Below are 56,332 nucleotides of genomic sequence, written 5' to 3'. Positions count from 1 at the left end.
GGTGTGGGGGCAGTGGGGCTAGCCCTACCCCGGGCCGGACGGCAGCCGCATTCCCGCGCGCCGCTCCTCAGGGCACGCTTGGGGCATGCGATCGGTGGCGTTGAAAGACCGCGTGCCGCTCGGGCCGAAGGGACCGCTGGGCGTCCTGGTCGATCCGATGACATGGCGTGCGGCACCGTACTTGCTGGTCAGCGTCGCGTTCGGGTTCGGCTGGTTCGTCGTTTTGGCGTTCGCGGTGCCGACCTCGCTCGCGCTCACGGTCGTCTGGGTCGGTGTGCCCCTGGCGATGGCGACCATGTTCATGTGGCGCGGCGGCGCGATGCTGGAGCGCAGGATGCTGGGGGCGGCGTTCGGGGTCAGGATCCCCGACCCGTACCGGAGCCGGCCCGAGCGAGGGCTGGGCGCGCACATCCACTGGCTGGTGACGGATCCGGCCACCTGGAAGGACCTGGGCTACCTGCTGATGCTGCTGCCGCTCGGGCTCGTGGAGGCGGTGGCGTCGGCCGGGCTGTGGATCGCCACGGGCGGGTTGATGTTCGCCCCCTTCATCCTGGCCATGGACGAGGTGGTGGGGGGAGGCGAGTACGTCTTCGAGGACTGGACGGCCGCCTGGGTGGCCTCCGTCTTCGGCGTCGTGCTGCTCGTGCTGACCGCGTACCTCGTGCGGGGGATGGCCTGGCTGCACGGGACGCTCGCCGTGGTGCTGCTCGGCGGCAGCGAGGAGGAGCGGCTGCGGGCCAGCCGCGCCCGGGGCATCGACGCGGCCGAGACGGAGCGGCGCAGGATCGAGCGAGACCTGCACGACGGCGCGCAGCAGCGGCTGCTGTCCGTCGCGGTGGACCTGGGGCGGGCTCAGGCCAAGTTCGACGCCGAGCCCGAGGAGGCCAGGTCGCTCATCAAGCAGGCGCACGCGGGCACCAAGGCCGCCATCGCCGAGCTGCGCAACCTGGCCAGAGGCATCCATCCAGCGATCCTGAGCGACCGCGGGCTGGACGCGGCGCTGTCGGGGCTGGCCGCGCGGGCGCCCATCCGCGTGGACGTGTCGGTCGAGCTGGAGGAGCGGCCGCCGGCCGCGGTGGAGAGCATCGCGTACTTCATCGTCGCGGAGTCGCTGGCCAACATGGCCAAGCACGCGTGCGCGACGGAGGCGTCGGTGTCGGTGTTCAGGGACCGTCGCGGCGTGATCGTCGACGTGTGGGACAACGGGGTCGGCGGCGCCGTCGTCATCCCCGGCGGTGGGCTGTCGGGCCTGGCCGACCGGGCGGCCACCATCGACGGCGTGCTCGTTGTGCACAGCCCCATAGGCGGCCCCACCATCGTGCGCGCGGAGCTGTCCTGCGAATGGTAGTCATGTGGCCATGCGCGTCGTCATCGCCGAGGACTCCGTACTCCTGCGGGAAGGGCTGGCCCGGCTGCTCGCCGACGGCGGCATCGAGACCGTGGCGGCCGTCTCCGACGGGTCCGCGCTGGAGGCGGCGGTGCGGGAGCACGACCCCGACCTGGCGATCGTCGACGTACGCATGCCGCCCACGCACACCGACGAGGGGCTGCGGGCGGCGCTGCGGGTCCGCGAGGCCCGGCCGGACTTCCCGATCCTGGTCCTGTCGCAGTACGTCGAGGAGCGCTACGCGGGCGACCTCATCGGCAAGGCCGTCGGCTACCTGCTGAAGGAGCGGGTGGCCGACGTGGCCGAGTTCCTGGAGGCGGTGCGGCAGGTGGCGGCGGGCGGCACGGTCATCGACCCCGAGGTGGTCGTGCAGCTGCTCAGCCGCCAGCGCCGCGGCGCCCCGCTCGACACGCTCTCCCCCCGCGAGCGCGAGGTCCTCGCCCTCATGGCCGAGGGCCGCTCGAACACCGCCATCGCCGCCCGCCTCGTCGTCACCGAAGGTGCGGTCGAGAAGCACATTTCCGGCATCTTCGCCAAGCTGGCCCTCGGACCGGCGCCCGAGGACCATCGGCGTGTGCTGGCCGTGCTGACCTACCTGGGCCGCTAGCTACCTGACGTCCACGAACTCCTGCGGCGACAGCGAGCTCCGCGTCGTCGTCGTGCCGGGCACCTTGACCCGGAAGTAGCCGTCCTTCTTGGCCTTGTACGTCTTGGCGTACTTGCCGGTCGAGGAGGCCTTGGCGAAGCCCAGGAGCTTGTACGTCTTGGTCCCCTTGGCCTTGAAGTACACCTCCACCGTCTTGCCCTTGTACGCCTTGGTGCCGCGGTAGACCTTGCCGTACACCTTGAACGTCTTGCCCTTGGTCACCTTGTTCGGCGCGGCGATCGTGACCCGGCTCTTGGCCTTCTTGGACGCGCCGCCCTCCGGCGCCACGACCGTGAACGCCGCCACGCCCTTGAGCGTCTCGCCGCCCTTGTGCGCGTACACCTCGAGGGTCCAGTCGCCGGGGGTGCTGTCGTCGGCGAAGTACGTGCTCCCGCGGTAGCGGCCGTCGGATTCCTTGGCCAGGTCGCCCAGGTCGTAGAACTCGCCGCCGGCGTCGCTGACGAGCTTGGCCGACACCGTGGTCGCGTCCTTCGCCGAGACCTCGACCGAGACCTGGACGTCCTTGCCCTTGACGAGCTGGACGGGGTTCGGGCTGACCTTCGCGCCGGTGATCCCCTGCTTGCCGGAGACCTTGACCGCGAACGGGGTGGTGTTGGTGCCGGTGTCGCGGGCGACGACGACGCTCAGCTTCCACTCACCGGCCGGGTCGTCCTTGGTGATCGGCCACTTGCCGGTGATCTTCTGCGTCGCGGCGGTGTCGCCTGTCTTGAAGTCGAACGTCACCGTCTTCGCCGCCTTGCCCGGCGGTTCGATGGAGCCGGTGACGCTGCTGACCTTGGACGGCTCCTTGAGAGTGAGCGTCACAACGCCGTCGACGTCGTTCTGGAGCGGGATGGACGCGCTGGCGGAGGCGTCACCCGTGAAGTCGTCGGCCATCGCGGCGGCGGCGCTCACACCGGTGCCCGCGAGGAGAACGGCGGCCCCCATGGCGATCGCGAGCAGCGACCGCACCCTTCTCTTCATGCCTGGTGATCCTTACCAAAGTGAGGGATGGTGCCAGGGAGCCTAATGTGACATTCGTTCCTTCGCTGTGAAGATCGCGGGAATGCCGGATGGCCTGGGATGGTTACACGATCTGGCACACTGGTAGCTGACCATTTTGCGGTTCCGGTTCACGCCACGCGTGAAGGCGACCCGGCGGCCGCGCCCCGAAAGGACAGCGATGAAGCGCGACATCCACCCTGACTACAACGTGACGCAGGTGTCCTGCTCCTGCGGCAACACGTTCACCACCCGCAGCACCGCCAAGAACGGCGTGATCCACGCCGACGTGTGCTCTGCCTGCCACCCGTTCTACACCGGCAAGCAGAAGATCCTCGACACCGGCGGCCGGGTGGCACGCTTCGAGAAGCGCTTCGGCAAGAAGGCCACGGGCAAGTAGCTTCACCCACGCCGGCCCGGACGCACGCAGGTGCGCCGGGTCGGCGTTGTTGGTGAAGAACCCACGACTGAAGGACCCACGGTGAACCTCGACGAGTTGCTCAAGGAGTATTCCGAGCTGGAGGTGCAGCTCGCCGACCCCGCCGTGCACGCCGACCAGAGCAAGGCCCGCACTCTGGGCAGGCGCTACTCCCAGCTCACGCCGATCGTCGGCACCTACCGCGAGCTGGAGTCCGTCCGCGAGGACATGACCGCCGCCAAGGAGCTGGGCGCCGAGGACGAGGCGTTCGCGACCGAGGCCGCCGAGCTCGAAGCGCGCATCCCCCAGCTGGAGGAGCGGCTCAAACACCTGCTCATCCCGCGTGATCCCAACGATGACAAGGACATCATCATGGAGATCAAGGCGGGCGAGGGCGGCGAGGAGTCCGCGCTGTTCGCCGGCGACCTGCTGCGGATGTACCTGCGGTACGCCGAGCGGCTCGGCTGGAAGACCGAGGTCATCGACTCCCAGCCGTCCGACCTGGGCGGATACAAGGACGTCACGGTCGGCATCAAGGCCAAGGGCGACGAGGGCGTGTGGTCCAGGCTCAAGTTCGAAGGCGGCGTGCACCGCGTGCAGCGGGTGCCCGTCACCGAGTCGCAGGGTCGCATCCACACCAGCGCCGCGGGCGTGCTCGTCTACCCGGAGGCGGAGGACGTCGACGTCCAGATCGACGCCAACGACCTGCGCATCGACGTCTACCGCTCCAGCGGCCCCGGCGGTCAGAGCGTCAACACCACCGACTCCGCGGTCCGCATCACCCACCTGCCCACCGGCGTGGTCGTCTCCTGCCAGAACGAGAAGAGCCAGCTGCAGAACAAGGAGTCGGCGCTGCGCATCCTGCGTGCCCGGCTGCTGGCCATCGCGCAGGAGGAGGCCGAGGCCGCCGCGCAGGCGGAGCGCAGGTCCCAGGTGCGCACGGTCGACAGGTCCGAGCGCATCCGCACGTACAACTTCCCGGAAAACCGCATTTCCGACCACCGCGTCGGCTTCAAGGCGTACAACCTAGACCAGGTTCTCGACGGCGAGCTCACCGCCGTCACCCAGGCCCTCATCGACGCCGAGATGGCGGAGAAGCTCGCACAACACTCATGACATTTCTGCTGGACGAGATCGCCCTCGCCACCGCGCGGCTGGCGGAGGCCGGCGTGCCCTCACCGCGCACCGACGCGGAGGAGATCGCGGCATTCGTCCACGGCGTGCGCAGGAGCGAGCTCCACACGGTCAAGGACGGCGACTTCGACGCGCTGTTCTGGGAGGGCGTCGCCCGGCGCGAGGCCAGGGAGCCGCTGCAGCACATCACCGGGCACGCGTACTTCCGCTACCTGGAGCTGGCGGTCGGGCCCGGCGTGTTCGTGCCGCGGCCGGAGACCGAGGTGATGGCCGGCTGGGCGATCGAGACGCTGCGCGAGATGGACGTGACCGCCCCGCTCGTGGTCGACCTCGGCACCGGGTCCGGCGCGATCGCGCTCTCGATCGCGCAGGAGGTGGCATTGGCCGAGGTCCACGCCGTGGAGGTCGACCCCGCGGCGTACACGTGGGCCAAGCGCAACATCTCCGAGCACGGTCAGGGCCGTACGCACCTGCACCCTGAAGACCTCGCCGAGGCGTTGCCCGAGCTCAACGGCAAGGTGGACCTGGTCATCTCCAACCCGCCCTACATCCCGCCCGGCGGGATCCCGCGTGACCCGGAGGTCCGCGACTACGACCCCTCGCGGGCGCTCTACGGCTCCGGCGACGACGGACTCGGGGAGGTGCGCGCGGTGGAGCGCACGGCCCGCCGCCTGCTGCGTCCTGGCGGCTGGGTGGCCGTCGAGCACGCCGACGAGCAGGGCAGGGCCGTCTACCTGACGTTCCCCGAGGACAACGGCTGGCGCGACGTGCGGCTGCGCCAGGACCTCACGAGAAGAGATCGCTTCGTCACGGCCAGGCTGGGCCAGGAATAGGATTTTCGCGAGCGCCGCGGCCTTCTCCTGACGACGAGAGGGAACGAAGCGACCGAAGGTGGAGGAAGGAGGAGGCCTCGATAGCGCCGCTCGCTGCCGAGCGGAGCGAGGCCAAAGGATCGTGGGAAAACGCTTTGACTGCTCAGATCCCGAACAGCGGGCCGATGGCCTGCAGGAGGCCGCTGCGGCGGTGCGCAGGGGCGAGCTCGTGGTGCTGCCGACCGACACCGTCTATGGCATCGGCGCCGATGCCTTCACTCCGGCGGCGGTCACCGCGCTGCTGGACGCGAAGGGGCGCGGCCGCGACATGCCGCCGCCCGTTCTGGTCGGCACCGTCAGAGCCGCCACAGCGCTCATAGACGACATGGGAGCGTACGGGCAGGACTTGATAGACGCCTTCTGGCCCGGGCCGCTCACGCTCGTCTGCAAGGCCAACAGGGCCCTTTCCTGGGACTTGGGGGACACCAAGGGCACGGTGGCCGTACGCATGCCGCTCGACTCGGTGGCGCTCGAGCTGCTGAAGGAGACCGGGCCCATGGCGGTCTCCAGCGCCAACCGCTCCGGCGCCCCGGCCGCCACCACGGCGGCGGAGGCCGAGGAGCAACTGGGCGACGCGGTCGCGGTCTACCTCGACGGTGGCAAGACCACGGACAACACGCCGTCCACCATCCTCGACCTGACCACGGCCGTGCCCAGGATGTTGCGTCGCGGCGCGATCCCGGTGGAGAAGCTGCGCGGCATCATCGGCTACGTCGCCACCGACGACTGATCGGTTGACCTGGCCGGCCGACGTATACCGTCTGCTTATCCCGGCTGCGACGGGGCTCCGGCCGAGATTACGGTGAGGCCCGGAGCGGCGATACGTCCGGGAGTGGGTCATGGGCAAGTTCGACGGCATGGATCCCAAGCTGGTCCGTGATCTGCTGACCGAGGTGAAACACGCGGCCACGCAGATGCGCGCGGTCGAGGATCGGGTCAGGCTCGTGATGGGCCGGGCCGGGCTGTCCACGCAGACCACCCACCGTCCCGCCCAGGTCGCGGACGCGGCCGACGAGATGGTCAGGGACGTCAACGTACGGCTCGAGGTCCTGGAGAAGCGGGTCGACCCACCCCGCTCCGGGGCTGCGGCCGGGGACGAACCCAAGGAAGTGCGTGGGGAGGACGGCAAGTACGACAACCCACGCGCCGGCGAAAAGCCCGACGAGGTGACCCCAAAGGACGACGACGTCAGGACGGGCTCCGACGGGAAGACCGGCGCTGATGGTGGGACGGGTTCGGACGGCAAGACCGGCGCTGATGGTGGGACGGGTTCGGACGGCAAGACCGGCGCTGATGGTGGGACGGGTTCGGACGGCAAGACCGGCGCTGATGGTGGGACGGGCTCGGACGGCAAGACCGGCTCCGACGGCAAGACGTGCGACGGCGCCGACGACCCCGGCAAGGACACCGGCACGGGCAAGGACACCGGGGCGGATGCGGACTCAGGTACCGGCGGGAGCACCGGTGATCAACCTGCGGACCAGCCCAAGGATGACGATCTCGACAGCCGGCGCGAACGCGGGGCCGAGGCGGACAGCGGCGGCACAGGCACGGGCGGGACGGACACCGGCGGTGGGACGGACACGTCGGCCAAGGACCATCCTGACGACACCGATGTCACCAAGCCGCAGGTCGTGGTCGTCGACGGGGTCAAGGTCCTGCAGATACCCCTCGACCCGCCCACGGCCGAGCAACTGGAGGACCTGCTCGAGAACACCGACAAGGTCCAGCCGGCGGAGATGCCGAAGATGCCCGCCGACACCACCGCCGCCTCGAACGTCAACACCTGGGCCAACGACGGCAGCGACGTTGTCTCGGCCGAAGCCAACCCGCCCAACCTGGACGCGCTGAAGACGGTGATCGAGAACCACCGCGACATCCCGCCCCAGGAGATGCCAGGGGTGGAGGTCCCGGCGGGCGAGTACGGCAAGGGCCAGTGGGTCGAACGCGACATCCGCCCGGACGGCGACCCGGGCTCCATCGCCCCGGGCAGCCCGACCACGGGCGGCGACCAGGTGACCCCCCCGCCGACGTCATCGGCCTCGGACGGCACCGGCCCGGCGGCCACATCCGGCGGTGGCGGTTACAGCGGGCCAGGCACGGACGGCTATGGCTCGGTGGGCGTCACGCCGATCGATGATCCTTCTTCGGCCACGCGAGCCGACGACGGCTGCGACTCCGGCACAAATCCGACGCCGGGCGGCACGGACCCGACGCCGGGCGGTACAAATCCGACGCCGGGGGGCACGGACCCGACCCCTGGCGGCACAAATCCGACGCCGGGCGGCACGGACCCGACCCCCGGCGGTACGGACCCGACCCCTGGCGGTACAAATCCGACGCCGGGCGGCACGGACCCGACCCCGGGTGGTACGGACCCGACTCCGGACGGCAAGGAGACCACGCCGGACGGCAAGGGCACCACGCCCGATGGGACGGAGACCACGCCCCGGGACACGGACACGCGGCCGCCGGAGGCGGATGGCACTCCGGGGGGCACCGGATCAACGCCCGGTGGCACGGGCGCGGCACCGGGCGGCACCCCGCCGGACGGCGACACCGGCGTCCGGATCCCGCCCACGCCACCCGCAGGCGAAGCGGGCACGGGCACGGGAGCAGCCGCCGAGGCACCCGGCACGGGGACGGCCGACAACGCCGGCCTCACGGCACCGGACACGCGAGCGGGCGCTTACGGCACCACGCCGAGTGATGACTACGGCGCCACGCCGAGTGGCACTTACGGTGGGGCGCCGAGTGATGCCGACGGCGTCACGTCGACGGGCGCGTACGACGGGGCGGCCGGCGACGGTGAGGGCCGGACGGGGCGCGAGGCGTGGGCGAGCGACGGCAGCGACGTCGTCTCCGTAGACGTCCCGCCACCAGACCTGGAAGCCCTGAGGACGGTGGTCGAGAACCACCGCGACATCCAGCCGCAGGAGATGCCCTCCGTGCAGGTCCCGCCCGGCGAGTACGGCCAGGGCGAGTGGGCCCCCGAGGACATCCGCCCGGACGGCCCACCGGGTGCGGTCGATCCCGGCACGCCGGAAAGGAGCGCCTGATGTACGTCGACCCACCGGCTCCCAAAGCCTTCAACCCCTATGACCCCAAAGACCGACCACCGTCCGCCACCGCCGGAGCCCTGGACGACACGACCGCCACCTGGCGGTTCAATCCCGACTACGACCGCCTGGTCGAAGCGTGGAACACCGTCATGCCCCAGTTGGAGCAGCTCAGAACGGCCCTCGACAAGGCCTACAACCGGGCGAGGAGCCCCCAGACGTGGGACGCCCCGGTCGGTGAGCGCTACGTCCAGGAGATCCGCGAATGGCGCACCAAGCTGGCCGTCTACCGTCACGCGGTGCTGACGGCCATCAGTGACCGGGCGGCGGACACGCCCCGCTGGCTGCCGACCACGGCCAGCATCCCCCGCGCCAACTAACGGCCCGCCTTGTGGGCGAAACGGACATTAGGGCGTACATTGGGGAAATGGGCACGCCACCCTATTACGGTCCGGACTTCGGGCTGCTGCAGCAGCAGGATCCCGAGCTCGCGCAGGTGCTGCTCGACGAACTCGACCGCGTGCGCGGCGAGATCCAACTGATCGCGAGCGAGAACTTCACGTCGCCCGCCGTTCTGGCCGCCCTGGGTTCCACGCTCACCAACAAGTACGCCGAAGGCTACCCCGGCCGCCGGTACTACGGCGGTTGTGAGGTCGTCGACCGCGCCGAACGGCTGGCGATCGATCGTGCCAAGAAGTTGTTCAAGGCCGAGCACGCCAACGTCCAGCCGCACTCGGGCGCCTCCGCGAACCTGGCCGCCTACGCGGCGCTCCTGCAGCCCGGCGACACGATGCTGGCCATGGCGCTGCCGCACGGCGGCCATCTCACTCATGGCTCAAAGGTGAACTTCTCGGGAAAATGGTTCGACGTCGTGTCATACGGAGTGCGTCGTGACACCGAGCTCATCGACTACGACGAGGTCAGGGACCTGGCGTTGCGGCACCAGCCGAAGCTCATCGTGTGCGGCGCGACCTCGTACCCGAGACTGATCGACTTCTCCGTCTTCCGCGGCATCGCCGACGAGGTGGGGGCGTGGCTGCTCGCCGACGTGGCCCACCCGATCGGGCTGATGGCGGGCGGGGCGATCCCCTCGGCGGTGCCGTACGCGGACGTCGTGACGTTCACCACCCACAAGGCGCTGCGCGGGCCGCGCGGCGGGGCGATTCTGTGCACGGAGGAGCTGGCCAAGAAGATCGACCGGGCGGTGTTCCCGTTCGTGCAGGGCGGGCCGCTGATGCACGCGGTGGCGGCCAAAGCGGTCGCGTTCGGGGAGGCGATGCGGCCGGAGTTCGCCGACTACGCCAACAGGGTGATCGTGAACGCCCGCGCCCTCGCCGAAGCACTGTCCGGGGAGGGGATGCGGGCGGTCTCCGGCGGCACGGACACGCACCTGGCGCTGATCGACCTGCGCGATGTGGGGGTATCGGGCGCCGAGGCGGAGCGGCGGTGCGCGGCGGCCGGGATCACGCTGAACCGCAACGTGATCCCGTACGATCCGGAGCCGGCGTCCATCACGTCGGGTATCCGCGTGGGCACGCCGTGTGTCACCACTCAGGGGATGGGGCCCCAGGAGCTCAAAGAGGTGGGGACGTTGGTGACCAGAGCCGTACGTCATCCAGGCGGTGCGGCCGAGGTCAGGGAAAGAGTTGCGGCGCTTCTGGCCATCCATCGGCCATATCTCAGCGAATATTAAGCTGGTCTGTGTCGTTTTCCGGTCACAGTCGGCCGGAGCATCCGGGAAACTAGGTCCGTGCGCGAATACCTGTTCATGGCGCTCATCTCGGCAGCGGTGACCTATCTGCTGGTCCCGCTGGTGCGCCGCTTCGCCATCCGCATCGGCGCCATGCCCGAGGTTCGCGCGCGTGACGTGCACACCACGCCGACGCCCAGGCTGGGCGGCCTGGCGATGTACGGCGGCCTGGTCGTGGGCCTGCTGGTGGCCAGCCAGCTCACGCACACGGGCAAGGCGCTGATGGAGACCGACGCCGACGCGGTGACGGCGCTCATCGTGGCCGGCGGGCTGATCACGATCACCGGGTTCCTGGACGACTGGTGGGGCATGGACGCCTTCATCAAGCTGGCCGGGCAGATCGCGGCGGCGGGCGTGCTGGTCTTCTTCGACCTGCGGCTGCTCTACATCCCGCTGCCGCAGGACTGGGGCGGCTCCACCAGCCTCGACGAAACGCTCAGCACCGTGATCACCATCATGGTCGTGGTCGTGACCATCAACGCGGTCAACTTCGTCGACGGGCTCGACGGCCTGGCGGCCGGAATCGTCTGCATCGCGGGCATGGCCACCTGGGCCTACTCGATCTTCCTGGCCGAGAACATCAGCGGCGGCCGCATCACCACCACCGCGGCCATCGCGGCCATCCTCATCGGCACCTGCCTGGGGTTCCTGCCGCACAACTTCCATCCGGCGAAGATCTTCATGGGCGACACCGGAGCGATGCTCATCGGGCTGGTGCTCGCCTCGTCCATCGTCACCGTGACGCCGGTCGACCCCGGGATCATCGAGGGCATGAACAAGGTCCCGGTGCTGCTGCCGCTGCTCCTGCCGGCCGCCGTGCTGGTCCTGCCGCTGGTCGACCTGATCACCGCCGTGGTGCGGCGCACCTCGCGAGGCCTGTCGCCGTTCGCGCCCGACCGCGGCCACCTGCACCACCGGCTCATGGACATCGGTCACTCGCACCGCAGATCGGTGCTGATCATGTACGCGTGGGCGTTCCTGTTCGCCTTCGGCATCGTGGGCATGTCCACGATCGGTGTGCCGGTGCTGCTGTTCCCCGTGGTCATCGTGCTCGCCCTGGCCGTCCTCGTGCTGATGGCCCTGCCGCGCTGGCGGGGCAGGGGCGGGGCGCACTCCGCGTCGCGCGGCAAGCAGCCTGACGACGACGGCCCGCCCACCGGGCCCATGCCGCCGATTCCGCCGGAGCCCGAGGTCAGGCGGCGGATGCCGCCGGCGGACGGCCCCTCGCACGAACGTGCGACAGCAGAGGGCAATCCGGTCATTCCCGCCTTTCCTAGCCATTCTTGATCACGAACTAGAAACGGCAGGTAAAAGCGGTCTTCCGTGAGCTTGTGATATCTTTCACGAGCAGGGAACCTCCAGAAGCAACGCTCTGGGGGTAGCAAACGCTCGCTTGATAACACGCTGATGGAGCACCGATGCAGGCCAACGACGTGCGCGTACTCAAGAGCGCCGCGATTCCGACCCTGGCGGTCGGGGTGGTCGCCGTGGTCGTCTCGCTCCTGATGGCAGGCGGCAAGGGGGCTCTGGGCGCCGCGCTCGGCACCTTGCTGGTCGGGGTTTTCTTCAGCATCAGTGTAGTAGCGGTGTCGTATGCCGCACGGGTGTCTCCCCAGATGATGGCGATCGCGGCGATGCTGAGCTACCTCGTCAAGGTCGTCGTCATCATGATCGTGCTGTCCGCGTTCCGCGACACCACGGTCTGGAACACGCAGGCGTTCGCCTGGTCGGTCGTGATCTGCACGCTCGTGTGGACCGGCTTCGAAGTGCGCGCCTTCATGAAGACCAAGATGCTTTACGTCGACCCTGAGGCCCGAGTCCCCGGAAAGGGCGACTCATGAGGCTGGTGCACGGACAGGGTCCGATATGACTAGTCCTCTACTCGCCTGCTATCGTCGGGGCCGCGATGAGCGCACAGGAACGCCGACCGGAAGAAGACGGTCGCGACTTCGCCGACGCCATGTGGTCAGTCCCCAGCTATCTGCTCGCCGGGATGGCCATCTACGGCGGTATCGGCTGGTTGCTGGACCGCTGGTTGGACATGTCCGCGTTCTTCCCCATAGGCGTCGTCCTGGGGGTCGTGCTCGGTGGCTACCTGGTCTACCGGAAGTTCGGTCGCTAGCGCGACGCAGCGATCGCTTCGCTGAGGAAACCCTTGTGAACTACTACGACGTTGAAGGGAACGCCGCGTGAGTGCGCTGACGGCCCTCGCTCCACCAGCCGACCAGTTCGGGGCGCCTACGCCTGAGGAACTGTTCAATCTGCCGCCCATCATTCCCGGGGTCGAATGGTTCACCAAGCCGGTCCTGCTCGCGCTGCTCAGCGCGGTGTTCGTGATCGGCCTGTGCTGGGCGGCGTTCGCCAACCCCAAGGTCGTTCCGAGGGGTGTGCAGAACGTCGTCGAGTACGGCTACATGTTCGTCCGCGACCAGGTCGCCCGCCCCTTCTTGGGCAAGGACGCCGACCGGTGGATGGGCCTGCTGCTGACGCTCTTCTTCTTGGTCCTCGTCTGGAACCTCATGGGCGTCATCCCGGTGTTGCAGTTCCCCGTGGCCTCGCACATCGCCTTCCCGGCCGTGCTCGCGCTCTCGATCTACGTGCTCAAGGTCTACCTCGGCATGAAGCATCAGGGCCCGTGGGGCTACTTCAAGAACATGATGTTCCCGCCCGGGCTGCCGAAGCCGATCTACGTGCTGCTGTCGCCGATCGAGTTCCTGTCGAACCTGATCATCGCGCCGTTCACGCACGCGGTCCGACTGTTCGCCAACATGTTCGCCGGCCACATGCTGCTGGCCTTCTTCAGCATGGTCGGCTTCTGGTTCCTCTTCGAAAAGCTCTCGCCGCTGGGCGCTCCCATCGGTGTCCTCGGCGTGGTGATGACCATCATCCTCACGGGCTTCGAGATGTTCATCCAGTTCCTGCAGGCGTTCCTGTTCGCGATGCTGGCCGCGATGTACATCGGCGGCTCGCTGCACGCAGAGCACTGAGATCCACATACCGGAATATCCATGACCGGTGACACCCGAGTCGCCGGCCGTCCAGTAAAGGAATAACAGCAATGAGCGTTCTCGCTGAGGTCTCCGGCAACGTCACCGCCATCGGTTACGGTCTCGCCGCCATCGGCCCCGGCATCGGCGTCGGCATCATCTTCGGTCAGGGCGTGCAGGCCATCGCGCGCCAGCCGGAGGCGTACGGCCTGATCCGCCAGAACATGCTCCTCGGCTTCGTTCTTACCGAGGCCCTTGCCCTGATCGGTCTGGTCGCGCCGTTCATCTTCCAGGGCATCTGATAGACCGCCCTTCTGACGAAAGGCTGCACTCATGAGGCACATGGCAGCTACGCTTCTCGCCGCGCCGGAGGAGCACGCCAATCCGCTCTTCCCGCACGACTACGAGCTCGTCGTCGGCATCTTCGCGTTCGCCGCCGTCTTCTTCGTCGTGGGCAGGATCCTCGTCCCGCGTATTCAGAAGACGCTGGCCGAGCGGACCGACGCGATCGAGGGCGGCATCAAGAGGGCGGAAGAGGCCCAGGCCCAGGCGCAGGACCTGCAGCGGCAGTTCCAGGCCAAGCTCGAAGAGGGCCGTCGTGAGGCGGCCCGGCTGCGCGAGGAGGCTCGCGAGCAGGCCGCGCAGATCAAGGCCGAACTCCGCGAGGAGGCGCAGGCCGAGGCCCGCCGTCTCGTCGAGGCCGCCCACGCACAGATCGAGGCCGACCGCCAGGCTGCGTTCGCGCAGCTCCGCACGGAGATCGGCCGCCTGTCGACCGAGCTGGCCGGCCGCATCGTCGGTGAGTCCCTGGAGGACGAGGCCCGGCAGACCCGCATCGTGGACCGGTTCCTCGACGAGCTTGAGACCAGCAACGCGCAGGCGGTGCGCTGATGCGCGGTCTGAGCAGGACGTCGCTGGCCGAGGTCGAGGAGCGGTTCAACGCGGTCGCCGGCAGCGCCGACCTCGGGGCCCTCTCCGACGAGTTGTTCGCGGTCACGGATCTGCTCGACCGCGAGCACGGCCTGCGTCGTGCCCTGTCCGACCCGTCCAGGGCCGGCGAGCAGAAGGCACGGACCGTGCGCGCGCTGCTCGAAGGCAAGGTGGGCCGGGCCGCGTTGGACACCGTCGAGGCCGCGGTCTCGGCCAGGTGGTCGCGCGCCGGTGACCTGGCCGACGTGCTCGAACGGCTCGGCGTCGTCGCCGCGTCCGCGGAGGCCGAGAGTCAGTCCAGGCTCGACGACGTGGAGGACGAGCTCTTCCGCTTCGGCCGCATCGTCGCCGCAAACCCCGATCTGCGCCGCGCGCTCACGGATCAGGCCGCGCCCGAGGCGGGCAAGCGGCAGCTGCTGAGCGACCTGCTCGGCGACAAGGTCGGGCCGACCAGCCTGCGCCTGATCGCGCAGCTCGTCGTGCACCCGCGGGGGCGTAGCCTGGAGACAGGTCTGGAAGAGGCCGGTCACATCGTGGCCCAGCAGCGCCAGCGCCTCGTGGCGGTGGTGCGCAGCGCCGTCGAGCTGACCGAGGAGCAGAAGCGCCGCCTGGCGGCGTGGCTGCGCACCGCGTATGGCCGCGACGTGCACCTGAATGTCGAGGTGGACAAGCGAGTGCTCGGTGGGTTCTCGGTCCGCATCGGCGACGAGATCATCGACACCACCATTGTCGGACGAATTGAAGAAGTCCGCCGCCGGTTGGCCGGCTAGGGCGAATAGGGAGACAGAGTAGAGATGGCGGAGCTTACGATCCGGCCGGACGAGATCCGGGACGCGCTTGAGCGCTTCGTCCAGGCGTACGAACCGGAAGGCGCCGCGCGCGAGGAGATCGGGACCGTCGTCGACGCCGGCGACGGCATTGCCCATGTCTCCGGCCTTCCCTCGGCGATGGCGAACGAGCTGCTCGAGTTCGAGAATGGCACGCGCGGCCTGGCACTCAACCTCGACACCCGCGAGATCGGTGTCGTGATCCTGGGCGAGTTCAGCGGCATCGAGGAGGGCCAGACGGTCCGCAGGACGGGCGAGGTCCTGTCCGTGCCCGTCGGCGACAACTTCCTCGGCCGCGTGGTCGACCCCCTCGGCAACCCGCTCGACGGCAAGGGCGCCATCGAGTCCGAGGGCACGCGTGCCCTCGAGCTCCAGGCCCCCTCGGTCGTCCAGCGGCAGCCGGTGAAGCAGCCGCTGCAGACCGGCATCAAGGCGATCGACGCCATGACGCCGATCGGCCGCGGCCAGCGCCAGCTGATCATCGGTGACCGTGGCACGGGCAAGACCGCGATCGCCGTGGACACCATCCTCAACCAGCGCGAGGCCTGGGCCTCCGGCGACCCCGAGGCGCAGGTCCGCTGCGTCTACGTCGCCATCGGCCAGAAGGGCTCCACGATCGCGCAGGTCAAGGCCCGCCTCGAGGAGGCAGGCGCGCTGGAGTACACCACCATCGTCGCCGCCCCCGCCTCCGACCCGGCCGGCTACAAGTACCTCGCCCCGTACACCGGTTCGGCCATCGGTCAGCACTGGATGTACCAGGGCAAGCACGTTCTGATCATCTTCGACGACCTGACCAAGCAGGCCGACGCCTACCGCGCCGTGTCCCTGCTGCTGCGTCGCCCGCCGGGTCGCGAGGCCTTCCCTGGCGACGTCTTCTACCTCCACTCCAGGCTGCTGGAGCGCTGCGCCAAGCTGTCGAACGACATGGGCGGCGGTTCGATGACAGGCCTGCCGGTCATCGAGACCAAGGGCAACGACGTGTCGGCGTTCATCCCGACCAACGTCATCTCCATCACCGACGGTCAGTGCTTCCTCGAGACCGACCTGTTCAACGCCGGTGTGCGCCCGGCCATCAACGTCGGTATCTCGGTCTCCCGAGTCGGCGGCTCGGCGCAGGTCAAGGCCATGCGCAAGGTCGCGGGCACGCTGAAGCTGTCGCTGTCGCAGTACCGCGACCTGGAGGCGTTCGCCGCGTTCGCCTCCGACCTCGACGCGGCCTCCCGCGCCCAGCTCGACCGCGGCCAGCGCCTGGTCGAGCTGCTCAAGCAGCCGCAGTACTCACCGTTCGCGGTTGAGAAGCAGGTCGTGTCGGTGTGGTCCGGCACCACCGGCGAGCTCGACGAGGTGCCGGTCGAGGACGTCCGCAGGTTCGAGACGGAGTTCCTCGACTACCTGCAGTCCTCGCACAAGGGCATCCTCGACGGCATCCGGGAGACCAAGGAGCTGCCCGACGACGCGGTGACCGCTCTGAAGGACGCCATCACGGAGTTCAAGAAGGGCTTCACCACCTCCTCGGGCGAGCTGCTGGTCAAGGACGAGCCGGTGGCGCCGCTCGAGGCCGGCGAGGTCGGTCAGGAAAAGATCAAGAAGGTCGTCCGTCGGGCGGAGAAGTAGGACATGGGTGCCCAGCTAAGGCTGCTGCGGCGGCGGATCAACTCGGTCAAGTCGACCGCGAAGATCACGCGCGCCCAGGAGCTCATCGCCTCTTCACGGATCGTGAGGGCGCAGCAGCGGATGCAGGCGGCGCTGCCGTACGAGCGTGAGATCACTCGCGCCGTCACCGGCGTCGTCAGCAACGCGGCCAGCGTCGACCATCCGCTGACCGTGGCGAAGGAGAACCCCGCCCAGGCGGGCGTCCTCATCGTCACCAGCGACAGCGGGTTCTGCGGCGGCTTCAACGCCAACGTGCTGCGCGAGGCCGAGGCTCTGCGGGGGCTGCTGGAGAGCCGAGGGCTGACCGTGCTGCCGTTCGTCACGGGGCGCAAGGGTGTCACCTGGCACACCTTCCGCCAGCGGGAGATGGGCGGCAGCTGGGTCGGGTTCTCGCGCAAGCCGGCCTACGCCGACGCCAAGGAGATCGCCACCACGCTGATCGACTCGTTCAAGGAAGAGAACGGGATCGACGAGATCCACATCGTCTCGACCGAGTTCGTCTCGATGCTCACGCAGAACGTCGTGGTCAAGCGCGTTCTGCCGCTGGAGGTCGAGGAGACCGAGGCGACGGAGGCCACCGCGATCCCGCCGTACTTCGAGTTCGAGCCGACCGCGGGCGACGTCCTCGAGTCGCTGCTGCCGCGCTACGTGGAGTCGCGCATCTTCACGGCGCTGCTCCAGTCGGCGGCCTCGGAGGAGGCCGCGCGTCGGCGCGCGATGAAGTCCGCGACCGACAACGCCAACGAGCTGATGCGGGTGCTCACCCAGCAGATGAACCAGGCTCGCCAGGCCGAGATCACCCAGGAAATCAGCGAGATCGTCGGTGGCGCCAACGCGCTCGCTGACGCCGCAGCGGGGAAAGAGTGAAATGACTGCAGAGGCTGTTGAAACTGTAGAAGCCGCGGCGGCCGGCACCGGCCGCGTGGCACGTGTCACCGGCGCCGTCGTCGACGCGGAGTTCCCCGTCGACGCGATGCCCGAGATCTATAACGCGCTCAAGGTCGAGGTGACCCTCGGCGGCGAGACCAAGACCCTGACGCTCGAGGTCGCCCAGCACCTGGGTGACAACCTCGTCCGGGCCATCTCCATGCAGCCCACCGACGGCCTGGTCCGCGGCCAGGCCGTGACCGACACGGGCGGCCCCATCTCGGTGCCGGTCGGCGACGTCGTCAAGGGCCACGTGTGGAACGCGCTGGGCGAGACGCTCGACGTGCCGACCTCGTCGCTCAAGATCGAGGAGCGGTGGGGCATCCACCGGCCGTCCCCGGCGTTCGACCAGCTCGAGTCGCGCACCGAGCTGCTGGTCACCGGCATCAAGGTCATCGACCTGCTCACCCCGTACGTGCAGGGCGGGAAGATCGGCCTGTTCGGCGGCGCCGGCGTCGGCAAGACCGTCCTCATCCAGGAGATGATCCGCCGGGTCGCCCGCAACTTCGGTGGCACCTCGTGCTTCGCCGGCGTGGGCGAGCGCACCCGTGAGGGCAACGACCTCTGGCTGGAGATGGAGGAGGCGAACGTCCTCAAGGACACCGCCCTCGTCTTCGGTCAGATGGACGAGCCGCCGGGCACCCGTCTGCGGGTCGCGCTGTCGGCGCTGACGATGGCGGAGTACTTCCGCGACGTGCAGAAGCAGGACGTGCTGCTCTTCATCGACAACATCTTCCGCTTCACGCAGGCCGGTTCCGAGGTCTCCACGCTGCTCGGCCGTATGCCGTCCGCCGTGGGTTACCAGCCCACGCTGGCCGACGAGATGGGTGTGCTCCAGGAGCGCATCACCTCGACGCGCGGTCACTCGATCACCTCCATGCAGGCGATCTACGTGCCCGCGGACGACATCACCGACCCGGCCCCGCACAACGCGTTCGCGCACCTCGACGCGCAGACCGTTCTGTCGCGGCCGATCTCGGAGAAGGGCATCTACCCGGCGGTGGACCCGCTCGACTCCTCCTCCCGGATCCTCGACCCGCAGATCGTGGGCGAGGAGCACTACCGGGTGGCCCAGGAGACCAAGCGGATCCTGCAGAAGTACCGCGAGCTCCAGGACATCATCGCGATCCTCGGTATCGACGAGCTCTCCGAGGAGGACAAGGTCACCGTCCAGCGGGCCCGCCGCATCGAGCGCTTCCTGTCGCACCCGATGTACGCGGCCGAGGCCTTCACCGGCCAGCCGGGCGAGACCGTGCCGCTGGACGAGACCATCGCCTCCTTCAAGGGCCTCTGCGCGGGTGAGTACGACCACCTGCCCGAGCAGGCGTTCTTCATGGTGGGCGGCATCGACCAGGCCATCGCCAAGGCCAAGGAACTCGAGCGTCGCTAATCGCCCCAAGGTGATGGCCCCCACCGGGCCATCACCTGATCGGAAAGGACCTACACAAAGTGGCGAAGCTACGCGTAGGGGTTGTCTCACCCGAGCGTGAGATCTGGTCGGGCGAGGCCGACATGGTGATTGCCAAGACCGTGGACGGCGAGATCGGTATTATGCCGCAACACGCACCTGTTCTCGGCGTCCTCGTCGAGGGCGGCGTGCTGCGCGTGAAGCGGGAGGGCGAGGGGGACCTCGTGGCGGCCGTTCATGGTGGGTTCATCTCCGTGGCCGACAATGAGGTGTCCGTGCTCGCCGAGGTGGCCGAGCTCGGTTCCGAGGTCGACGTCGCGGCTGCCCGCGACGCTCTCGACCGGGCCCAGGCCTCGATCGAGGCCAACCAGGAAGACGCCGACGCGGCGATCGAGGCCAAGCGTGCCAGGGCCCGGCTGCGCGCGGCCGGCGAAGAGGTATAGCAGAACACGTTCAGGGGGCGGCATGGTAGCTACGGTTGTGACAGTCCTGGTGCTGCTGGCCGCCCTCGTGGTGTTGCGCGCTGTCATGCTGGTCCGTTCGCGCGGGAGCGTACCCTGTCGCCTGAGGGTGGGAAGCGCCGCCTGGCGCAGCGGGGTGGCCCGCTACGCCGACGGGGAGCTCCACTGGATTCCCCTCCTGGGCATCCGGCTGAGGCCGCGCCACGCGATTGCGAGGCGCGGCCTTGTTGTTTCCGCCCGTCGCGAGATCGGCGACGGGCTCTACGCCGTCGACTGCGGTGGGAGCACGCAAGACGTCTCGCTCGCGATGAGCGCGGACGCGCTCACGGGCTTCCTGGCCTGGCTGGAGTCCGCGCCGCCCAGCGCGTACCTGGATGTGGCCTGACGGGTAGGGCGGCAGCCCGATGAAGCAGGTTTCTCATTCGCGCGTCCCGCCCGGCTTCCAGAGGATCTCGTTGCCCGCATGGGCGACCCGGCACGCGATGAACAGCAGGTCCGAGAGGCGGTTGAGGTATTTCGCCGTCAGCACGTTCATGTCGTCGTGCGCCTGCAGCGCCGTCCAGGCCGAGCGCTCCGCTCTGCGGACGGTGACCCGCGCCACGTGCAGCGCCGCGGTGGCCGGATCGCCGCCGGGCAGGATGAAACTCCGCAGCGGCTTGAGCCCGGCGTTGAAGCGGTCGCACTGCTCTTCCAGCCAGTCGATGTACGACTGCTCCACCCGCAGGGGCGGGAACTCCGGGTCGTCGACGACCGGCGTGGCCAGGTCGGCCCCCAGATCGAACAACTCGTTCTGGACCCGGACCAGGACCTCCACCAGATCGGCCGGCAGCGTTCCGTGCGAGAGCGCCACGCCCAGGTGGGCGTTGGCCTCCTCGACGTCGGCGTAGGCGGCCAGCCGCGGATCGGTCTTCGAAGCGCGGCTCATGTCGCTCAGCGCGGTGGTGCCGTCGTCGCCGGTGCGGGTGTAGATGCGGGAGAGGACGACCGGCTTGTCCTTGTCGGCGCGCGTCATGGGCTCAGCGTACTCATGACAAATGTCATCCGGATCGGACGCGGTATCCACATGGGCCCGGTGATTTCCGCGACTACCAGCGCGAACCGCAGGAAGGCCACTATTGACCCATGATGAAGGAGAGGACCTGATGCTCGAGATCAGCGAGCTGCGCAAGCGCTTCGCGGGCGGCCCCGACGCCCCTGGCGGCAAGGTCGCCCTTGATGGGATCAGCTTCGCCGTGCGGCCGGGGGAGATGTTCGGGTTCGTCGGCGCGAACGGCGCCGGTAAGACGACGACGATGCGCATCGTCATGGGCGTGCTCCAGGCGGACTCCGGGTCCGTGAGCTGGCAGGGCAAGCGGCTCGACTACGACGTGCGGCGCCGCTTCGGCTACATGCCGGAGGAGCGCGGCCTGTACCAGAAGATGCGGGTCGCCGAGCAGATCGAGTACTTCGGGCGCCTGCACGGGCTCAGCCCGGCGGCCGCCAAGAAGGCCACCGACGACCTGCTGGAGCGGCTGGGCGTGGCCGAGCGCAGGAACGACGCGGTGCAGGCGCTGTCGCTGGGCAATCAGCAGCGTGTGCAGCTGGCCGTGGCGCTGGTGCACGACCCCGAGGTGCTGGTGCTGGACGAGCCGTTCTCCGGGCTCGACCCGATCGCGGTGGACGCGCTGGCCACGGCGCTGCAGGAGCGGTGCAGGGGCGGGGTGCCGGTGATCTTCTCCAGCCACCAGCTGGAGCTGGTCGAGCGGCTGTGCGACTCGGTCGGCATCGTCGCGGCCGGCCGGATGGTGGCCACGGGCACGGTGGCCGATCTGCGGGCGGAAGAGGGCAACACGCTGCGGGTGGTCGTCCGCGATCCCGCTCCGGGCTGGGCGGACGGCTTGCCCGGTACGGTCACCGTGAGCGGTGACCGGCACGTCCTGCGTACGGCCGGCGGCGACGACCAGGAGGTCCTGCGCCGCGCCATGAAGGCGGGACACGTGGAGCACTTCGGCGTCGAGCAGTCGACCCTCACCGAGATCTTCAAGGAGGCCGTGGCGTGAACGGGTTGATGCTGGTCGCCCGCAGGGAGATCGTCACCCAGCTCCGCACGAAGGCGTTCGTGATCGGCCTGATCATCACCGCCCTGCTGACGGCGGTGATCTCCTTCGCCCCCAGGTTCATGAGCGGCCCGGACTCCTACACTCTGGGCACCGTCAACTCCCAGCAACTGCCGCTGCAGGCCGCCGCGCCCCAGGCCACGTTCGAATGGCGCTCCTTCCCCGACGAGGCCGCGGCCAAGCAGGCGGTGCTGGCAGGTGACGTGGACGCCGTCCTGGTCAACGGCACGAAGGTGCTCACGGACGGCGAGATCGACGCCCAGCTCGGCGTACTCATGCAGAGCGTCAACCGGGAGGTGCGGCTCGGCGCCGTCGGCGTGTCGATCCCGGCGCTGCAGATGGAGTCCGTGGGCGCCGACACGCGCTACGAATCCGCGCGTACCGGGATCGCCTGGGTGCTCACCGTCGTGCTCTTCATGCTGCTCTTCGGACAGGCCGTCGTGGTCGCCATGGGAGTGGTGGAGGAGAAGGGCAGCAGGATCGTGGAGATCCTGCTCTCCTCGCTGCGGCCGTGGCAGCTGCTCGGCGGCAAGATCGTCGGGTTGGGCGTGCTCGGCCTCATCAACCTGGCCACTGTCATCGTCGCGGGCTTCGCCGGGGCCACGGCCTCCGGCATCGCGGCCGACTTCCCGCCCGGCATGCCGGGGCTGGTGGCCGGGGTGCTGGTGTGGTTCGTGCTCGGGTACGCCTTCTTCGCCACCCTGTCGGCGGCGTTCGCCTCGCTGGTCTCGCGCCAGGAGGAGGTCAACAGCGTGCTGACCCCGCTGACCATGGTCATGATGGCCACGTACTTCGTCGCCATCTACGCCGTCAACGATCCCACGGGCACGCTGGCCACGGTCCTGTCGTACGTGCCGCCGTTCTCCTCGATGATCATGCCGGTCCGGATGGCCGCGAGCGAAGTGCCGATGTGGCAGACGGGGCTGTCCATGGCCGCCATGGCGCTGGCTCTGCTGGCGGTGCTGGCCTTCGGCGCCAAGGTGTACGAACGGGCCGTGCTGCGGACGGGCGCCCGCGTGAAGCTCGGCGACGTGCTGCGCGCCCGGTAGATGGACGAGATCGCGCGGGCACGGCGCCTCACCTGGGTGACGCTGATCTTCGGCCTCGCCATCACGTGGTTCCTCATCGGGGTCGGGATCCTCGCGGGAGTCGCCGAAGGACGGCTCTTATGGTGGCGCCTCGTGCCCGCGCTGATCGCCACGGTGTGCTTCACGTGGCTCAGCCGGCGCATCATCGACGCCATCCTGGACCGCCGTTACCCCACCAAGCGGATGGTGTGGGCGGCGGTCCTCGCGCTGATCGCGGCCGGCCTGGGCGGGGCCGATCCGTTCGGGTTCGGTTTCGTGCCCATGTGCTGGCTGTACCTCGCGACGCTCGGCGTCTCCAGGCGTACGGCCGTTCTCCAGTCGCTCGGGGTTTTCGTGGCGACCGTCGGGCTGGGCATGCTCGGCGTGGCGACCGGGGCGAGCGTCATGGCCATCGACGTGTCTCCTGCCGAGCTGCTGGTCTACTACGTTTTGCTGAACGGGCTCTGGTGCGTGATACTGCCGCCGTCCGGGCGGATGTGGGTCTGGATCTGGACGCTGGCCGTACAAGCTCACGAGGGCCGTGAGGCGCACACGCGGCTGGCGCTGGCCGAGGAGCGGCTGCGCTTCGCCAGGGATCTCCATGACCTCGTGGGGCACCAGCTGTCGGCCATCGCGGTCAAGACGGAGCTCGCCGTGCGCCTGTCGGACGGCGATCCGGCGGCGGCCAAGGCCGAGATGGCCGAGATCAACACGCTGACCAGGAAGGCGCTGCGGGAGCTGCGCGAGGCCGTGCGCGGCTACCGCGAGCTCGACCTGGCCGCCGAGCTGGACAGTGTGAAGAGTGTGCTCGAAGCGGCGGGCGTGCGCTGCGAGGTGCACCTGCCCTACCGCGACCTGCCCGCCGGGGTGGCCCCCGTCTTCGCGTACGCGGTGCGCGAGGCGATCACCAACGTGCTCAAGCACAGCACCGCGACGTTCTGTGACATCACCATCCGCTTCACCGAGGAGGAGGCGGAGCTACGCGTACGCAACGACGGCGTGGCCCGGCGGCACACCGATGACCTGGGGAGCGGCCTGACGGGCATGGGGGAGCGGGTGAGCGCCGTGGGCGGCAAGCTGGCCGCCCATCCGACGGGCGACGGAGAGTTCCTGCTCACCGCAGTCGTGTCATTGCCGCTACGTGGGTAGAGGACTCATGCAGGGGGTTCACCTCGGCGGGTGCTTCGCGTGGGGGTGTGACTACGCTGTGTGCGTGAATGAGGAGGTGGCATGCGCGTCCGGGGCAATCCGCGGGCTCAGGTGGTGCGGATCGGGGCCAGGCTCGACGCCGGCACGTCGGCCGGGGTGCGCGAGCGGCTGCACAAAGCTCTCGACTCCGGTGAAGGCGACCTGATCCTGGACCTCTCCAAGCTGGAGATGATCGACGCCACCGGTCTCGGGGTGCTCGTGGGGGCGCATCGGCGCGCGCTGAGCGTGCAACGCCGCCTTGTTCTTCGGGGGGTGCCACCGCGGATCATGCGGATCCTGGCGGTGACCCGGCTGAATCGGGTGCTGCATGTGGAGGTTCCGGCTGCTGCGGTGGCCTGAGGTGACATATCCGAGCGGGCGACGATCAGCCGTTGCCCGCTCTTTCTTGACTTAGACAAAATGTAGATTACGGATGGTGCGCATCGGCGACCTATGGCACCGAAAACTGCGCCGAATGCGGATTTATCCGATGTGTGCATGACACGTAACGCCCAGCACGTCAACCGGCTGTGTCGGGGGCCCCCAAGCTCTGGATGAAGATGTGCACGGCCGTGTCCACGAGTTCGTCGATGTGCGGCTGGTCGTCGGTGAGCAGCCATTCGATGAGCAACTCTTGTAACGCGCCAACGACGCCGAGCGCTACGAGCCGCCGATTCGGCGCGGCCTGCGGGAAATCGGAGGAGGCCTCCTCCACGAGCCGGGCAAAGTCCTCTATGGCCCGCTGGCGGGACGTCGTCAGGACATCTCCTGACCTGCGCACCTCCACGTGCATGATGCGGGCCCGGCGCCAGTCGGCCGTTGTGAACTCGATATAGGCGCGAATCCCGGCCTTGACCCTTCCCTCCAGAGTGTTCGGCGCTTCCTGCACCGCTTTGGTCACGACGGCCAGGCTTTCCTCCACACAGCGCTCGTGCAGCGCCTGAAGGAGCTCCTCGCGGCCACCGAAACATTCGTAGAAGGCGCGGTTGGAGATCCGCGCCTCCGAGCAGAGCCTTTCGATGGTCGTCGCCGCGAAACCCGGCTTCGCGTATAGCGTGTACGCGGCTGTCATCAGCCGCTCGCGTCTGTCCGCCAGCCTTTGCTCAGCCGACATCCCCCGGTAAGACCGGTTCACATTCCACCCGTCCAACATGATCGTGGCCCCCAGAGCACACAATTATGGACGGATGATCCGTTTTGGGAAAGGGTAAGAAGATTATCTTTTACGTCGACCGTGCAAGAACGTGACAAGTCTGATCAGTCGCTCAAGATCGGCGGGTCCTCTCGTGAACGATGTCAGGTTCATCCCGGGCATCGCGAACCGCTGCCGGGAGATCGCTTTGGGCCTGGCGAACTCGCGTAGTCCGTCGGCTCCGTGGATGCGCCCGAAGCCCGAATCGCCCACGCCGCCGAACGGCAGCGCCGGGACGCCGGCGAACGAGATGACCGAGTTGATGGCCGTCATTCCGCTCCGCATCATGCGGGCCAGCTCCATGGCCCGGCGGACGTTCTTCGAGAACACCGTCCCACCCAGGCCATACGCGGAGGCGTTGGCCAGCTGCAGCGCCTCCTGGGCGTCACGGGTGCGGCGGACGGTGATCGTCGGCCCGAACGTCTCCTCGCGCACCGCGGGGGAGTCCTCGGGCACGTCCTCGACGATCACCGGGTCCACGTACGGCGCGCGCACGGATCCGGGGCCGCCCGTCACGACCTTGCCCGACTTGGCGGCATCGTCTATGTGCCGCTTGATTATGTCCACCTGACCTGGCATGGTGATCGGCCCGTAGTCCTCGCCGGCCCGCACCTTCGCCACCCGGTCGGACAGCTCGCGCATGAAACTTTCATAGACCGCGTCCACGACATAGACCCGCTCGACGCCCACGCACGTCTGCCCGGCGTTGGACATCGCTCCCCACAGGCAGGCGTCCGCGGCCCTGGCCACGTCGGCGTCGGCGTCCACGATGAACGCGTCCTTGCCGCCGCACTCGGCCACGATCGGGGTGAGGTTCTCGGCGCAGGCCGCCATGACCCGCTTGGCCGTGGCGGTCGAGCCGGTGAAGGCGACCTTTCGTACGCGTGGATCGCCCGCCAGCGCCGCGCCCGTCTCGCCCAGCCCGGTCACGGTCTGGAACACCGGGTGCTCGGGCACCGCCTCGGTGAACAACTCCGCCAGTCGCACGCCCACGCCTGGGGTCAGTTCGCTCGGCTTGAACACGACCGCGTTGCCGGCCGCGAGCGCGTACGCGATGGAGCCCATGGGGGTGAAGACCGGGTAGTTCCATGGGCCGATCACGGCTACGACGCCGAGTGGGAGGTATTCGAGCGTGGCGGCCAGGTTGAGGCCGATCATGCCGGTGTTGACCCGGCGGCGGCCGAGCACTTTCTGGGCGTTGCGGGCCGCCCAGTCGATGTGCGTGATCGCCAGCACGATCTCCAGCGTGGCGTCGCCCACCGGCTTGCCGGTCTCCTCGTGGACCAGGGCGGCGAGCTCACGCAGGTGCCGGGTGACGACGGCCTTGTAGTCGAGCAGGCGGCGTCGCCGCTCGCCGTGCCCCAGCCCCGCCCACCAGACAGCCGCCTCGTCGGCTCGGCCGACGGCCTCGTGCACGGCGTCGGGGCCCTGGTTGGGGTGGCTGCCGACGATCCCGCCGGTCGCCGGGTTGAGTGAGTCGAACGAGAGCGTGGTCATGGCGTCACGATAGACCGGTAAGGCAATGCTTACTAGATCCGGCCCCTGGTCAAGGGACCGGCCGCCACATGGTCCAGATGGGCGGGCCGCCGGGCAGCTCGAAGCGCGACGTGACCGCGAAGCCGTGTTTTTCGTAGAACGGCACGTTGGACTCTTTGCTGCTCTCCAGGTACGTCGGCATCCGCTCGGCGTCGCACCGGGCCAGGCCGGTCCGCAGCAGGGCGCCGCCCACGCCCGCGCCCTGCCGTTCCGGCACGGTGCCCAGCTGGGCCAGATACCAGAACGGCTGCTCGGGCCGCCGTTTGCCGAGCTCCTCGTCCAGCAGCATCCCGTACGAGACACGATTCCCCATGGCCGCCATGAAGCCCGCGATCGCGCCCTCCGGATAGTCGGGCTGGTGCCGTGGCGGGTCCCACAGCGCGACCCCCGCCAGCGAGCCGTCCTCGTCCACGGCCACCTCGGTGAGCTCATGCGTGTACCGGGCGAGCGTGGTGAACATCAGCGCCGCGTCCTTGCCTTCGCCCAGCAGCCAGTTGATCACCGGGTCGTCGCGGAACGCCCTGGCCAACGCGACACCGACCGCCTCGGCCTCGCGGGTCACATCCGCGCCCCGAATCTCCATGAGGTCACCTCTCCCCCATCCACGGTCCGCAGAACCTGGCGAAGGGCAAGACGGGCGCGCGTAACGGCGGGCCACCGCTGTCAGAGGCCGTTCCCCTGGAGGGCCCTGCCCATGGTCGCGCTCGCACGGGGCTCCGCTGGTCACGCAAGCTGCCGCTCTCCGCCCCAGGCTCGCCGCGCCTGCTTATGGTCGCGCTCGCACGGGGCTCCGCTGGTCACGCAAGCTGCCGCTCTCCGCCCCAGGCTCGCCGCTCCGGCAGCCGAAGTACGGCGGGTGGCCGACCACGGCAACGCGTAAAAGGTCAGAAGAGGGTGGGGTTTTCGGGTTCGATGCCGCGGAGGGTGTCGTAGTCCAGGGTGACGCAGTCGATCCCTCTGTCGGTCGCCAGCACTCTCGCCTGGGGCTTGATCTCCTGGGCGGCGAAGATGCCGCGGACGGGGGAGATCAGGGGGTCACGATTCAACAGCTCCAGATACCGGGTGAGCTGCTCCACGCCGTCGATCTCCCCCCGGCGCTTGATCTCGACCGCCACGGTCGCGCCCAGGGCGTCGCGGCAGAGGATGTCCACCGGACCGATCGCCGTCATGTACTCCCGGCGGATCAGCGAATATCCCTCACCCAGGGTCGTGATGTGCTCGGCGAGCAACTCCTGCAGGTGAGCCTCCACGCCGTCCTTGATCAGCCCGGGGTCGACGCCCAGCTCGTGGCTGGAGTCGTGGAGGATCTCGGCCATGGTCAGGACCAGTTTCTCGCCGGTCTTGCCGTGGGTGACCGTCCAGGTTTCGCCGTCCTCCTTGAGCTTGCACGGCGGATTCATCCAGTTGAGCGGCTTGAAGGCGCGATCGTCCGCGTGAATGCTCACGCTGCCGTCCGCCTTGATGAGAACGAGCCTCGGCGCCATCGGCAAGTGCGCCGTGAGCCGTCCAACGTAATCCACGCTGCATCGCGCGATGACCAGCCGCATGACGACCCACCTTAGCGGCTCTGGAAAACTGGACGCATGGCGTTCGAACGGTCTGCACCCAGCGCGGCATGAGTCCCCGCCGCGCCCGCCGAAGGGAGTCCTCCCGCCCTTTCGGCTTCCCGACCGGCCTGGACAAGGTGGAGGAATGGGCGGACGGCGAGTGGAAGGTACGTATGCTCACCGGCGCCTCGTCGGCCAAGGACTACCGCTGTCCAGGCTGTGACCAGGAGATCCGCCGCGGCCAGCCGCACCTCGTGGCCTGGCCCAACTGGGCGGGAGGCGACGAGGAGCGCCGCCACTGGCACCCGGCCTGCTGGCGTAAGAGACTGGACCGCGGCCCCGGCCGCAGCCGCTATTGAAAGGACCCCCAAGGTTGGAGATTCGTGCGGCGACCGTGCTGCCGGCCAGGCGCGAGCCGATCGAGCTGCACACGGGTGACGGCCTGACCCTGGTCGGTGAGCTGGCCCTGCCGCAGGACCGGCCGCCCGTGGCGACGCTGGTGACCCTGCACCCGCTGCCCACCCACGGCGGCTTCATGGACAGCCACGTCTACAAGAAGGCGGCCAACCGCCTGCCGGCACTCGCCGACCTGGCCGTGCTGCGCTTCAACACCCGCGGCACGTCGTCGGAGCGCGGCGCCTCGGAGGGCACGTTCGACGGGGGCGAGGGGGAGCGGTTCGACGTGGCGGCGGCGCTGGAGTACGCCGAATACCACGACCTGCCGCACGTCTGGGTGATCGGCTGGTCGTTCGGGACCGAGCTGACGCTCAAGTGGGCCCACGACCCGCTGGTCGAGGGTGCGATCCTGCTGTCGCCGCCGCTGCACCGGGCCACCGACGACGATCTGGACGCGTGGGCGCGGTTCGGGCGGCCGCTGACGGCGCTGGTGCCGGAGTTCGACGACTATCTGCGGCCGGAGGAGGCCCGCACGCGGTTCGCGCGGGTGCCGCAGGCGGAGGTCGTCGGGGTGGACGGTGCCAAGCACCTCTGGGTGGGGGAGCCGTACGTGCGCATCGCGCTGAACGAGATCGTCAAGCGCGTCAACCCGGCGGCGTGGCCGCTCCCGACGGAGATATGACGGATATTTCCACCTAAAGCGGTGCGTTGAAGGATTTTTTGAGCAGAATGCGCAGAAGTCTGGACCGCTGCCATGGCCGGGGTGAGAATCCGATCGTCAACCGAAGATCGAGGAGACGCCGGGCGGTCCTCCGTTCCGCGCGTAACCCCAGCTCACCATGGGCGAGGACAGATGCGGGTTGTGCGTGTTCTAGGTGCGGCGGCGTTGGCGTTACCGATCGTCATGATCCCCTGGGGCCCGGTCGCCGTCGCGGAGACACCGGCGACGGTCTCTTCTGAGCGGGACGCGGCGGCCTCTCCTGAGCGGGACGCGGCCGCCCAGGCCCGGCGGGACAACAAGCCCGTCGAGGTGGCCGCGCTGACGAACGAGACCCGCCGGGTCGTCGTCAAGCCCGACGGCACCTACACCCTGGAGCAGCACGTCCGCCCGGTACGCGTCCGCAAGGACGGCCGCTGGGTCCCCGTCGACACCACGCTCCGCCTGCGCCCGGACGGCGCGGTGGAGCCGGTCGCCGCGGCGGTCGGGCTGACGTTCTCCGGCGGCGGTGACGCCCGGCTCGCCCGTTTGTCGCGGGGTGCCAAGTCCCTGGAGCTCGGCTGGCCGGGCACGTTGCCCCAGCCGACGCTGAGCGGCGACACCGCCACCTATCCCGAGGTGATGCCGGGCGTGGACCTCCAGGTCACCGCGGACGTGGACGGCTTCTCCCACGTCCTGGTGGTCAAGTCACGGGCCGCCGCGGCGACCCTGACCGAGCTGACGTTCCCGCTCGCCTCTCATGGCCTGTCGGTGAAGGCGGACAAGGCGGGCAACATCGAGGCCGCGGACACGAACGGCGGCACGATCTTCATTGCCCCCACCCCCAAGATGTGGGACTCCGAGGGCATCACGAGCCCGCAGGCGCTCAAGGAAGGCCGCTCCCCGGAGGCGCGGGAAGCCAGGATGGGCGTGGAGCTCACGGGCAGGCAACTGCGGCTCAAGCCTGACCAGAAGATGCTGGCGGACCCGAAGACCAAGTTCCCGGTCTATCTGGACCCGTACTTCTCGGCCGCCCGCGGCTCGTGGACGGCGATCTGGAGCAACTGGCCCAACTCCAACTACCTCAACTCCAGCGACGTCGCCCGCGTCGGCCGCATCAGCTCTTCCCAGGCGAACCGCTCGTTCTTCCAGATGAACACCGGCACGACCATCCACGGCAAGCAGATCATCAAGGCGACGCTGCGCACGTACGAGACGTGGTCGTACTCGTGCAGCGCCCGCAAGGTGGAGGCCTGGGGGACCGGCGCGATCAGCAAGAGCACCACCTGGAACAACCCGCCGGCCAAGACCAGGTTGCTCTCCACCGTCAACGTGGCCAAGGGCTACAGCTCGTCCTGCCTGCCCGGCGGTGTGGAGTTCGACGTCACGTCGTGGGCCGTCGACGCCGCCGCCAAGAAATGGGCCACGATGACCATCGGTCTCTATGCCACCAGCGAGACCGACGTCTGGGCCTGGAAGAAGTTCAGGAACAACCCGAGCCTGGTCATCGAGTACAACTCCATCCCCACCGCCCCGGTCGCCGCCGACGTGTGGTCCGATCCGGGTGGCGCGTGCGGCTCGGGCGACACGCGGCCGGTCATCAGCGCCGCCACGCCGAAGCTCTGGGCCAGGCTGAAGGACGCCGACAACTCGGTCAAGGGCCACTTCGAGTGGTGGTCGGCGGCCGGGGTGAAGCTGGGCGAGCACGTCACGGCCCTGGGATCGAGCGGCACCGCCTTCTACGCCACCGTCCCGCAGGGCGCGTACGCCGACGGCGCGCAGATCCGCTGGCGCGTGCGGGCCCAGGACGGCAAGGCCGACAGCGCGTGGAGCCCGTGGTGCGAGGCGACCGTGGACTCCACGGCGCCCGGCAAGGAACCGCAGGTCACCTCGTCCCAGTACGCGGAGAACACCTGGAACGACGGCGTGGGCCTGGCGGGTGCGTTCACGTTCGCGCCCAACGGCGTCACCGACGTGGCCGCCTACGTCTACGGGCTCGACACCACGCCCGGCACGCAGGTCGCGCCCGGCGCCGACGGCACGGCCACGATCCAGCTCACGCCCCGCCACGACGGCCCCAACGTCCTGTCGGTACGCAGCAAGGACCGCGCGGGCCAGCTCGGCCCGATCCGCACGTACGTGTTCAACGTCAACTCCGGCAAGGCCCCGAGCGGCCACTGGGCCCTGGACGAGGGCGGGGGCCCAGTGGCCGGGGACGCCGCGAACACCCATCCCGCCACCCTGTACGGCGCCACGTGGACGACAGGCAGGACCGGATCGGGGCTGAGACTCGCCAACGCCTACGCCCAGACCTCCGGCCCTGTCACGGACACCTCACGCAACTTCACCGTCACCGCCTGGGCCCGCCTGACCGGCACGGCCGCCACGTCCACGCTCGTCACCCAGGAAGGCACGCGGACGGGCGGTTTCGCCCTGCAGTACGCCAAGGCCGACGACCGCTGGGCGCTCACCCGGGCGGGGACCGACGCCGACAACGCCGCCACGGTGCGCGCGCTGTCCGCGGCCGCGCCGAGGCTGAACGAATGGACCCACCTGGCCGGCGTCTACGACTCGGCGGCGGGCCAGATCTCGCTCTACGTGAACGGCAGGCTCGAGGGCACGGCCGCCGTCACGCAACCGTGGAATGCCACAGGCCCCCTGACGATCGGCCGCGGAAAGGTCAACGGGGCGGCTTCGGACTACTGGCCCGGGGACGTCGACGAGGTGCGGGTCTACGGCCGCGCCATGTTCGCCGACGAGGTCGCCGATCTGGTCAACAGCGCTGCCACGCTGGTCGGCCACTGGAAGCTGGACGAGGAGTCCGGCTCGTCGGCGGCCGACTCCTCGGGCCGGGCGACAGCTGCGACGCTGTCCGGAGCCGCCTCGTGGACGTCAGGATGGCTGGACGGCGCTCTCGCGCTCGACGGCGTCAACGGCCACGCACAGACGACCACCCCCGCGATCGGCACCAGGACGAGCTTCACCGTCACCGCCTGGACCCAGCTCGACTACCTGCCCGCCGCCGACACGGCGGCCGTCTCGCAGCCGGGCAGCCGGGCCGCGGGCTTCCAGCTCGGCTTCGACAAGGCACAGGGCCGGTGGGTGCTCGGCATGGCCGCCGCCGACACCGATACCGCCGCCCTCGTACGCACTCCCTCCGACGCCATCCCCAACCCGCTGGAGTGGACCCACCTCGCCGGCGTGTACGACGCGCTCGCCGGTGAGCTCCGGATCTACGTCAACGGCCGCCTGGCCACCACCACCGTCACCGCTCACCTGAGCGCATGGAACGCCACCGGCCCGCTGCAACTGGGCCGGACCAAGGCCGCGGGCGTCTTCACCGGCTACTGGCCGGGGAGCGTCGACGACGTCCGCACGTACGACGGCGTGTTGAGCGCCGAGCAGATCGCCCAGCTAGCAGCCCAGTAGTTCCCGACCAGCACCCCCGACTGGGAGAGGTTCATGGACCTGCCGAGTGAGTTAGAGCTGCCCGAATCCCGCTGGAACCGACATCAGCAACCCGACGAACCGGACATTCCCGACTCCTCCTGGAACCGTTTCCTGGAGGCCAAGCCCGAATCCCCTTGGCCGCGCCGGCTGGCGGCCGTCCTCTCGATCGTCCTGGTCGTGCCCCTGACGTACGCCATGCCCGCGTCTGCCGCCTCCCGCCCGGCCCCCACGCCGCAGAAGGAGGCACCGGTCAAGGGCACCAAGGTGCCGGTCCTGCCCCCGTTGGCCGATCCCGTGCAGAAACAGGCGTGGCAGGCGCCACCAGGCATCACCTGGCCCAAGACACGGAAGGCGGAGCTGGGCGGGGCCGCCGCCACGACTCTGGCCGCGGACTTCCCCGTGCGACTCGCCGCGCGGACAACAGCGCGGGAAACAGCGGCCGGGGCCGACCCGGTGAGCGTGGAACTGCTCGACACCGACCGGCTCGGCCTGGCGATGCGCGTGTCGCCGGGTCAGGGCGTCGCGGTGGCCAAGGCGGCGAAGAAGACCCGCCTGGAGATCGACTATTCGGGCTTCCGCTACGCCTACGGCGGCGACTACGGCGCCCGCCTCCGGATGGTCAAGCTGGAGGAGTGCGCGCTCACCGACGCCGCCGGCTGTCCTGCGCCCCAGCCGGTCAAGAGCGACAACAACCCGAGAAACGGCACGCTGACCGCCGAGGTCGAGACGAGCGGCCTCTACGCGGTGACAGCCGCCGCCTCGGGCCCCTCCGGCGACCACTCGGCCACCTCACTGGCCCCCTCCGCCGACTGGAGCGTCGGCACCCAGACCGGCGACTTCACCTGGGGCTACGACATGCGTACGCCACCCGCGCTGGGCGGCGACGAGCCGGAGATCTCCCTCGGCTACTCCTCCCAGAGTGTGGACGGCCGCACCGTCTCCACCAACAACCAGGCGTCCTGGGCCGGTGAGGGCTTCGAGCTCAACCCCAGCGGCTACGTCGAGCGCCGCCACAAGTCGTGCATGATCGACGGCAAGAAGACCGGCGACCTGTGCTGGGACCAGGACAACGCCACCCTGTCGCTCGGCAACTCGGCCGTCGAGCTCGTCAAGGACGCCACGACCAAGCAGTGGCGGCCCAAGCGCGACGACGGCACCCGCGTCGAGTACCTCACCGGGGCCGCCAACGGCGACAACAACGGCGAGTACTGGCGCGTCACCACCGCCGACGGCACCCAGTACACCTTCGGCCTGAACCGCCTGCCCGGGTGGGCGAGCGGCAAGCCGGAGACCAAGTCCGTCCAGACGGTGCCGGTGTTCGGCAACAACAGCGGCGAACCCTGCTACAACAGCACCCCGGCCAACGCCTGGTGCCAGCAGGCGTACCGGTGGAACCTCGACTACTCCGTGGACACCCACGGCAACGCGACCACCTACTGGTACGAGCGCGAGACCAACTACTACGGCCGCAACATGAAGCCGGAGCTGGGCACCCAGTACGTACGCGGCGCCTACCTCACCCGCATCGACTACGGCTACCTCCAGAACGAGCTGTTCACCAAGGCCCCGGCGGCCCGCGTGGTGTTCGAGGTGGCCGAGCGCTGCCTGCCCAGCGGCACCGTCACCTGCGCCCCCGACCAGCTCAAGAAGGAGACCGCGAGCCACTGGCCGGATGTGCCGTTCGACCAGATCTGCGACGCGGGCGTGAAGTGCATCGACCGCCTGGCGCCGACGTTCTTCACGCGCAAGCGGCTCACCAAGGTCACCACCCAGATCAACAACGGCTCCGGCCAGTACAACCCGGTGGACTCTTGGTCGCTCACCCATCAGTTCCCGGCGACGGGTGACGGCCTCAGCCCCTCGCTGTGGCTGGCCTCGGTCCAGCAGACCGGCCACGTGGGCGGCACGATCACGCTGCCCAAGGTCACGTTCGTCGGCGTCCAGCTCCCCAACCGGGTGGACGCCAACGAGGGCCGCGCCCCGCTGGTCAAGTGGCGCGTACAGGCCATCAACAACGAGTCCGGCGGCGAGCTGCGCGTGAACTACGCCCCCGCCGACTGCAAGCCGGGCGACGTGCCGGTGGCGGACAAGAACAACCGGCTGTGCTTCCCGCAGCGCTGGTCACCGCCGGCCGAGTCGGAGGTGACCGACTGGTTCCACAAGTACGTGGTCGCGCAGACGATCGAGGTGGACCGCGTCGCGGGCTCGCCGGGCGTGGTCACCAGCTACGAGTACCTGGACGGCGCCGCCTGGCACTACGCCGACAACATCCTCGTCAAGCCCGAGCACCGCACGTGGTCGGACTTCCGCGGCTTCGGCCGGGTGCGGGTCCGCGAAGGCGACGGGCAGGACACCAAGCGCACGCTCACCGAGGTCCGTTACTTCCGCGGCATGCACGGCGACAAGCAGGCCGACGGCTCCAGGCGCACCGCGCAGGTGGAGGACTCCGAGGGCGTCAAGGTGGACGACCTCGACCAGTACTCCGGGTTCGAGCGCGAGGAGATCACCTACGACGGGGACGGCGGCGCCATCCTGTCCGCGACCGTCGAGCAGCCGTGGTCGCTGAAGACCGCCGAGTCCACGCAAGGGGGCGTGACCAAGGTCGCGCACATGGTCGAGCCGAAGTCCATGGTGACCCGTACCGCGCTGGCCGGCGGCACGTGGCGGCGTACCGGCGAGGAGCGCGCATACGACGCCAAGGGCCTGCTCACTCAGGTGGAGGAGAAGGGTGACCTGGCCACGTCCGAGGACGACCAGTGCATCCGCTACACCTACGCCCGCAATGACGCGAGCTGGATGCTCGACTACACCAGCCGCGTCCAGAAGGTGGCCGCGAGCTGCGGCACCGCCGTGTCCACGCTGGCCGCCGGTGAGGTGATCTCCGACGAGAAGGTCGGGTACGACGGCCAGGCGTTCGGCCAGGCCCCGAGCAAGGGCGACGTGACCTCGGTCCAGCAGCTCGTCTCCGGGGACGGAACGACGATCACCGACAGCACCCACACCTACGACGCCTACGGCCGCGAGACCAGCGAGACCGACGCGGTCGGCACCAAGTCCACCACCACCTACACCCCCGCCGCGGGCGCCCCGCCGACCGAGATCACGCAGACCAACCAGCTCGGCCACACCGAGCGCACCCAGGTCAACCCGGCCTGGGGCGAGCCGGTCGCCGAGGTCGACGCGAACAACCGCCGCATCGACATGGAGTACGACGCGCTCGGCCGCCTGGTCAAGGTCTGGCAGGCGGACCGCAGCAAGGCCGCCGGGCAGTCGCCCAGCACCGAGTACTCCTACGTGATCCGCACCGACGGCCCCAGCGTCGTCACCACCAAGACGCTGAACGCGGACGGCACGTACTCCGCCAGCCACGAGCTGTACGACGGCCTGATGCGCGAGCGCCAGACCCAGGAGCCCGCGCCCAGGGACGAGCAGACGCAGGACCCGGCGCTGCGCGACGGGCGCACGATCACCGACACCCTCTACAACTCGCTGGGCCAGCGGAGCAAGGCCAACACCGGCTTCTTCGCCACCGGCACCCCGTCCACCGACCTGCTCGGCGTCGCCGACGCCGACGTCCCCACGCAGGTCGTGTCGGCCTTCGACGGGACGGGTGATGTCAACGCCCAGATCCTCAAGACGAAGGGCGTGGAGAAGTACCGGGTCAGCACCGTGCAGGAGGGCGACCGGATCCACGTGACGCCGCCGCCCGGCGGCACCGCCACCACCCGCATCGGAGACTCCCAGGACCGGCTCGTCGAGCTGCGCCAGTACAAGGGCGCCACCCCCACGGGCGCGTACGAGTCCACCAAGTACACCTACGACCACGCCGGACGCCTGTCCACGGTGACCGACTCGGCCGGGAACGTATGGCGTTACCACTACGACCTGCGCGGCCGGCAGATCAAGGCGGAGGACCCCGACAAGGGCGTCACCACCATGACCTACAACGACGCCGACGAGCTGGTCAGCACCACCGACGCCCGCGGCAGGACCCTTTGGTACGTCTACGACGAGCTGGGCCGTAAGAAGGAGCTGCGTGACGGCTCCGCGACCGGCCCGCTGCTGGCCGAGTGGAGGTACGACGGGCTGGCCAAGGGCCACATGAACGCCAGCATCCGCTACGTGGGCGGGCAGGCGTACAAGGCGGAGATCAACGCCATCGACGCCGACTACCGCACGCTGCGCCAGACGGTCACCATCCCCGAGCGGGAGGGCAAGCTGGCCGGCTCGTACGTGCTCAACACCCGCTACACGCTCGACGATCAGGTCCAGTCGGTCAGTTTCCCGGCCGGTGGCGGGCTGGCGGATGAATCGGTCGTCTACACCTACGACGGGCTGAGCCAGCCTTCCAAGGTCACCGGCCTGTCGACGTACGTGACCGCGACCCGCTACTCCAAGCTCGGCGAGACCCTGCAGTACGAGCTGGGCACCGGGGGCAAGAAGACCTGGCTCACCTACACCCACGACGAGGCCACCCGCAGGCTGACCAGCATGCGGCTGGACAGGGAGGGCGCCACCGCGACCGATCTCGACCTCAGCTACACCTACGACGCCGTCGGCAACATCACCAAGATCGCCGACAGGGCCGGCGGCCAGGACACGCAGTGTTTCACCTACGACCACCTGCGCCGCCTGACCTCGGCCTGGACGGCCACCGACGACTGCGCCGGCGGGACACCGCAGTCCGGCAAGATCGGCGGCGTGGCCCCGTACGCGGTCAGCTACGCCTACGACTCCACCGGCAACCGGATCAAGGAGACCAGGCACGCCTGGGGCGGCGCGGGCGAGACCGTCCGCGACTACACCTACCCCGCGCCGGGCGCCAAGCAGCCGCATGCCCTGCAGAGCGTCGGGGCGGACCTGTTCGAGTACGACGCGGCGGGCAACACCACCAGGCGCAAGGTCGGCACCTCGGACCAGAGCCTGGTCTGGGACGCCGAGGGCAACCTGGAGTCGGTGACGGAGGCGGGCAAGACGACGTCGTTCGTCTACAGCGCGGACGGCGACCGGCTGATCCGCAAGACAGCGGCCGATGCCACGCTCTACATCGACGACATGGAGCTGCGCTTCGACTTCGCCAAGGACGCCGTCGAGCAGACCCGCTACTACACCATCAACGGCGAGGCCATCGCGGTGCGCACGCCGGACAACCAGGTGTACTTCCTGGCCGGCGACCATCAGGGCACGGCCCAGGCGGCGGTGAACGCCGGGACCGGCGAGCTGGCCGTACGGAGGATGACCCCGTTCGGTGAGAACCGGGGCTCGCCACCGGCGTTCTGGCCGGGGCAACGCGCGTTCGTCGGGGGCACGCAGGATCCGACGACCGGGCTCGTCCACCTGGGCGCCCGCGAGTACGACCCCAAGCACGGCCGATTCCTGTCGGTCGACCCCGTGATCGAGGAGTCGGAGCCGCAGCAGCTCAACGCCTACGCCTACGCCAACAACAGCCCCGTCACCATGACCGACCCCGACGGGCAGCTGTTCTGGTTCGCGGCCGCCATCGCGGCGCGGATCGCGGCCCAGATCATCGCCAGGAGGCTGGCGATGGCCGCCGCCAGGCGGGCGGCCATCGCGGCGGCACGGGCGGCGGCCAGGCGGGCCGCGATCGCGGCGGCCCGGCGGCGCGCTGCCGCCGAGGCCAGGAGGCGTGCGGCGGAGGCGGCCAGGAAGCGGGCCGCGGAAGCGGCTCGCAAGCGTGCCGCCGCGGCGGCCAGGAAGCGCCTCCAAGCGGAGGCCAGGAGAAAGGCGGAACAGAGGGTCAGGAAGGCGGCCACGGCCAGAGCCCAGCGGCGGGCCGCGGCGGCGGCGAGACGAGAGGCGAAGAGGAAGGCCGCCGACGCGCGGGCGGCCAGGCGGGCCGCGCAGGCGGCCAGGGCGCGCAACAGGCGGGCCGGCCGGCTCCCCAGCGGGATCCAGCGGGCGCGGCAGCGTCCGGCGCAGCGGCCGACCAGCCACAGGGCCACCCAGCGGCAGACCCCGCCCAGGGACAGCCGGCAGCCGATGCAGCCGCGGCCGGGGCAGGTCTACCGCAACGACGGCAGCGTCCAGCCGACCCAGTCCTACACCGTCTACCGGGACGGCCGGATGTACCCGGACGGTCCGCCGCCGCAGATGCGGCCCGGCGGCTCCGGCCAGGGTGAGAAGCAGATCTTCCGGCCGGAGAAGATCGAACCGGAGAACACGCGGACGGGCACGATCGCCGAGACCGGCGCTCGTGTCACCCGCTGGATCGACCAGAGCGGCCTGGACGACTTCTTCGGCTTCTTCTTCTGAGTGCGTGGCGGTGCGGGGGCGTGGGGGCCCTCGCACCGCCGCTGCCCTGTCCGCACGATCGCGGCCCCGCTCGTCCCCGGTCCGGGTTAGAATTTTGTTCGGTTCTAGCGGAGGAGGCGGCGTGGGCGCGTTCGATCTGAGTGGTAAGCAGGCCTTGGTCACCGGGGCGTCGAAGGGCATCGGGCGGGCCATCGCGCTCGCCTACGCCGAGGCGGGTGCCGACGTCGCGCTCGTGTCCCGGTCCGCCGAGAGCCTCGCCGAGGTCGGCAAGGAGATCGAGGCGCTGGGCCGGCGGGCCGTCGTCATCCCCGCCGACCTCACCGACCGCGACGCCGCCGCCGGCGCCGTGGCGGCGGCCGTCGACGGCCTCGGCCACCTCGACATCCTGGTCAACAACGCCGGCGGGTCCAACTTCATGGTCGAGTTCAAGGACCTGCGGCTGTCCGGCTGGGACAAGCTCATGCGGCTCAACCTCGACTCCGCCATGGTCGTCTGCCACGCGGCCGCCCCGCACCTGCTGGAGCGGCGCGGGGCGTCGGTCATCAACGTGGCGTCGGTGGCCGCGCTCGGCGCCCCCTTCCTCGCCCCGTACGCCGCCGCCAAGGCCGGCCTGGTGGCGCTCACCAAGACGCTCGCCGTGGAGTGGGCGCAGGCCGGCGTACGCGTGAACGCCCTGTGCCCCGGCTGGACGGCCACCGAACTCAACCGGAACCTCTGGGAGGACGAGGCCTCCAGCGCCGCCATGGTCGGCTCCGTGCCGATGCGGCGCTGGGGCACCGTGGAGGAGATGGCCCAGCCGGCGGTCTTCCTGGCCAGCGCGGCGTCGGCGTACATGACCGGCCAGGTCATGTTCATCGACGGAGGCGCCACCGCCATCGGATAGTCGCCTGTTATGTATACGGGATTTGCGAGATATCGCTCAATAGGTAAATTATGGCGATTTGTGCCGTCCCTCCATTGTTACGGATAAGGCACGTTCTGCCGCGCTAGACGTGCTGGACCGCGCTCTCGAGCGACGCAAGCGTGGCGGAGCCCCGACGGCTGCCGAACACATCTCGGGGCTTGCGCCCTATATGGAGTTCCAGGACGCGTTCGACGCGTTTTCATGCGGATCAAGCGGTTCCTTCCCGATGTGCTGGCGGCACGTGCGGACGACGTGTACAAACACGCGGTCGGTCTCGTCAAGGTCCGCAACAGGGTGGCGCATTCGCGGCTGCTCGAGCTGGACGACTTACCCAAGGTGGTCGAGTTCGCGGAAATGCTCGTGCGGGTTCCCGGCTATGAATGGGACAACACCAAGCAGGCCCGCGCAGATGTGAAGAGCAATCCGGGCAACGTGCTCAACGCCACTGCTTCGCTCATCGTGGATCCCGCACCCGACGTGGCGCACAACCTGCCCGCCCCCGACTTCGACGAGACCTCGCTGCTGGGCCGGCGGCAAGAACGGCAGAGGGTCATGCAGGCCATCGACGGCGCATGGCCCGTGATCTCGATCCTCGGCGACGGCGGCGTCGGGAAGACCGCACTGGCGCTGCAGGTCTGCTACGACCTGATCGAGCAGGCCGATTGCCCCTTCGAGGCCCTCGTCTGGGTGACGGCCAAGAACGCGCAGCTCACGTCGCAGGAGATCGTGAGAATCGAAGGCGCCGCCAGGATTCGCTGGGCCTGTTCGCCTCCGCCACGGCGGCCGTGGGCGGCGGACGGGGAGACCACCCGTGGCAGCAAGGTCCTGATCACCAACCGTATCGGAGTACGCACGGAATATCCCATCACGCTCACCGGCATAGGCATCGACGACGCCCGGAAACTCATGCGCATCCTGGGCCGGCGCCGGGGGATCAACTTGCTGACCAGGGCGTCAGACGCGGACCTGATCGCGTGGGCGAACATGATGCGCGGTCATCCGGCCCACATCAAGTGGTTCGTTTCGGGGATTCAAGCCGGTGAGCTCCCGGAGCAGCTGCTGAGTGACGACGGACTGCTGCTGGACTTCTGCATGACAAACGTCTTCCAGTACTTGTCGGAGGACGCCAAGGCCGCCCTCCGGTCCATGATCGTGGTGCCGGGCGCGCACACGCTGGCCGAGCTCGCCTTTCTCAACGAATACGACGCCGCGCGGACGCAGGCCGTCGTCCTGGCGCTCACCACCATCAACTTCGTCTCCCAGGTTTCCCGAGGGGCTTCCAGCACCGCATTGGAACTCAGCGACTTCGCGCGACGCTATTTGCAGAAGACCCTCAGCCCAGTATCACCATGAGTGAGCGCAACCGTCTGATGAACAGGCAGCGCGAGCTGTATGCGGTCGGCGGCGACATTCAGGCCGCACACACGAGGGACCCGTACTCGCCGTTCACGATCAACGTACGCGGTGTGGGGGACTACAACGCGGCACGGAACCTTCGCGAAGCACTTGAACTGACGACGCAGAACCGATTCGAGGAGCGGTCAGCCGCTGCGCCGCGTCGTTCGACCGCACAGCCCCAGCTTGCACAAGGCCATCAGCGACGCCCACCTTCGCCTGGGGGCGCACAGGGAGGCGATGGAAGCGGCCTCGTATGCCATCCGGTCATCGCGGGAAGCCACCGATTCCCGGCGGAACGCCGTCTTCCACCTGATGCGCGCCTGCTCGGAAATCGCGAAACAGGCCGCGGACAGCCGTGAATGGATCCGGCCGGCCGAGGAGGTCGAGTTCGGGGTCGAGGTCGCCGAGAGTCTCGCACCCGCCGACTTCACGGGTGAGGCCCTGGATCTGTGCATGATGGCCGCCTATTTCACGGACTCGGCCGCTCGGGAGGACACCGATGACTACATCGCCAGGAAATGTCGCGAGGTCGTGTCGAGACTGACCGAACGCCGGCGTCGCGTCGATCCGGAGCATCTCGCCCGCAGGATCGGCATTGTCACCAACGTGGTCCACCACAAGGGATTCGGCTTCATGACGTCGGGCCATCAAGACTACTTCTTCCACATCTCCGCGCTTTGGGCCACCGCTACTTCGAGTCCCTTGGTCAGGGCTCGGTTCTTGCCTTCACACCCGGCGAGATGCCCTTGAGTGGGCAACCGAGATCGCGGGACGTCTACTGGGTGGGGTGAATCATCCGGATCCCAGGGAAAGGGGCGGCGTTATGGGAGATATCGGCATACGACATTGAGTGATTGTCGCCGTGAACCGCGTTACCGTGTGATCCGTGCAGCTCTACACGAGATCGGCCGGGACCGGGCTCCCGGTTGTGCTGCTTCACGCGTTCCCGCTGTCCTCGGCCATGTGGCTGGCCCAGCGGGAAGGGCTGGCCAAGGTGTGCCGGGTCATCACCCCCGACCTGCGCGGATTCGGCGGATCGCGGCTGGGCGAGGACGAGCCGTCGCTCGACCTCATGGCCGACGACGTCGCCAGGCTGCTGGACGAGGAGGGCATCGACAGGGCGGTGGTCGGCGGGCTGTCCATGGGCGGCTACGTGACCATGGCGTTCTGCCGTCGGCACCCCGACCGGTTGCTCGGCGCCATCCTGGCCGACACCAAGGCCGGCCCCGACCCGGCTCCGGCGAGGGAGAACAGGGAGCGCATCGCGCAGGCAGTGTTGTCCGAAGGGAGCGACGTGCTGGTCAGCGAGGTGCTGCCGGCGCTCATCGGGCCCACGACCAAGGAGCGGCGCGCGATGGTGTTCGGGCGCGTCAAAGGGCTGGTGCAGTCCGCGCCGCCGGGTGCCGTCGCCTGGGCGCAGCGGGCGATGGCCGCGCGGCCCGACTCGTTCGACACGCTCGGCGCGCTCAAGGTGCCCCTGCTGATCCTCGTGGGCGAGGAGGACGAGCTGGCGCCGCCCGCCGACGCCGAGGCGATGGCGCGGGCCGTGCCCGGCAACGGCCGGTTGGAGGTCATCCCGAAGGCCGGTCATCTGAGCGCGGTGGAGCAGCCGGAGGCGTTCAACGCGGCGGTGGCCGAGTTCCTCAGGACAGAGCTGGGTGGCGTACGGCAGTGACCATCGGGCCCGCCTCTGACGGGCGCCCGGGTCCGCGCCGGAGTCAGGCCTGTGACTGGCGGGGGATGACGACCTCGCGGATGATCAGAGCGATCGCCGCGGCCACCGGGATGGCCAGAAGGGCGCCGACGATGCCCAGCAACGCTCCGCCGAACAACGCGGCGATCACCGTCACGGCAGGCGTCACGTCCACCGAGCGCTTCATCACCCTGGGGTAGATGAGGTAGTTCTCGACCTGCTGGTAGATCACGAAGAAGATCGCGCACGCGATGCCCGCGGGCACCGACTGCAGCAACGCCACGGCGGTCACGAGCACCGCGCCGATCGTGGCGCCCACCAGCGGGATCAGGTCCGTCAGCGCGACGACCAGGGCGAGCGCGAGCGCATACTTGACCCCCGCGACGGACAGGAAGATCCACGTCAGCACGCCCGCGATGACCGAGATCAGCACGTTGCCCGCGACGTAACCACCGATGCCGGTGAGGATCTGCTCGCTGATCGCGCTGGTGCGCACCCGGCGCGAGGACGGTATGAGCTTGAGCAGGTAGTCCTTGATCGTGTGCAGCGAGCCCAGGAAGTAGAGCATGAGGACCAGCAGCGTCACGGTGGTGAACACGCTGTCCAGCACCACGAGCCCCGCGCCCATGATTCCGCTGGCCAGCGACGGCCCGAGCGTACCCGTCACGAACGTCGTGAGCTGCGAGATGATCTTGTACTCGGCGTCGAGCTGCCGCAGTGTCGGATGGTTCTGCAGCTCGTTGAGGTATCCGGGCACCGCCGCGACGAACTCCGTCAGCTCCTGACTCACCGGCGGCACCACTGCCAGCCCGAACAGCGCGAACGCCACGATGACGCCGGCGAACACGATCGAGATCGCGCCCCGCCTGGCCAGGCCCTTGCGCTGTAATGCCTCGACCGCCGGGTTGAGTCCGACGGCCAGGAACATCGCCACCACGACGAGGATGATCGTGCTCAGCGAGTTGACGACCATCTGCCCGATCGCGATCGCCGTCAGCACTCCAAGCCCGCCGACCAGCCCGAACAGGAACGGGCCGCGCGCCAGCGGCTTGCCGGGGAGCCCGAACGGCTGCCCGGCCGGGTCCTCCTGGCTCTCCGCGGTCTCCTTGGGTGCCTCTTCGTCCTCGCGTGCTCCCCGCTCGGCGGCGGCTGCGGGCTCGGCTTCTGTGGACAACGGGACTCCCGGGAGAACGTCGGCGACAAAGCGATGGCGGGCACGGACCCGACACCAAAGACAAAGAGAGAGCCTAGCGACCGTCAGATCGCCAGGCTCTCTCCAGCCGTCACTCGGCCCCCGTGAAACGGATGTCTACTCCTGCCACCACTCCGCGTCGTCCTCGGACTTGGTCTCCACCTTGGGAGCGGGCGCGGGCGCCGGAGCGGAAGCCGGGGCCTCGACCGCGGGTGCGGACGCGGGCGCGGCGATCGCGGGCTTGGGCGGGGCCGCCGCGACCGCGGGCTCCGGCTCCATGCCCGGAAGGGCCGCCCCACCGAGCAGCTGGCGCAGCTGCGCCAGGTGGCTGGTGATGCTGTCGCGCTGGCGGGTGAGCTCGTCGACCTGGCGCTGCATCGCCGTACGGGTGCGGTCGGCCTCGCTCTTCGCCTCGGTGACGATCGTCTCGGCGCTCGACTTGGCGTCGGCCACGATGGTCTCGGCGCTCTTGCGGGCGTTCGCGACGAGCTGCTTGGCGTGCAGGTCGGCCTCGCGGCGGGTCTGCTCGGCCTGCTGGGTGGCCTTCGTGGCCCGCGACTCGGCCGTGGCGGCCCGCTGCTCGGCCTCGGCGACCAGCTTCTGCGTGTGAGCCTGGGCGGTGGCGTGGCGCTCGGCCTCCTGGCGCTCCGCCTCCTCCCGGCGGGCGGCGAGCTGGATCTCGAACTCCGCCTCGTCCTGCGCCCGCTTGGCCTCCGACTCCTCCAGCACCCGCTGAGCCTGCGCACGCATTTCGTCGGCCTGCCGCTTGGCGGTGGTCAGGACCTCGTCGCGCTCGCGCTTGGTCGAGGCCCGCAGCTGGGCGACCTCGCGCTCGGTGGTCGTGCGGAGCTTGGCGATCTCCCGCTCGGCGTCGGCCCGCTTCTCCGCCACCTCGTGGTCGGCCGTGGCCCGCAGCTTGGCGGCCTCGCGCTCGGTGGTGTTGGTCAGCTCGTCGGCCTCCCGGCGGGCGGTCGAGCGGATCTCCTCGGCGTCCCGATCGGCGGCCGTGCGCATCTCGTCGGTCTCCCGCGTGGCCTGGGCGCGCTTCTCGGCGGCCTCGGCCTCGGCGGCGGCACGCAGGTCGGCCGCCTCCACCTTTGCGGCGGCCTTGATCTCGTTGGCCTCGGACCTGGCAGCCTGGACCAGCTCCGTCGCCTGTTCCTCGGCCAGCCGGAGCAACTGCTCGATGCGGGCGCCGAGACCGGAGTAGGTCGGGCGCTCCTGCTCCTGCAGCTGACGCTGGGAGTCGGACAGATCGCGCTGCAGGCTGGTGGCTTGCTCGCGGGCCTGGCGCAGCTCTTGGTCGAGTGTCTTGAGATGATCGTGGACCTGATGCCTGTCGTAACCACGAAGCACCACGTCGAACTCGCGGGCTGGGGCGTCTTCGAAGAAATTATTGAGCTGGGCGTCGATGTCGGACTGCATGGAGGCTCGATCCTGGGTTGTCGAGACGGCTACACGGGGCCGGACGGGGGGTTCGGGGCATCCGATCCAGGAACCTGTGCCTCGCGGCAGGCTCCATGTCCGGGAAGGTCAAGCGTACTCCGCTGGTGCTGCCTGCGAAGCCCCGTCCAATTTTCTGCGTGACTAGTTACATATGAACGTTTTTCTCCGTTTGCTCGGGTCTGGCCGCTTGGACCAACTCCGTCAGCATTCCCCCCACATCCTTCGGATGCAGGAAGGCGATCTGTGAGCCCATCGACCCGTGCCTGGGACGCTCGTCCAGCAGCCTCACACCCTTCTGGTGGATCTTATCCATGGTTTGCGTGACGTCGCGTACACCGAATGCAACATGATGGACGCCCTCGCCCCGCTTGGCGAGGAATTTTCCCACAGGCGAGTCGTCGGAGAGAGGCTCTAGAAGCTGAATGTAGGAGCCCCCGCCTTCGCCGTCGGCGATGTGCAGCATGGCCTCCTTCACTCCCTGCTCCTCGTTGACCTCCCTGGCCACGACGGTGAGCTCGAACGTCTCGGAGAAGAACGCGATCTTCTCCTCCAGGTCGCGGCAGGCGATCCCGATGTGGTCGATCCGCATGAACATGTGTGGCCCACCTCCATAGTCAGCGTCGTCCTACCCGTGGGTATCGTGTCAAAGAAGCCGACGCGCGAGCACAGGAGGCCGTTGTCATGTCCCGTTCCGTCATCGTGGCCGGAGCTCGCACACCTATTGGGAAGCTCCTCGGCGCCCTGTCCGGCCAGTCGGCCGTCGAGCTGGGGGGCATCGCCATCAAGGCCGCGCTGGAGCGGGCCGGCGTGGCGCCGGAGGCAGTCGAGTACGTCATCATGGGCCAGGTCCTTCAGGCCGGCGCCGGCCAGATCCCCTCGCGCCAGGCCGCCGTCAAAGCCGGCATCCCGATGACCGTGCCGTCCATCACGATCAACAAGGTCTGCCTGTCGGGCCTGGACGCGATCGCCCTGGCCGACCAGCTCATCCGCGCCGGCGAGTTCGACATCGTGGTGGCCGGCGGCATGGAGTCCATGACCAACGCCCCCCACCTGCTGCCAGGGCTGCGCAAGGGCGTCAAGTACGGCGGCGCCGACGTGGTCGACTCGATGGCCCACGACGGCCTGTTCTGCGCGTTCGACCAGTGCGCGATGGGGGAGTCGACCGAGCGCTACAACGCCAGGCTCGGCATCGGCCGCGAGGAGCAGGACGACCTGTCGGCGCGCTCCCACCAGCTCGCCGCCGCCGCGATCAAGAACGGCGTCTTCGACGACGAGATCGTCCCGGTGGAGATCCCCCAGCGGCGCGGGGAGCCCGTGGTCGTCAAGGAGGACGAGGGCGTGCGCGGCGACACCACGGCGGAGACGCTGGCCAAGCTCCGCCCCGCCTTCGCCGCCGACGGCACCATCACGGCCGGCTCGGCCTCCCAGATCTCCGACGGCGCCTGCGCGGTGGTCGTCATGTCCAAGGCGAAGGCCGAGGAGCTCGGCCTGGAGTGGCTCGCGGAGATCGGCAGGCACGGCAACGTGGCGGGCCCGGACGCCTCACTCCAGTCCCAGCCGGCGAACGCGATCAAGCAGGCCATGGCCAAGCAGGGCGTGACGGCCGGTGACCTGGACCTGATCGAGATCAACGAGGCGTTCGCGAGCGTGGTCCTGCAGTCGGCGAAGGAACTGGGCGTGCCGCTGGACAAGGTGAACGTCAACGGCGGCGGCATCGCCCTGGGCCACCCGATCGGAGCGTCGGGCGCGAGGATCGTGCTGACGCTGGCGCACGAGCTGAAGCGCAGGGGTGGCGGCCTGGGCGCGGCCGGCCTGTGCGGCGGCGGCGGCCAGGGTGACGCCCTCCTCATCACCGTCCCCAAGCCGTAGTCTTCCGGCCGCTTGGAGCCGCACCCGCGCGTTGCGATCTCGGTGATGTAAAAAATTCTAGACATGATGTCTGTGCTGCTTTACATTGGTGGCATGGCATCGGAAGAGAAACGCGCGTGGATCATGGTGGTGGTCTCGGTCGCCGGGTACGGGATCTACCTCGCGATCATTCTCGGCAGGGCGGGCCCGACCCCGCTCACCGAGGTGTCGTACGTGGCGCCGTTGTTGTGGAGCATCGGCGGCGCGTGCCTGGCGTCGATCGTGTTGTTCATCGTGTTCAGCCTGGCCTCGCCCGCCGACGTCGGTAAGAAGGACCAGCGCGACCGCGAGATCCACCGGTACGGCGAGTACGCCGGCCAGTCGTTCCTCGTCGCCGGCGCGATCGCGGCGCTCGTCATGGCGATGGCCGAGTGGAACCACTTCTGGATCGCCAACACGCTCTACCTGGCGTTCGTTCTGTCGGCCGTGCTCGGCTCCACGCTCAAGATCATCGCTTATCGCCGAGGGCTCCCGGCATGGTGAAGTCCACGAAGGTCACGAACTCCATCCGCGCCCTGCGGTTCGCGCACGGCGAGATGACGCAGGCCGAGCTGGCCGACCGCGTCGGTGTCACCAGGCAGACCATCATCGCCATCGAACAGAGCCGTTACTCGCCTTCTCTGGAGGTGGCGTTCCAGATCGCGCGGGTGTTCGGCGTGCCGCTCGACGACGTGTTCCAGTACCCGGACCTCGAACAGGAGAAATCATGAAGGCGATCACCCGGAGCGGGTACGGCTCGGCCGACGTCCTCGGCCTCAGTGAGGTCGACGATCCGGTGCCCGGCGACGACGACGTGCTGTTACGTGTCCGCGCGGCCGGTGTCGACATGGGCGTCTGGCACATGCTGGAGGGTGTGCCGTACCTCATGCGCGTCGCCACCGGTCTGCGCGCGCCAAGGAGCCCCTGGATGGGCGGCGACGTCGCGGGGGAGGTGGTGGCCGTCGGCGCCGGCGTCACCAGGTTCGCGGCGGGCGACCGGGTGTTCGGCACGTGCGGCGGCGCCTACGCCGAGCTCGCGCGCACCCCGCAGGACAGGCTCGCGCCGATCCCGGAGAACGTGACGTTCGAGCAGGCGGCGGCGCTGCCGACGTCGGGGATGACCGCGCTGATGGCGCTGCGCGACGTCGGGCGCGTGCGGAGGGGGCAGCGGGTCCTGGTCATCGGCGCCGGCGGGGGTGTGGGGACGTTCGCGGTGCAGCTGGCCAAGGTGTTCGGCGCGGAGGTCACCGGCGTGTGCAGCACGTCCAAGGTGGCGCTCGTACGGTCGATCGGCGCGGTCGACGTCATCGACTACACCGAGGAGGACTTCGCCGACGGCAAGCGCCACTACGACCTCATCCTGGACACCGCGGGCAACCGCTCGCTGTCCCATCTCAGGCGGGCGCTCACCCTTCGCGGGACGTTCGTCATCATCGGCGGCGAAGGGGGCGGCCGGTGGCTGTCGGGGATGGATCGGCTGCTCCGCACGGTCCTGCTCGGGCCGTTCACCCGCCAGAGGCTGCGCGGCGTCTTCGCCTTTCCCAAGCGGGAGAGCCTGGAGACTCTGGCGGAGCTGGCGGGGGACGGAAAGATCGTGCCTGTGGTCGAGAAGACGTACTCGCTGGGCGACGTGCCGGAGGCAATCCGCGAGCTCGCCAAGGGCCACGCGCGCGGCAAGATGGTCATCACCGTGTGAGACGGGCCCCGGACGGCGCGATGCCCCGGTCCGACCAGGGACCGGGGCTCGGTAACGCATCACCCGTCGCCGAGACCAGGAATTCGGCTCCGAGCGGCCCCCTTACGGGGGCTGTTCAGCCCGGCCGCGAGGGAGGATGCGGCCGGGCTGCTTGTGGGCGGTCATGACGCGAGGAGCTTGGCGAAGATCGAGCGGTGACGGCGCTCGGACCGCGAGCCCTTCGCGACCTCGCGGACGCGCCGGTGCTCGGCGGCGGCCCGGCGAAGTTCGGAGGCGCGGTGCTGCATGATCGAGTATTCGAGTTCGGCGTTCATCCGAGTGCTCCTGTGCTGAGTGCGTTGCCTTTGTCTGCACTCTTAAAACTCCTCCTAAGGCCCTCCCCGGCACATCGGGCGTATGCCTTATCTCCGGGCGTATGGCCATCTCGGGGGGTACTTAGGTGCGTGCACAGGGGCCTAAGGCGGCTGTGAGAGCGGCCTAGGGCTCATCGGTGAACTTGACCGTGACCTTCGTGAAACCGAGCGACTTGAGCATGCCCGAGAGCATCGCCTTGGTGTTGGCGTCGGCCCTCGCCCGCAGGTCGCTGGCCACCGCCGCCTCGGTGATCTTCTTCTCGGCGAGCAGGTAGAGCTCGCGCTGGTCGCCCGGGGAGCCCGACAGGAAGTCCTGGACGCGGTCGAACAGGCCGCGCTGCTGCGCGAACACGTACGAGCGGTTGTTGTCCAGGTTCGGCTTCTCCAACTGGGCGCGCGGGAGGCGGATGGTCGCCTCGGTACGGTCCTCCGAGACCGTCACCGCGTTCGTCGCCATGGCGGAGAAGTCGACGTACGCGTCCACACCGCCGGCCCCGACGAACAACGTCCTGGTGCCTTTGATCGCGTCGGGCAGGAAGTTCGCGTCCTTCTCCAGGTCCACGACCACCTGGAAGTTCCCCGTCGCGGCCTCGAACCGGCTCAGATCCTTGATCGACTGCAGCAGCACCGGCTGGCTGCGGTCGATGGTCTGTTCGCCCATCGGGTTGAGCCAGGTCCAGGCCAGGCGGCCGGCCACCACGAGCAGAACCGTCAGGACCAGGAAACCCGCCACATATCGCCACCTGCGGCGCCGCCCGGGAATGACCTCGGGCGACGTCGTACGGGAAGTCGTCATGCCCGCATGACTACCCGCTGGCCGATCATCATTGCCAGCTGTTTGGTGACATCTCCGATTCCGCCACGACTGCGGGTCCCCACCCAGAGCCGGACATGCCGGGCGCCCACCCGGCCTCGGACGTCATCCGCGACCAGCTGCGCTGTCCACCGCCCTGCTGCCGCCCATGGCCCGGCGACCCGCTCCCGTCCCGGGCGCCGGCCCCGCCGCCCGGCGACTCGTCGGCCGGGGCGCCCAGTGCCTGGGCACCAGGCCCGCCGCCAGGCGACCCATCGGCTGGGCCGCTCAGCGCCCGGCCGGCGGGCCCGCCATGCGGTCCGCTGCCTCGCACACCGTGCGGCCCGGCGCCTTGCCCACCGTGGGATCCACCGTGGGGCCCACCGTTGTGACCGGCGTACGGCATGGTGCTCTGCCCGCCGTGTGCCCCGCCCCCATACGACCCGCCCTGTGACCCGGCGCCCTGCGACGTGTGCGACGCCCACCCGGCGGTCGGCGCGCCCGGCGTCGCCCATCCCGCCGCGACCGGCGTGGCACCGGCCGTCCCGGACGGGCCGGCGGCACGTGCCGCGCCCCCGGCCGTGTGCCCCGGTCCGGGCGCCGCGCCGCCGTCCGCGAACGACTGCCCGGGCGGCGTCCATTGCGCGGCGGCCTGCGGCGGCGTCCACCCCGTCGCGGCGCCCGGCCCCAGCGTGCCGGGGACCGTGCTCGCCGTCGGCGTGCCCGAGGGGTCCGGGTACACCGGATACACCTGGGTGGATTCCGGCATCGGTCGTACCGACGGCGACGCCAGCTGGGGCCGCGCCGGGCCGCCGCCGAAGTGCGTGCTCGACAGCCCGCAGTTCTGGAAGTCGCTGTAGAACATCCGCAACCACTCCCGCCGTTGGTGCTCGCTCAGCCACGAGAACCACGACGCCGCGTACTGGTGCTCCGGCAGCGGCCCACCGGGCAGCGGCTCCCCGCGCAGCCAGGCCATCACGATCTCCCGGTAGCCCTCCGCCACCGTGCCGGGGCACTTGGCGGCCAGCGACTCGATGTACTCGTACGCCGCCTCCTCCGCGAACCCCGCGGAGAGATCGGGCACGTGAATCGGCGCCAGCCCGCTCGACGGCTTCAGCTGGTCGCCCAGCGGCCGCTGCTCCACCCGCGTGAACGCCGCCGGCGTCCCGGCCAGCCGCGAGGCGATCTGCGTGAACGCCGCCCCCAGCTCGGTCAGCCCCGCCCGCATCCCCGGATGAACACACACCGTGATCGGCCACTCCTGGCAGCTGTACGCGATGTCCTCGGCCGCGGCCGGCCGGGTCTGCGTCAGCACCCGCGACACACCCATCCCCGCGGCCAGCACCGCCAGCAGCGCGCACGCCAGCACCAGCGCCTGCCGCGTCACCAGCGCCGCCCAGCCGAGCAGCAGCGCCGCGGTGATGCCCAGCAGCCAGATCGTCTGGTCGAAGAACGGCGCCCCGCTCAGCCCCTGGAACAGGTCGTACGGCTCACCGGTGCCGGGCGCCAGCTTGTCCGCCCAGCCCCGGTCGTCGGCCAGCCACGAGAACGCTCCGTAGCAGGCCAGCCCGGCCAGCGGCGGCGTGAACGACCTGGGCAGCACCCATCCGGCCACCCACCCGATCACCGAGTACAGCGCCAGCCCCGCCATGCCCATGCCCAGCCCCGACAGGCTCAGCCGGCCCGCCTGGTCGGTCAGCACCGTCTTGACCGCCAGCACCAGCACCGTCGCCCCGAACGACCCGAGAACCACCACCACGATCGCCAGCGGCGCCTTGAGCGCCCGCCACGTCGTGAGCGAGCGGCCGCGTAGCGCCCTGCGCTTACGCAACGCCACCCATGCGGCGAAGGCCGCGGCCACGGGTCCGGTCAACCGGAGCGAGCCGATGACCGCGGCCACGATGTTCTCCCACGCGTCGACGCCTGGAATGAGGATGTTCCACGCCGCTACCAGGCCGACAGCCAGCAGCACGGCAACCGTGACGGCCGCGCTCTGTTTCAGCTCCTCCCGTGAAACGCCCGCGTGATCACGCACACTTAGTCCCGTTGCATTTCATCAAGCACCCCCGTGCCCCTCGGCAAGACGGAAACGATCAGTCCAGCCGGTCCCCACAGGCTGATCGACTTGGCTTCCGCGTCACCATACGTACGAGAACCATAACTGAGCGTGATGGTTGACGTCCGGATTCTTGGTCAAGCGAGAAGGCCTGTCGCTCCAGGTAGTCGGAACGAAACGGGACGACAGGCGCGCTACCGTATCGCTGTGTCCCAGCCGAAGCCGCTCAACCTGCCGTTCGACCCCATCGACCGCGCCGCGGAGAGCTGGCGCGCGCACTTCGGGCCCTCTGCCGCCATGGCGGCCGTGACCTCGATCATGAGAGCGCATCAGATCCTGCTGTCGCAGCTCGACTCGCTACTGAAGCCCTATGACCTGACCTTCGCCCGATACGAGGCGCTGGTCCTGCTGACCTTCAGCAGGACAGGGGCGCTCCCGCTGTCGAAGATCGGCGAACGGCTCATGGTCCATCCCACGAGTGTCACGAACACCGTGGACAGGCTGGAGAAATCCGGATTCGTCTGCCGCCTCCCCAACCCGCGCGACGGGCGCGGCGTGCTGGCCGAGATCACGCCCGCGGGCAGGGAGGTCGTACGCCGGGCCACCAGCGACCTGATGGCCGCCGAATTCGGCCTCGGCATGTACGCCGAGAACGAACTCCACCAGATGTTCGACCAGCTGCGCACGCTCAGGGTGGCGGCGGGTGACTTCGCGGGCCCGTCCATACGGCAAGATGAAGAGCATGGCGGACTTCTCTAGGCCCGGGTCGCTCTACGGAGCGGTGGATCTGGGCGCGCGCAAGCAGGCACTGGAGGCGCAGGCCCGGCGGGAGGCGGCAGGTCCCCAGGCGGGTGCTCCAGGCTCGATCGTCGACGTGACCGAGGAGACCTTCACGACCGACGTCATCGACCGGTCCATGAGGGTGCCGGTCGTCCTCGACCTCTGGTCTCCCCGGGCACCGGGCAGCGCTCAGCTGAGCCCGGTGCTGGAGAAGGTCGTCGGCGACCTGGGCGGCCGGGCCGTGCTGGCCAAGGTCAACGTGGACGCCAGCCCGCAGATCGCTCAGGCGCTGCGCGTGCAGGCCGTCCCCACCGTGCTGGCCATCTTCCAGGGGCAGGCGGTCACCGGCTTCCAGCAGGTGCTCCCCGAGCAGGAGGTGCGCCGCTGGCTCGACGAGCTGATGGGCGCGGTCGAGCAGTTCTACGAGGCCAACCCCGATGCCCGGCCGCCCGCGGCCGGCGAAGAGGAGGCGGCGCCCGCGGGCCCGCCCACCGACCCCGACCTGGCCGCCGCGGAGCAGGCGATCGAGAGCGGCGACCTCGACGCGGCCGCGGAGGCCTACCAGCGGCTGCTGGCCCGCGCGCCCGGCGACGAGGACGCCAAGATGGGCCTGGCCGGTGTCAATCTGATCAAGCGCGCGGAGAGTGCCGACCCCGCCGACGTCCAGCGGCGCCTGCAGGACCCGGCCGACATCGACGCGCACCTGCTCGCCGCCGACCTGGAGATGTTGTCGGGCCAGGTGGACGAGGCGTTCGACCGCGTCATCGCCGTGGTCAAGCGCACGTCGGGTGACGAGCGGGACAAGGCGAGGCGTCATTTGCTCGGCCTGTTCGACGCGTTGCCCGCCGACGACCCATCTTTGGTGAAAGCGCGTAGAGCTTTGGCGAGCGCCCTGTTCTAACCTGGGGATATGCGGGTCGTCACCATATCGGCGACATACGGCACGGCCGGGAGCCAGATCGGCCCGGCCGTGGCCGAGCGCCTCGGCGTGCCATTCGTCGACCGGGCCATTCCCAGTGCCGTCGCCCAGGAGCTCGGCTGCACGCTGGAGGAGGCGCTCGCGCACGACGACCGTGCGGAGCACGGCCTCGGCAGGCTGTTGTCGGGGGCGATGCGGCTTCCGACGGTCACGTTCGGCGGCGTGGACATGTATGTTCCCGGCGCGATGCCGCTCGCGCCCGAGGAGTTCGTCCGCCGCACCGAGCGCATGATGAGGGAGACCGCCCGCATTCAGGGTGGCGTCTTCCTGGGCCGGGCCGGCGCGGTGGTCCTCGCCGAGCACCCCGGCGCGCTGCACGTCCGGCTCGACGCCCCGGTCAAACGCCGGATCCGGCAGACGGCCACGCTGGGCGAGGTCAGCGAGCGCGAAGCCCGCCGGATCATCGAGGACAACGACCGGGCCAGGATGGCCTACTGGCGCACCTTCTACCGCACTGATCCGTCGGACGCGTGTCAATATCATCTGGTCGTGGACAGCACCACGATCCCCGTTCCGACGTGCGTCGACCTGATCGCCACGGCAGCCGAGGCACTGGATTGACCTAACGCCCCCTAACATGGGAGGACTTCTTGGTCAGTCCCGAAGGAGCGATTGACGTGGCGACCGTCCCTAGTGTGTCGTACTCCATCACCGTGCGGCTCGAGGTGCCCGCAGGCGGCAAGGCCGTCAGCCTGCTCACCCACGCCGTAGAGACCGCCGGGGGCGTGGTCACCGCTCTCGACGTCACCACCGCGGGCCACGAAAAGCTCCGCATCGACGTGACCTGCGCCGCCAGGGACACCGACCACGCCCAGGCCATCGTCGACCAGCTCGAGGCCGTCGAGGGCGTCGTCATCCACAAGGTGTCCGACCGCACGTTCCTCATGCACCTCGGCGGCAAGATCGAGATGGTGTCGAAGGTGCCGCTGCGTAACCGCGACGAGCTGTCGATGGCGTACACGCCGGGCGTGGCCCGCGTGTCGATGGCGATCGCACGCAACAAGGAGGACGCGCGGCGCCTGACCATCAAGCGCAACACCGTGGCCGTCGTCACGGACGGGTCGGCCGTGCTCGGGCTGGGCAACATCGGCCCCGAGGCGGCGCTGCCGGTCATGGAGGGCAAGGCGGCGCTGTTCAAACGGTTCGCGGGCATCGACGCCTGGCCGATCTGCCTGGACACGCAGGACGTGGACGAGATCGTCCGCACCGTGCAGGTGATCGCGCCCGGATTCGGCGGGATCAACCTGGAGGACATCGGGGCGCCGCGCTGCTTCGAGGTGGAGCGTCGGCTGCGCGAGCTGCTCGACATCCCCGTCTTCCACGACGACCAGCACGGGACCGCGATCTGCGTGCTGGCGGCGCTGACCAACGCGCTGCGGGTCGTGAACAAGAGCCTCGAGACCGTCAAGATCACCATGGCCGGCGCGGGTGCGGCGGGCAACGCCGTGCTGCGGCTGCTGCTGGCGGCGGGCGCGCGTAACCTGATCGTCTGCGACTACCTGGGGGCGGTGCACAAGGGGCGCGACGACCTCGACGAGTCGCTGCGGTGGATCGCCGAGCACACCAACGCCGAAGGGTACGCCGGGGACCTGCGGGGGGCGGTCAAGGGTGCCGACGTGTTCGTCGGGGTGTCCGCGCCGGGGATCCTGACCGGGGACGACATCGCGACCATGACCGACGACGCGGTGGTGTTCGCGCTGGCCAATCCGGAGCCTGAGGTGTCGCCAGACGACGCGCGGGAGCACGCGGCCGTGGTGGCCACCGGGCGGTCCGACTACCCCAACCAGATCAACAACGTGCTGGCTTTCCCCGGTGTCTTCCGGGGGCTGCTGGATGCCCAGGCGGGTGGGGTGACGCAGGAGATGTTGCTGGCGGCGGCCCGTGCGTTGGCGGCGGTCGTCACGCCGGAGGAGCTGGGGCCCAACTACATCGTTCCCAGCGTGTTCCACCCGGACGTCGCGGGGGCGGTTGCCGCCGCCGTCCGCGAGTCCGCGGGCGGCCGGGCGAGAGGCTTCACAGAAGCCTGAGGACTTCCTTCTTTACGGGGGCCGCCGGTGCGCCGGACGCCCCGCCGCATGCCTCCCGCCGCACCGGCGCGTGAAGGCCCATGCGCGTGTCTGCCCGTGCGGGCGTGTGACCTGGGGCGGTGTAGGGGTGCCGTAAGCGGGGGCTCCCGGTGTGCGGGGCGTGCGTTGCGAAGGCTGAGGGCCTAGGGGGCTGGTTGGCGCCCCTATGGGGGAGCTGTCTCTTAT

Annotated in this window: 53 protein-coding genes; 41 read left to right on the top strand and 12 right to left on the bottom strand. The window is 69.4% G+C overall.

What is annotated here, in order from left to right; genetic code table 11:
• Positions 1–85: 85 nt before the first annotated feature.
• Positions 86–1,348 carry a sensor histidine kinase gene (locus ETD86_RS14095; RefSeq protein WP_138666598.1) on the top strand — a complete coding sequence of 421 codons (1,263 nt, stop codon included), beginning with the start codon at positions 86–88 and terminating at the stop codon, positions 1,346–1,348.
• A gap of 10 nt (positions 1,349–1,358) precedes the next feature.
• Positions 1,359–1,994, top strand: a complete 636-nt coding sequence (locus tag ETD86_RS14090; RefSeq protein WP_138666597.1) for a response regulator — start codon at positions 1,359–1,361, stop codon at positions 1,992–1,994.
• Here the strand turns inward: ETD86_RS14090 and ETD86_RS14085 are convergent, their stop codons facing one another.
• Complete coding sequence (locus tag ETD86_RS14085; RefSeq protein ID WP_138666596.1) at positions 1,995–3,017, bottom strand: hypothetical protein; 1,023 nt, start codon at positions 3,015–3,017, stop codon at positions 1,995–1,997.
• A gap of 199 nt (positions 3,018–3,216) precedes the next feature.
• On the opposite strand from ETD86_RS14085, the gene rpmE reads away from it, so the two are divergent.
• The 19 genes from rpmE (at position 3,217) to ETD86_RS13990 (ending at position 19,846) form a co-directional block, all read left to right on the top strand.
• Positions 3,217–3,435 (top strand): 50S ribosomal protein L31, encoded by a 219-nt coding sequence (rpmE, locus tag ETD86_RS14080; RefSeq protein ID WP_106248153.1) that lies wholly within the window; start codon positions 3,217–3,219, stop codon positions 3,433–3,435.
• An 81-nt stretch (positions 3,436–3,516) separates the two neighbouring features.
• Complete coding sequence (gene prfA, locus ETD86_RS14075; protein ID WP_138666595.1) at positions 3,517–4,569, top strand: peptide chain release factor 1; 1,053 nt, start codon at positions 3,517–3,519, stop codon at positions 4,567–4,569.
• Positions 4,566–5,420, top strand: coding sequence for a peptide chain release factor N(5)-glutamine methyltransferase (prmC, locus tag ETD86_RS14070; protein WP_138666594.1), 855 nt, complete (start codon positions 4,566–4,568; stop codon positions 5,418–5,420). Before prfA ends, prmC begins: the two co-directional genes overlap by 4 nt.
• Before the next feature lie 121 nt (positions 5,421–5,541).
• Complete coding sequence (locus ETD86_RS14065; protein WP_138666593.1) at positions 5,542–6,189, top strand: L-threonylcarbamoyladenylate synthase; 648 nt, start codon at positions 5,542–5,544, stop codon at positions 6,187–6,189.
• A gap of 109 nt (positions 6,190–6,298) precedes the next feature.
• Positions 6,299–8,518: a hypothetical protein gene (locus tag ETD86_RS14060; RefSeq protein ID WP_138666592.1), complete on the top strand. Its 2,220-nt coding sequence runs from the start codon at positions 6,299–6,301 to the stop codon at positions 8,516–8,518.
• Positions 8,518–8,898, top strand: coding sequence for a hypothetical protein (locus ETD86_RS14055; RefSeq protein ID WP_138666591.1), 381 nt, complete (start codon positions 8,518–8,520; stop codon positions 8,896–8,898). Before ETD86_RS14060 ends, ETD86_RS14055 begins: the two co-directional genes overlap by 1 nt.
• A gap of 47 nt (positions 8,899–8,945) precedes the next feature.
• Positions 8,946–10,211, top strand: coding sequence for a serine hydroxymethyltransferase (locus ETD86_RS14050; protein WP_138666590.1), 1,266 nt, complete (start codon positions 8,946–8,948; stop codon positions 10,209–10,211).
• Between the two features lie 57 nt (positions 10,212–10,268).
• Positions 10,269–11,555 (top strand): glycosyltransferase family 4 protein, encoded by a 1,287-nt coding sequence (locus tag ETD86_RS14045; protein WP_138666589.1) that lies wholly within the window; start codon positions 10,269–10,271, stop codon positions 11,553–11,555.
• A 131-nt stretch (positions 11,556–11,686) separates the two neighbouring features.
• Positions 11,687–12,109: a Cg1360 family ATP-synthase-associated protein gene (locus tag ETD86_RS14040; protein ID WP_138666588.1), complete on the top strand. Its 423-nt coding sequence runs from the start codon at positions 11,687–11,689 to the stop codon at positions 12,107–12,109.
• 65 nt (positions 12,110–12,174) lie between these two features.
• Positions 12,175–12,390 carry an AtpZ/AtpI family protein gene (locus tag ETD86_RS14035; RefSeq protein ID WP_246147897.1) on the top strand — a complete coding sequence of 72 codons (216 nt, stop codon included), beginning with the start codon at positions 12,175–12,177 and terminating at the stop codon, positions 12,388–12,390.
• A 67-nt stretch (positions 12,391–12,457) separates the two neighbouring features.
• Entirely contained in the window at positions 12,458–13,255 is a 798-nt protein-coding gene (gene atpB, locus ETD86_RS14030; protein WP_138666587.1) for a F0F1 ATP synthase subunit A, read from the top strand.
• Between the two features lie 71 nt (positions 13,256–13,326).
• Positions 13,327–13,557, top strand: a complete 231-nt coding sequence (gene atpE / locus ETD86_RS14025) for an ATP synthase F0 subunit C (protein ID WP_138666586.1) — start codon at positions 13,327–13,329, stop codon at positions 13,555–13,557.
• 40 nt (positions 13,558–13,597) lie between these two features.
• Positions 13,598–14,146 (top strand): F0F1 ATP synthase subunit B, encoded by a 549-nt coding sequence (locus ETD86_RS14020; protein WP_138666585.1) that lies wholly within the window; start codon positions 13,598–13,600, stop codon positions 14,144–14,146.
• Entirely contained in the window at positions 14,146–14,955 is an 810-nt protein-coding gene (locus ETD86_RS14015) for a F0F1 ATP synthase subunit delta (RefSeq protein ID WP_138666584.1), read from the top strand. Before ETD86_RS14020 ends, ETD86_RS14015 begins: the two co-directional genes overlap by 1 nt.
• Before the next feature lie 24 nt (positions 14,956–14,979).
• A complete protein-coding gene (gene atpA / locus ETD86_RS14010; RefSeq protein ID WP_138666583.1) occupies positions 14,980–16,626 on the top strand; it encodes a F0F1 ATP synthase subunit alpha in 1,647 nt (548 codons plus the stop codon).
• A gap of 3 nt (positions 16,627–16,629) precedes the next feature.
• A complete protein-coding gene (locus ETD86_RS14005; protein WP_138666582.1) occupies positions 16,630–17,532 on the top strand; it encodes a F0F1 ATP synthase subunit gamma in 903 nt (300 codons plus the stop codon).
• A gap of 1 nt (position 17,533) precedes the next feature.
• Positions 17,534–18,982, top strand: coding sequence for a F0F1 ATP synthase subunit beta (atpD, locus tag ETD86_RS14000; protein ID WP_138666581.1), 1,449 nt, complete (start codon positions 17,534–17,536; stop codon positions 18,980–18,982).
• 59 nt (positions 18,983–19,041) lie between these two features.
• Positions 19,042–19,443, top strand: coding sequence for a F0F1 ATP synthase subunit epsilon (locus tag ETD86_RS13995; RefSeq protein WP_138666580.1), 402 nt, complete (start codon positions 19,042–19,044; stop codon positions 19,441–19,443).
• Positions 19,444–19,465: 22 nt separating this feature from the next.
• Entirely contained in the window at positions 19,466–19,846 is a 381-nt protein-coding gene (locus ETD86_RS13990) for a DUF2550 domain-containing protein (RefSeq protein ID WP_138666579.1), read from the top strand.
• A 33-nt stretch (positions 19,847–19,879) separates the two neighbouring features.
• On the opposite strand, the gene ETD86_RS13985 is transcribed toward ETD86_RS13990, so the two are convergent.
• Positions 19,880–20,473 carry a cob(I)yrinic acid a,c-diamide adenosyltransferase gene (locus ETD86_RS13985; protein WP_138666578.1) on the bottom strand — a complete coding sequence of 198 codons (594 nt, stop codon included), beginning with the start codon at positions 20,471–20,473 and terminating at the stop codon, positions 19,880–19,882.
• 130 nt (positions 20,474–20,603) lie between these two features.
• On the opposite strand from ETD86_RS13985, the gene ETD86_RS13980 reads away from it, so the two are divergent.
• The 4 genes from ETD86_RS13980 (at position 20,604) to ETD86_RS13965 (ending at position 24,172) form a co-directional block, all read left to right on the top strand.
• Entirely contained in the window at positions 20,604–21,500 is an 897-nt protein-coding gene (locus ETD86_RS13980; RefSeq protein WP_138666577.1) for an ABC transporter ATP-binding protein, read from the top strand.
• The gene (locus ETD86_RS13975) at positions 21,497–22,606 is read left to right on the top strand and encodes an ABC transporter permease (protein WP_138666576.1); all 1,110 of its coding nucleotides are present in this window, start codon (positions 21,497–21,499) and stop codon (positions 22,604–22,606) included. Before ETD86_RS13980 ends, ETD86_RS13975 begins: the two co-directional genes overlap by 4 nt.
• A complete protein-coding gene (locus ETD86_RS13970) occupies positions 22,607–23,773 on the top strand; it encodes a sensor histidine kinase (protein WP_138666575.1) in 1,167 nt (388 codons plus the stop codon).
• 81 nt (positions 23,774–23,854) lie between these two features.
• Positions 23,855–24,172 (top strand): STAS domain-containing protein, encoded by a 318-nt coding sequence (locus tag ETD86_RS13965; RefSeq protein ID WP_138666574.1) that lies wholly within the window; start codon positions 23,855–23,857, stop codon positions 24,170–24,172.
• A gap of 160 nt (positions 24,173–24,332) precedes the next feature.
• Here the strand turns inward: ETD86_RS13965 and ETD86_RS13960 are convergent, their stop codons facing one another.
• From ETD86_RS13960 to nucS, 4 genes are all read right to left on the bottom strand, one after another.
• Positions 24,333–24,926 (bottom strand): TetR/AcrR family transcriptional regulator, encoded by a 594-nt coding sequence (locus ETD86_RS13960; RefSeq protein WP_138666573.1) that lies wholly within the window; start codon positions 24,924–24,926, stop codon positions 24,333–24,335.
• Between the two features lie 102 nt (positions 24,927–25,028).
• Positions 25,029–26,501 carry an aldehyde dehydrogenase family protein gene (locus ETD86_RS13955; RefSeq protein ID WP_138666572.1) on the bottom strand — a complete coding sequence of 491 codons (1,473 nt, stop codon included), beginning with the start codon at positions 26,499–26,501 and terminating at the stop codon, positions 25,029–25,031.
• Between the two features lie 49 nt (positions 26,502–26,550).
• On the bottom strand, positions 26,551–27,123 hold the full coding sequence (locus ETD86_RS13950; RefSeq protein WP_138666571.1) for a GNAT family N-acetyltransferase: 573 nt from the start codon (positions 27,121–27,123) through the stop codon (positions 26,551–26,553).
• 301 nt (positions 27,124–27,424) lie between these two features.
• On the bottom strand, positions 27,425–28,087 hold the full coding sequence (gene nucS / locus ETD86_RS13945; RefSeq protein WP_138666570.1) for an endonuclease NucS: 663 nt from the start codon (positions 28,085–28,087) through the stop codon (positions 27,425–27,427).
• A gap of 68 nt (positions 28,088–28,155) precedes the next feature.
• Here nucS and ETD86_RS13940 point away from each other — a divergent pair, with 68 nt between their 5' ends.
• From ETD86_RS13940 to ETD86_RS13905, 8 genes are all read left to right on the top strand, one after another.
• A complete protein-coding gene (locus ETD86_RS13940) occupies positions 28,156–28,446 on the top strand; it encodes an ATP/GTP-binding protein (protein ID WP_138666569.1) in 291 nt (96 codons plus the stop codon).
• Positions 28,447–28,460: 14 nt separating this feature from the next.
• Positions 28,461–29,165 carry an alpha/beta hydrolase gene (locus ETD86_RS13935; protein WP_138666568.1) on the top strand — a complete coding sequence of 235 codons (705 nt, stop codon included), beginning with the start codon at positions 28,461–28,463 and terminating at the stop codon, positions 29,163–29,165.
• 204 nt (positions 29,166–29,369) lie between these two features.
• Positions 29,370–32,609: a LamG-like jellyroll fold domain-containing protein gene (locus ETD86_RS13930; RefSeq protein ID WP_246147896.1), complete on the top strand. Its 3,240-nt coding sequence runs from the start codon at positions 29,370–29,372 to the stop codon at positions 32,607–32,609.
• A 33-nt stretch (positions 32,610–32,642) separates the two neighbouring features.
• A complete protein-coding gene (locus tag ETD86_RS13925) occupies positions 32,643–38,903 on the top strand; it encodes an RHS repeat domain-containing protein (protein WP_138666566.1) in 6,261 nt (2,086 codons plus the stop codon).
• A gap of 121 nt (positions 38,904–39,024) precedes the next feature.
• On the top strand, positions 39,025–39,786 hold the full coding sequence (locus tag ETD86_RS13920; RefSeq protein ID WP_138666565.1) for an SDR family NAD(P)-dependent oxidoreductase: 762 nt from the start codon (positions 39,025–39,027) through the stop codon (positions 39,784–39,786).
• 222 nt (positions 39,787–40,008) lie between these two features.
• Positions 40,009–41,160, top strand: a complete 1,152-nt coding sequence (locus ETD86_RS13915) for an NB-ARC domain-containing protein (RefSeq protein ID WP_138666564.1) — start codon at positions 40,009–40,011, stop codon at positions 41,158–41,160.
• Positions 41,161–41,517: 357 nt separating this feature from the next.
• Positions 41,518–41,955 (top strand): cold-shock protein, encoded by a 438-nt coding sequence (locus ETD86_RS13910; RefSeq protein ID WP_138666563.1) that lies wholly within the window; start codon positions 41,518–41,520, stop codon positions 41,953–41,955.
• A 136-nt stretch (positions 41,956–42,091) separates the two neighbouring features.
• Positions 42,092–42,880 (top strand): alpha/beta fold hydrolase, encoded by a 789-nt coding sequence (locus tag ETD86_RS13905; protein WP_138666562.1) that lies wholly within the window; start codon positions 42,092–42,094, stop codon positions 42,878–42,880.
• Between the two features lie 43 nt (positions 42,881–42,923).
• Here the strand turns inward: ETD86_RS13905 and ETD86_RS13900 are convergent, their stop codons facing one another.
• The 3 genes from ETD86_RS13900 to mce all read right to left on the bottom strand — a co-directional run bounded on the left by ETD86_RS13900 (position 42,924) and on the right by mce (position 46,131).
• Positions 42,924–44,072 (bottom strand): AI-2E family transporter, encoded by a 1,149-nt coding sequence (locus ETD86_RS13900; RefSeq protein ID WP_138666561.1) that lies wholly within the window; start codon positions 44,070–44,072, stop codon positions 42,924–42,926.
• A 135-nt stretch (positions 44,073–44,207) separates the two neighbouring features.
• On the bottom strand, positions 44,208–45,515 hold the full coding sequence (locus ETD86_RS13895) for a DivIVA domain-containing protein (RefSeq protein ID WP_138666560.1): 1,308 nt from the start codon (positions 45,513–45,515) through the stop codon (positions 44,208–44,210).
• 166 nt (positions 45,516–45,681) lie between these two features.
• Entirely contained in the window at positions 45,682–46,131 is a 450-nt protein-coding gene (gene mce / locus ETD86_RS13890; protein ID WP_138666559.1) for a methylmalonyl-CoA epimerase, read from the bottom strand.
• 86 nt (positions 46,132–46,217) lie between these two features.
• Between mce and ETD86_RS13885 the strand changes: the two genes are divergently transcribed.
• The 4 genes from ETD86_RS13885 to ETD86_RS13870 all read left to right on the top strand — a co-directional run bounded on the left by ETD86_RS13885 (position 46,218) and on the right by ETD86_RS13870 (position 49,119).
• Complete coding sequence (locus ETD86_RS13885; protein WP_138666558.1) at positions 46,218–47,405, top strand: acetyl-CoA C-acetyltransferase; 1,188 nt, start codon at positions 46,218–46,220, stop codon at positions 47,403–47,405.
• Positions 47,406–47,498: 93 nt separating this feature from the next.
• Positions 47,499–47,927 carry a hypothetical protein gene (locus ETD86_RS13880; protein WP_138666557.1) on the top strand — a complete coding sequence of 143 codons (429 nt, stop codon included), beginning with the start codon at positions 47,499–47,501 and terminating at the stop codon, positions 47,925–47,927.
• Entirely contained in the window at positions 47,921–48,154 is a 234-nt protein-coding gene (locus ETD86_RS13875; RefSeq protein WP_138666556.1) for a helix-turn-helix transcriptional regulator, read from the top strand. The genes ETD86_RS13880 and ETD86_RS13875 overlap by 7 nt, the downstream gene beginning before the upstream one ends.
• Positions 48,151–49,119 carry an NAD(P)-dependent alcohol dehydrogenase gene (locus tag ETD86_RS13870; RefSeq protein ID WP_138666555.1) on the top strand — a complete coding sequence of 323 codons (969 nt, stop codon included), beginning with the start codon at positions 48,151–48,153 and terminating at the stop codon, positions 49,117–49,119. The genes ETD86_RS13875 and ETD86_RS13870 overlap by 4 nt, the downstream gene beginning before the upstream one ends.
• A 161-nt stretch (positions 49,120–49,280) precedes the next feature.
• On the opposite strand, the gene ETD86_RS55085 is transcribed toward ETD86_RS13870, so the two are convergent.
• The 3 genes from ETD86_RS55085 to ETD86_RS13860 all read right to left on the bottom strand — a co-directional run bounded on the left by ETD86_RS55085 (position 49,281) and on the right by ETD86_RS13860 (position 52,300).
• Positions 49,281–49,433: a hypothetical protein gene (locus tag ETD86_RS55085; protein ID WP_170223070.1), complete on the bottom strand. Its 153-nt coding sequence runs from the start codon at positions 49,431–49,433 to the stop codon at positions 49,281–49,283.
• Between the two features lie 163 nt (positions 49,434–49,596).
• Positions 49,597–50,268, bottom strand: coding sequence for a DUF4230 domain-containing protein (locus ETD86_RS13865; protein ID WP_138666554.1), 672 nt, complete (start codon positions 50,266–50,268; stop codon positions 49,597–49,599).
• 28 nt (positions 50,269–50,296) lie between these two features.
• Positions 50,297–52,300: a hypothetical protein gene (locus ETD86_RS13860; protein ID WP_211370030.1), complete on the bottom strand. Its 2,004-nt coding sequence runs from the start codon at positions 52,298–52,300 to the stop codon at positions 50,297–50,299.
• Positions 52,301–52,528: 228 nt separating this feature from the next.
• Here ETD86_RS13860 and ETD86_RS13855 point away from each other — a divergent pair, with 228 nt between their 5' ends.
• From ETD86_RS13855 to ETD86_RS13840, 4 genes are read left to right on the top strand one after another with little or no spacing between them, the layout of a single operon-like run.
• Positions 52,529–53,080: a MarR family winged helix-turn-helix transcriptional regulator gene (locus tag ETD86_RS13855; protein WP_246147895.1), complete on the top strand. Its 552-nt coding sequence runs from the start codon at positions 52,529–52,531 to the stop codon at positions 53,078–53,080.
• Entirely contained in the window at positions 53,064–54,002 is a 939-nt protein-coding gene (locus ETD86_RS13850) for a tetratricopeptide repeat protein (RefSeq protein WP_138666553.1), read from the top strand. The genes ETD86_RS13855 and ETD86_RS13850 overlap by 17 nt, the downstream gene beginning before the upstream one ends.
• A 9-nt stretch (positions 54,003–54,011) precedes the next feature.
• The gene (locus ETD86_RS13845) at positions 54,012–54,641 is read left to right on the top strand and encodes a cytidylate kinase-like family protein (protein WP_138666552.1); all 630 of its coding nucleotides are present in this window, start codon (positions 54,012–54,014) and stop codon (positions 54,639–54,641) included.
• Between the two features lie 56 nt (positions 54,642–54,697).
• Positions 54,698–56,107: an NAD-dependent malic enzyme gene (locus ETD86_RS13840; RefSeq protein WP_138666551.1), complete on the top strand. Its 1,410-nt coding sequence runs from the start codon at positions 54,698–54,700 to the stop codon at positions 56,105–56,107.
• Positions 56,108–56,332 lie beyond the last annotated feature (225 nt).

Source organism: Nonomuraea turkmeniaca, assembly GCF_005889735.1.
GTDB classification, from domain to species: domain Bacteria; phylum Actinomycetota; class Actinomycetes; order Streptosporangiales; family Streptosporangiaceae; genus Nonomuraea; species Nonomuraea turkmeniaca.
This window is presented reverse-complemented; position numbering and strand designations above follow the sequence as displayed.

What these genes read in the sequence shown, in the direction of transcription:
- ETD86_RS14095 (WP_138666598.1), top strand. Translation starts at nt 86, where the DNA reads ATGCGATCGGTGGCGTTGAAAGACCGCGTGCCGCTCGGGCCGAAGGGA.
- ETD86_RS14090 (WP_138666597.1), top strand. Translation starts at nt 1,359, where the DNA reads ATGCGCGTCGTCATCGCCGAGGACTCCGTACTCCTGCGGGAAGGGCTG.
- ETD86_RS14085 (WP_138666596.1), bottom strand. Translation starts at nt 3,017, where the DNA reads ATGAAGAGAAGGGTGCGGTCGCTGCTCGCGATCGCCATGGGGGCCGCC.
- rpmE (WP_106248153.1), top strand. Translation starts at nt 3,217, where the DNA reads ATGAAGCGCGACATCCACCCTGACTACAACGTGACGCAGGTGTCCTGC.
- prmC (WP_138666594.1), top strand. Translation starts at nt 4,566, where the DNA reads ATGACATTTCTGCTGGACGAGATCGCCCTCGCCACCGCGCGGCTGGCG.
- ETD86_RS14060 (WP_138666592.1), top strand. Translation starts at nt 6,299, where the DNA reads ATGGGCAAGTTCGACGGCATGGATCCCAAGCTGGTCCGTGATCTGCTG.
- ETD86_RS14055 (WP_138666591.1), top strand. Translation starts at nt 8,518, where the DNA reads ATGTACGTCGACCCACCGGCTCCCAAAGCCTTCAACCCCTATGACCCC.
- ETD86_RS14050 (WP_138666590.1), top strand. Translation starts at nt 8,946, where the DNA reads ATGGGCACGCCACCCTATTACGGTCCGGACTTCGGGCTGCTGCAGCAG.
- ETD86_RS14040 (WP_138666588.1), top strand. Translation starts at nt 11,687, where the DNA reads ATGCAGGCCAACGACGTGCGCGTACTCAAGAGCGCCGCGATTCCGACC.
- ETD86_RS14035 (WP_246147897.1), top strand. Translation starts at nt 12,175, where the DNA reads ATGAGCGCACAGGAACGCCGACCGGAAGAAGACGGTCGCGACTTCGCC.
- atpE (WP_138666586.1), top strand. Translation starts at nt 13,327, where the DNA reads ATGAGCGTTCTCGCTGAGGTCTCCGGCAACGTCACCGCCATCGGTTAC.
- ETD86_RS14020 (WP_138666585.1), top strand. Translation starts at nt 13,598, where the DNA reads ATGGCAGCTACGCTTCTCGCCGCGCCGGAGGAGCACGCCAATCCGCTC.
- ETD86_RS14015 (WP_138666584.1), top strand. Translation starts at nt 14,146, where the DNA reads ATGCGCGGTCTGAGCAGGACGTCGCTGGCCGAGGTCGAGGAGCGGTTC.
- atpA (WP_138666583.1), top strand. Translation starts at nt 14,980, where the DNA reads ATGGCGGAGCTTACGATCCGGCCGGACGAGATCCGGGACGCGCTTGAG.
- ETD86_RS14005 (WP_138666582.1), top strand. Translation starts at nt 16,630, where the DNA reads ATGGGTGCCCAGCTAAGGCTGCTGCGGCGGCGGATCAACTCGGTCAAG.
- atpD (WP_138666581.1), top strand. Translation starts at nt 17,534, where the DNA reads ATGACTGCAGAGGCTGTTGAAACTGTAGAAGCCGCGGCGGCCGGCACC.
- ETD86_RS13990 (WP_138666579.1), top strand. Translation starts at nt 19,466, where the DNA reads ATGGTAGCTACGGTTGTGACAGTCCTGGTGCTGCTGGCCGCCCTCGTG.
- ETD86_RS13985 (WP_138666578.1), bottom strand. Translation starts at nt 20,473, where the DNA reads ATGACGCGCGCCGACAAGGACAAGCCGGTCGTCCTCTCCCGCATCTAC.
- ETD86_RS13980 (WP_138666577.1), top strand. Translation starts at nt 20,604, where the DNA reads ATGCTCGAGATCAGCGAGCTGCGCAAGCGCTTCGCGGGCGGCCCCGAC.
- ETD86_RS13970 (WP_138666575.1), top strand. Translation starts at nt 22,607, where the DNA reads ATGGACGAGATCGCGCGGGCACGGCGCCTCACCTGGGTGACGCTGATC.
- ETD86_RS13965 (WP_138666574.1), top strand. Translation starts at nt 23,855, where the DNA reads ATGCGCGTCCGGGGCAATCCGCGGGCTCAGGTGGTGCGGATCGGGGCC.
- ETD86_RS13960 (WP_138666573.1), bottom strand. Translation starts at nt 24,926, where the DNA reads ATGTCGGCTGAGCAAAGGCTGGCGGACAGACGCGAGCGGCTGATGACA.
- ETD86_RS13955 (WP_138666572.1), bottom strand. Translation starts at nt 26,501, where the DNA reads ATGACCACGCTCTCGTTCGACTCACTCAACCCGGCGACCGGCGGGATC.
- ETD86_RS13950 (WP_138666571.1), bottom strand. Translation starts at nt 27,123, where the DNA reads ATGGAGATTCGGGGCGCGGATGTGACCCGCGAGGCCGAGGCGGTCGGT.
- nucS (WP_138666570.1), bottom strand. Translation starts at nt 28,087, where the DNA reads ATGCGGCTGGTCATCGCGCGATGCAGCGTGGATTACGTTGGACGGCTC.
- ETD86_RS13940 (WP_138666569.1), top strand. Translation starts at nt 28,156, where the DNA reads ATGAGTCCCCGCCGCGCCCGCCGAAGGGAGTCCTCCCGCCCTTTCGGC.
- ETD86_RS13925 (WP_138666566.1), top strand. Translation starts at nt 32,643, where the DNA reads ATGGACCTGCCGAGTGAGTTAGAGCTGCCCGAATCCCGCTGGAACCGA.
- ETD86_RS13915 (WP_138666564.1), top strand. Translation starts at nt 40,009, where the DNA reads ATGCGGATCAAGCGGTTCCTTCCCGATGTGCTGGCGGCACGTGCGGAC.
- ETD86_RS13910 (WP_138666563.1), top strand. Translation starts at nt 41,518, where the DNA reads ATGCGCGCCTGCTCGGAAATCGCGAAACAGGCCGCGGACAGCCGTGAA.
- ETD86_RS13895 (WP_138666560.1), bottom strand. Translation starts at nt 45,515, where the DNA reads ATGCAGTCCGACATCGACGCCCAGCTCAATAATTTCTTCGAAGACGCC.
- mce (WP_138666559.1), bottom strand. Translation starts at nt 46,131, where the DNA reads ATGTTCATGCGGATCGACCACATCGGGATCGCCTGCCGCGACCTGGAG.
- ETD86_RS13885 (WP_138666558.1), top strand. Translation starts at nt 46,218, where the DNA reads ATGTCCCGTTCCGTCATCGTGGCCGGAGCTCGCACACCTATTGGGAAG.
- ETD86_RS13880 (WP_138666557.1), top strand. Translation starts at nt 47,499, where the DNA reads ATGGCATCGGAAGAGAAACGCGCGTGGATCATGGTGGTGGTCTCGGTC.
- ETD86_RS13875 (WP_138666556.1), top strand. Translation starts at nt 47,921, where the DNA reads ATGGTGAAGTCCACGAAGGTCACGAACTCCATCCGCGCCCTGCGGTTC.
- ETD86_RS13870 (WP_138666555.1), top strand. Translation starts at nt 48,151, where the DNA reads ATGAAGGCGATCACCCGGAGCGGGTACGGCTCGGCCGACGTCCTCGGC.
- ETD86_RS55085 (WP_170223070.1), bottom strand. Translation starts at nt 49,433, where the DNA reads ATGAACGCCGAACTCGAATACTCGATCATGCAGCACCGCGCCTCCGAA.
- ETD86_RS13865 (WP_138666554.1), bottom strand. Translation starts at nt 50,268, where the DNA reads ATGACGACTTCCCGTACGACGTCGCCCGAGGTCATTCCCGGGCGGCGC.
- ETD86_RS13850 (WP_138666553.1), top strand. Translation starts at nt 53,064, where the DNA reads ATGGCGGACTTCTCTAGGCCCGGGTCGCTCTACGGAGCGGTGGATCTG.
- ETD86_RS13845 (WP_138666552.1), top strand. Translation starts at nt 54,012, where the DNA reads ATGCGGGTCGTCACCATATCGGCGACATACGGCACGGCCGGGAGCCAG.